The following is a 54288-nucleotide window of genomic DNA, read 5'->3' as shown; positions in this document are numbered from 1 at the left end:
GAGGATCCGCCGCCCGTCGATGCGCCCGATGCGGCGCCGGAGGAGCACGGCCGCGAGCACCGCCTGCCCGGTGACGGTGACGGTCTGCAGCACGGCGAGGCCCACGCCGATCAGCTCGACGGGCTGCTGCGCGATGACGAGCGCGCCGGCGATGAACACGACGACCTGGACGCTCTGGATCACGAACGGCGTCCGCGTGTCCGACAGGGCGTAGAAGGCACGCTGCAGCACGAAGAGGGTGCTGAACGCGGGCAGCCCCAGGATGAAGGCGATGAGCACCATCCCGTAGCCGCGGACCTCGCCGATGTCGCCCGAGACCATCACGCGTGCGACCGGACCGGCGAGGACCGCGATGAGCGCGGTCGACAGGACGGTCATCAGCGCGACGGTGCGGATCGCGGAGGAGAGGTCGAGACGCATGCTGTCGTGGTCCCCCTCGCCCGCGTGGGTGCTCATGCGCGTGAAGTAGGCGGTGGCGATGGAGACCGCGAAGATCGAGTGCGGGAGCATGAAGAACAGCCACGCGTTGAGCAGGATCGTGCTCGACGGGCTGTCCGAGGTGGCCGCGATGTTGGCCACGTTCGACTGCGCGACGCCGGCGAGCTGCGTCACGACGAGCATGCCGAAGGTCCAGCCCGCGAGCCGTCCGGCGGTGCCGAGGCCCACGCCGCGCCAGGCGAAGTCGAAGCGGAAGCGGAGGCCCACCCGGCGCCAGAAGACGAAGAGGATGAGCGCCTGCGCGACCACGCCCAGGGTCGCGGATCCGGCCAGCACGAGGATCTTGTCGAGGCTCCAGTCGTCCACCGGACGGCTGCCGGATCCGAACATCGCCTGGAAGAGGAGCAGCCCGGCGATGGCGACGACGTTGTTGAGGACCGGCGCCCAGGTGAAGGGCCCGAAGGACCCGCGCGCGTTGAGGACCTCCCCGAGCACCGCGTAGAGGCCGTAGAAGAAGATCTGCGGGAGGCACCAGTACGCGAACGCGACCACGAGGGCGAACACGTCGGGCGGCAGCGTGGCCGCGTAGATGCCGGAGACGACGGGCGCGCCCACGGTGGCGAGGACCGTGACGCCGCCGAGCACGACGATCGCGATGGTCACCAGCTTGTTGATGTAGCCGGCGCCGCCGTCCGCGTGCTTGGCGGCGCGCACGACCTGCGGCACGAGGACGGCGTTGAGGACGCCGCCGGCGATGATCACGTAGATGTTGTTCGGCAGCTGGTTCGCGTTGGAGAAGGCGTTGGAGCTGCCGAGGGTCGCGCCGATGGTCTGCAGCAGCACGATCGCCTTGATGAAGCCGAGGATGCGGGAGACGAACGTGCCCGACGCGAGCAGGGCCGACGCGCGGCCGATGCCGCCGCCCCGGGAGGTGGGCGCGGTCACGGGGTGGCCCCGGCGGCGGTCGACGCGGTCCGGTCAGTCATCGGTCTCCTCGGGCAGGCCGGCGAGCTGCCGGGCTCGGGCGCGGCGGCGCTTGCGGATGCTGCGATAGAGGCCGAAGCCGAACAGGAGGGCCACGGCGGCGACGAAGAGCGTCGTCACCACGGCCTCGAACCCGGCGCGGATGAAGAGCTCCACGGGTGCGCTGTCGCCGACCTGCACGCTGCCGTCCTCGGTGGTGAGGCGGGCGGTGACCACGACGTCGCCGTTGGAGATGGAGGTGATGGGCGGCCGGGCGGAGGCGCTGCCGTGCGCGGGGACCGTGACGACCGCGGAGTCGTCCACGCGGATCCGGCCGCTGCCCGCGGTGATGGAGAGGCGCACGGTGACGGGCTGGTCGAGGGCGTTGCTGACGTTGATGAGCAGGCTCGTCGTGTCGCTGATGACGGTGTTCTGCCGCGTGGTGATGGCGACCGAGGACAGCAGCTCGTCGGCCTGGGCCACGTAACCGTCCTGGGTGGTCGCGGCGCCATCCGCGGTCTCGCGCCAGCGCGTCGAGAGGGTGGCGAGGAGGAGCAGGCGCTGCTGGCCGGTGATCAGCTCCGGCCGCTCGACGGCCTTGGCGAACGCGGCGACCTGCGCCTCCAGGGACAGGGAGTCGGCGACGCGACGGACGCGGGCCGCGTCCTCCGGGTGGTCGACGACCTGGACCTCGACGGCCGGGCTGCCGAGAGCCGCGCTGAGGGGTGCCGTGTCGCTGTAGGGCAGCGCGCCGATGGCGTCGAGCAGCTGGCCGAGGCGCCCGTTCGATGCGGCCCAGCCGCGCTCCAGGGCCGCGACGACGACGTGGCCGTCGGCCTCGCGGGCATCGGCGGCGAGGGTGGCCGAGAGCCGGGCGAGCGCGATGCCGAAGCCCTGGTCGGTCTCGGCGGAGAGCGCCTGGTCGACGAGGGCCGAGACGTCCGCGTCCGTGACGAGCACCGTGGTGTCGCCCGCGTTCCCGACGGCGCCCACGCGGGCCGAGCTCGCGGATCGGACGTCGTCGCTCGAGAGGATCGTGGTCGTCGTGCCGCTCGCGGCGAAGACCCCGAGGTCGGACGTGACGGCGGTGCCGGCGAGCGGCCAGGCGAAGCCGGACATGGTGTAGTCCCACGCCGTGAGGTCCGCGAGGCTCGGCACGGGGGACGCGGCGGGAGCGCCCGGCGTGGGGGTGGGCTGGGGGCTGCCGCTCTCCCCGGGGGAGGGCGTCGCGAGACCCGCGGTCGCGGATCCACGACCGGCCCCGGCGGCGGCGGGGCTCCCGGTGGGCGCCGGGGACTCCTCGGGCGTCCGGGTGGGCGAGGGCGACGGGCTGGCTCCGGGAGCGGCGAAGCGGCCCGGGCGCAGCGCGTAGGTGGCGTCCGTCGGGGCGAGGAGGGTGGCGGCCCCGGCCTGCGCCTGCACGGCGACGTCGGCGTCGGCCCACGCGAGGGCGAAGGTCTCGTTGGGGATGGTCTTCAGGCGCTCCAGCCACCCGAGGGCGGACGCGGGCGCGTCGGTGCCGAGTATGCGGATGGAGGCGAGGATGCGCGGATCGATGCCCACCGCGACCGGGCGGCCCACGACGGCATCCAGCTGGCGGGTGAGCGTGCCGGTCGTGCCCGTGTAGGTGGCCAGCGCCTCGGCGTCGATCAGGTCGGATGCGCTGGGCGGCACGGTCAGCGGCATCACCGCGGCGACCGGCGTGGCCGCGGGATCCGTTCCGGGGCTCCAGACGACGGCTCCGCGGCCGGTGCTGACGGTGGTCCCACCGGACGCGAGCACCGCCGTGAGGCCCCGGGGGCCGAACCCGCCGCGGGTGCCCTGCAGGCCCACGGTGGCGGCCGGCACGGTGACGGGCACGTCGACGGTGCCGCCCGCGGCGACCTCCGGCGATCCGGTCCGGCCGATGCGCGGACCCGTGCGCGCGTTCGCCTCGGTGCCCGATACGTCGAGCCAGCCGTCGATCTTCGTGCGCGTGTCGAGCACGGTGCGGTTGAGGTCGAGGTCGATCTGCCCGGCCGGCACCGCCACGTCCGTCGCGTTGACGACCGTTACCGTGACCTGCAGGTCCTCGCCCGGGCGCAGGATGCCCGCGGCGGCCGGGGTCACCGACAAGGTGACGCCCTCGGTCGCGGCGTGCGCCGGGGTCGCCGGACCGGCGACCGTCCCGGCGGCGAGGGTCCCGGCGGCGACCGTGACGCACACGAGGGTGGAGATCGTGCGTCTGGCGGATCGCCGGATCAGCCGGAGGGCTCTGTCCGTGCGGGTGGGGCCGGCGTCGTGTCGAGGCGCGGCGTGCATCTGGCGATTCTAAAGCGCTGGCCCCGGGCGCCCGTGAGCGCTCGCCGTGGTCTCGGAAGCCCGTCGCGCCGCCGCCGTAGACTGTCCGACCATGCACAGCGTCGCACAGGCCCTCGAGCGTCTCCGCGAGCTGGCCGCATCGCCCCCGGTCGCCGTGCTCGCCCGAGCCTTCCACGAGGCCGGCCACGAGCTCGCCCTCGTCGGCGGACCGGTGCGCGACGCGTTCCTCGGCCGCGACGCGACCGACCTCGACCTCACCACGGATGCCCGCCCCGACCGCATCCTCGAGATCGTGAAGCCCGTCGCCGACGCCCACTGGGACATCGGACGCGCGTTCGGCACGATCGGCGCGCGCGTGAAGGGGGAGCAGGTCGAGATCACGACCTACCGCACCGACCAGTACGACGGCGTCTCCCGCAAGCCCGAGGTCGAGTTCGGCTCCTCGCTCGAGGAGGACCTCGTGCGCCGCGACTTCACGGTGAACGCGCTCGCCGTGCGCCTGCCGCAGGTCGTGCTGGTGGATCCGTCGGGCGGCATCGACGACCTCCTCGCGCAGGTGCTCCGCACGCCCGTGGCCCCCGAGGTCTCCTTCGGCGACGACCCGCTCCGCATGATGCGCGCCGTCCGCTTCGCCTCCCAGCTCGGCTTCCGGCTCGACGACGCGGCGCTCGCCGCCATCCGCGACATGGCCCCGCGGATCCTCGACATCTCCGTCGAGCGCGTGAGCGACGAGCTCAGCAAACTGCTGCGCACGCCCGAGCCGCGCGCTGGCCTCGACCTCCTCGTGGAGGGCGGCCTCGCGGAGCACGTGCTGCCGGAGCTGCCGGCGATGAAGCTCGAGGCCGACGAGCACCACCGTCACAAGGACGTGTACCAGCACTCCCTCCAGGTGCTCGACCAGGCCATCGACCACGAGCGCAGCCGCCACCCGGGCGAGGCGCCGGACCTGGTGCTCCGTCTGGCGGCGCTCCTCCACGACATCGGCAAGCCGTCGACGCGGCGGCTGGAGCCGGGCGGGGTCGTCACCTTCCACCACCACGACGTGGTCGGCGCGAAGATGGCGAAGCGCCGCCTGCGCGCGCTCCGCTTCGACAACGACACCATCGCGTCGGTCTCCCGCCTCGTCGAGCTGCACCTCCGCTTCTTCGGCTACACGGAGGGCGGCTGGACCGACTCCGCCGTCCGCCGGTACGTCCGCGACGCCGGCCCCGAGCTCGAGCGCCTGCACATCCTGACCCGCGCCGACGTCACCACGCAGAACCGCCGCAAGGCCGACCGCCTCGGATTCGCCTACGACGACCTCGAGACCCGCATCGCCGAGCTCGCCGAGCAGGAGGAGATGGCGGCCGTGCGGCCGGACCTCGACGGCGAGGCCATCATGCGGATCCTCGACGTGCCGCCCGGCCCGGTCGTCGGCCGCGCGTACCGCTTCCTCCTGGAGCTGCGGCTCGACGAGGGCCCGCTCGACGAGGACGAGGCCACGCGCCGCCTCGTCGCGTGGTGGGCGGCCCAGCAGGGCTGATCCGCCGCTCCCGCATGCCGACGCGGATCCGGCTGGTGCGCCTCCTCCCCATCCGGTAGTCTTGCGAGGTTGTCCGCCCGGCGGCGGGATTCCCCTCCTCCGCGCGGACAGATGCACATACCCTCCTGTCGCAGATCGTCTGCGACCGTTCAAGTCCGAAGGAGGTGGGTTAGTGACGCATCAGTACGAACTCATGGTGATCCTGGATCCCGAGATCGATGAGCGCACCGTCGCTCCCAGTCTCGACAAGTTCCTCAACGTCATCCGCACCAGCGGTGGCACCGTCGACAACGTCGACGTCTGGGGCCGTCGTCGACTGGCGTACGAGATCAACAAGAAGAACGAGGGCATCTACGCCGTCGTCCAGCTCACCGCCACGAGCGAGGCCACGCAGGAGCTCGACCGCCAGCTGGGTCTGTCCGAGGCCGTCATGCGCACCAAGGTGCTGCGTGCCGAGGAGGCCATGGCCATGGTCGCCACCGCTGCGAAGCTCGCCGACGAGAAGGCCGCCCGCAAGGCCGCCGCCACGTCCAAGGCCGCAGACGCCGCGCCCCAGGCGCCCGCCACGGACGCCGCTCCGGCGACGCCCGGCAAGCCGGCGGCGCAGGCCGCTTCCAGCGAGAAGACCGGGGAGTAGTCGATGGCCGGCGAAACCATCATCACGGTCGTGGGCAACCTCACCAGTGATCCGGAGCTGCGATACACGCAGAACGGGCTGGCGGTAGCCAACTTCACCATCGCCTCCACGCCGAGGTCCTTCGACCGCGCGAGCAACGACTGGAAGGACGGCGACGCCCTCTTCCTCCGTGCGAGCGTGTGGCGCGAGTTCGCCGAGCACGTGGCGTCCTCGCTCACCAAGGGCTCGCGTGTCGTCGCGACCGGCCGCCTCAAGCAGCGGTCGTACGAGACGAAGGAGGGCGAGAAGCGCACCTCCATCGAGCTCGAGGTCGACGAGATCGGCCCCTCGCTCCGGTACGCCACGGCGCAGGTCACCCGCGCATCGGGCGGCGGCGGCAACGGCGGAGGCAACTCCGGCGGTGGCGGTCGCGGCCAGTTCGGCGGCGGGCAGCCCCAGCAGCAGGTGGCCGAGGAGCCGTGGGGCACCCCCGCGAGCTCCGGCGGAGGCAACTCCGGCGGCGACGGCGGCTGGTCCAACCCCGGCAACTTCAACGACGAGACGCCCTTCTAGGGCTCGTCGCACTACGTACGAAAGACAGGAAGAATCATGGCTGGAAAGAGCAGCGGCGACCGCCGCAAGCCTCTCCGCGGAGCCAAGGGCGGCAAGAACGCCGCCCCGGCGAAGTCCATCCGCGTCGGCGTCATCGACTACAAGGATGTCGCCACCCTCCGCAAGTTCATCTCCGAGCGGGGAAAGATCCGCGCTCGTCGCATCACCGGTGTCTCGGTGCAGGAGCAGCGCCTCATCGCGCGCGCAGTCAAGAACGCGCGTGAGATGGCACTTCTCCCCTACGCCGGCTCCGGCCGTTAAGGGGTAATGGAATGTCGAAAGTGATCCTCACGACCGAGGTCTCCGGCCTCGGTTCCCCCGGCGACGTCGTCGAGGTCAAGAACGGGTTCTCCCGCAACTACCTCGTCCCCCAGGGCTTCGCGGTCATCTGGAGCCGTGGCGGCGAGAAGCAGATCGAGCAGATCAAGGCCGCGCGTGCCGCTCGCGAGCACGCGACCATCGAGGAGGCGCAGGACCTCAAGAGCCGCCTCGAGGCCAAGGTCGTCAAGCTGACCGTCAAGGCCGGCCAGGGCGGGCGCCTCTTCGGCTCCGTCAAGACGTCCGACATCGCCAAGGCGGTCGAGGAGTCCGGCATCGGCCAGGTCGACAAGCGCAAGATCGAGATCCCCAACGCCATCAAGGCCACGGGGAACCACGAGGCCACGATCCGGCTCCGTGACGACATCGTCGCCACGATCAGCCTGCAGGTCGTCGCCGCGAAGTAACGCAGCACGAGTTCGATGGCGGTGGGCATGATGCCCACCGCCATCGGCGGTTAACCGGCCGGTCAGAGGGCCCTCGATCCCCAGCCCCATCCACAGGCCAAGCCGTAGCAGAAGAACTCTCAAGCCCTGGTGCAGACTACTTTTCCCACATCGGGTGTGGAACTCGCAGAGCCTGGTCAGAAGCAGATTCGGCCCGGATATTCGTCCGAAGTGCACAGGCTTGTCCCCAGGTAGTCCACACGATGCCCGGCGTTTCGCCCACTTTGTCCACACCCCCATCCACAGGCGCATTTGGTGCCGCGGTGCGTCGATCCATATCGTGGGGCAGCGCCCGTCGAACGGGCCGCCACGGGCCCGTCAGGAGCCCGGCCGACACCCTCTCGAGCCGTGTCGGTGGTCCGAGCTAGAACGGTCGTGCGGGCGCATCCGCCCAGCCGACCGAGGGGAGCCGCACGTGTCCATCGCCCATCTGGGTCTCGCCGGCGAACGGGACGAGCGCGACAAGCGCGCCGGCCACGAGCGCACGCCGCCGCACGACCTCCTCGCCGAGCAGAGCGCCATCGGCGGCATGCTCCTCAGCAAGGACGCCGTGGCCGACGCGGTCGAGCAGGTGCGGGCGATCGACTTCTACATCCCCAAGCACGAGATCATCTTCGACGCCATCCTGTCGCTGTACTCCCACGGCGAGCCGACGGACGTCATCGCCGTCACCGACGAGCTCACGAAGCTCGGCGAGCTGAGCCGCGCCGGCGGTGCCGACTACCTGCACACGCTCACGAGCGTCGTGCCCACGGCGGCCAACGCGGGCTTCTACGCGTCCATCGTCGCGGAGAAGGCGGTGCTGCGGCGCCTGGTCGAGGCGGGCACCCGCATCGTGCAGATGGGCTACGCCAGCGAGGGCGAGGTCGTCGACCTCGTGAACAACGCGCAAGCGGAGATCTACGGCGTCACGGGCGGCGTCGAGGCGGAGGACTACGTCCCGCTCACGGACGCGGTCACGGTCGCCATCGACGAGATCGAGGCCGCGAAGGGCAAGGACGGCCAGATGACCGGCGTGCCCACGGGCTTCGCCGACCTCGATGCGCTCACCAACGGCCTGCACCCGGGCCAGCTCATCATCGTCGCCGCGCGCCCCGCGCTCGGCAAGTCCACGCTCGCGCTCGACTTCGCGCGCGCCGCGAGCATCAAGTACGACATGCCCTCCATCTTCTTCAGCCTCGAGATGGGGCGCAGCGAGATCGCGATGCGCCTGCTGTCCGCCGAGGCGTCCGTGCCGCTCCAGAGCATGCGCAAGGGCACCGTGGACGCGCGCGACTGGACCACCATCGCGCAGACCCGCGGCCGCATCAACGACGCCCCGCTCTACATCGACGACAGCCCCAACATGACGCTCGTCGAGATCCGCGCCAAGTGCCGGCGGCTCAAGCAGAAGGTCGGGCTCAAGCTCGTCGTCATCGACTACCTGCAGCTCATGACGAGCGGCAAGAAGGTCGAATCGCGACAGCAGGAGGTCTCGGAGTTCTCGCGCGCGTTGAAGCTCATGGCGAAGGAGCTGCAGGTGCCGGTCATCGCGCTGTCGCAGCTGAACCGCGGGCCCGAGCAGCGTGCCGACAAGATGCCGGCCATCTCCGACCTCCGCGAGTCGGGTTCGCTCGAGCAGGACGCCGACATGGTCATCCTGCTGCACCGCGAGAGCGCCTACGAGAAGGACAACCCGCGCGCGGGCGAGGCCGACTTCATCGTGGCCAAGCACCGCAACGGGCCGACGGGCACCATCACGGTCGGCTTCCACGGGCACTTCTCGCGCTTCGCGGACATGCCCGCGGGCGGGTAGCGACGTCAGGCAGCCCGGCTGCAGCAGCAACGGTTGTATCCCTGAGTCACATCTGCGATGTGAGGCCCGCGGGGCTCATGCATCAGGTGTCAGATGTGTGACCTCAACGAACTCGCGCTTGGGTTCGTCCCAACTGCGAGATTGCGTCGAGCGCTGGTCGCATGACGTCGGAGTCAGCAGTCCAGTTGATGCAGATGATTCATGGGGTCGAGGGAAACTCCAATTGGTGCGGTTCCGTGATGGAAAGCGCCGGCCTGTGTCTGCCGGTCACGAGAACGTTAGCTACGAGAGCCACCGGTCTGCCTGGTGGCAGGTCACTGACCAAGAGCCTGAACCGCGCCTCATTGGGCATGAAGATCCACAACTCCTGTCCCTCATCACCAGCATCTGCGAGCACTCGCAGTAGCAGCAGCTCCGGATGCAGACTGTCCTCGTAAGCGTGGTACTTCACGATGCCTTGCACGAAGTACACCCGCCCTGGGTTGGTCTGAGCGTCCATTCGTAAAAACAGTACAGAGAACGCGTGGCGGCTCGGCGAGTACGCGAGTTCGTTCCAGGTGTAGACGGTATCAGCGAAACGTATCCTCTCGCTATTCGCCAGGTCAGGGTCAGCATCTATGGCTTGCGCGAATTGGATCAGTCCAGCCGCCGTGTTAATCGGGTAGCCGTATTCATAATGCGTGCGTGTGCGCCCAGTGCGTTCGCCTGTATTTGTCGGTGTCTGTATATGCGGGACAAGCAACCCAGTCAGGCGATGAATGTGGCGCCGAGACGTTCGATCGATGCGTTGGGCGCCAGAGCGTCCTGGAATCCGTTCGTGAGCAAGGGACACGTCGTGAGTCGATTCGTCCCGGATGACGAAGGACCCACTCACGGGCTCTCCGATACCGTTGCGAAATCGTGTGTACGGGCGTCGGTGCGAGCTGTAGATGACGGGGCAACCGACAACGACGCACTCCCACGGGCCCTGCCGCAGCTCTTCCTCGACCTCGTTCGCGTCCCACACATCGCCGGTCTCGCCGTGGCGCGCGAACCGCTGGGCAGACTGTTGAACCATCGATCCTCCCCTGTAGCTCGTGCCGGCCGAGCCCTGGTGGCCCACAAACTACAGCGGGAATGTGGCGCGACCAGCCGAAGGCGAACGCGTGTCCCTCGCGGTCGGATTAGCGGGCGATGTTCTGCGGGAGGGTGGTCAGGGCGCGAAGTAGAGGTGCGCGTGGGCGGCGCAGCCGGGGTTGAAGGCGGCCCGGCAGGTCGGGCAGGAGTCCGCCGCGAGGTACTCGGGCACGGTCATGGTCGCGCGGCAGACGCCGCAGAGGGCCGCCGGTAGATGCTGCTCGGCCCGGGGGATCACCGCGAGCGGGTGGTCCGCGACCGCCGCGTGGCACAGGTGGCAGGGGTACCAGGCGTCGCAGCAGGGGGCACGGAGGGCGACGACGTCGAGCTCCGAGCCGTAGTGGATGCAGCGGGTCTTGGCGTCGATCGCCGGGCCGCGCACGATGATGGCGGCCGGCGCGGGGGCGTGACCGGTCGGGCCGGTCACGTGCGCATCCCCGGCGGATGGCCGGATCGGGGCGTGACCGGCCGAGGGGGTCACACGTCCGGCGACGGGCAGGGGAGCGGCGCCAGCCGCATCGGAACCGGTCATGCCGGACTCGGCGTCACGCGTCCGGCAGCGCCGTCGCGGCGTCGACGAGGGTGAGCTCGGGGCTGTCGCGCTCGATCGCCTTGAGGCGCCACGGCGTCGTGATCAGGGCGATGTGCGTGCCGTCGGAGCGCACGAGCACCTCGACGCCGATCGTCTTCGCGAGGGCCGGCGCGGAGGCGGCGTCGGTGATCCGGGCCACCTGGTACTCGAGCGGCTCCATGCGCAGGGGCGCGCGGAACTCGTTCGTCATGCGCTCGACGACGACCTCGAACTGCATGGGGCCGACCGCGCCGAGGACGGGGGCCTGGTCGCCGCGGAGGTCGGAGCGCATCACCTGGATGACGCCCTCGTGGTCGAGCTGCTCGATGCCCTTGCGGAACTGCTTGTGCGTGCTGGTGTCCTTCGAGCGGACCACGCGGAAGAGCTCGGGGGCGAACTGCGGCAGGCGCGGGAACGTGACGGGGGCGCCGTCGAAGAGCGTGTCGCCCACGCGGATGTTCGAGGCGTTCACGAGGCCGACCACATCGCCCGGGTACGCGTCGTCGACCGTGGAACGCTCGCGGCCGAACAGCTGCTGCGCGTACTTGGTGACGAACGGGCGGCCGGTCTGGGCGTGCGTGACCGTCATGCCGCGGTGGAAGACGCCCGAGCAGATCCGCATGAAGGCGAGGCGGTCGCGGTGCGCGGTGTTCATGCCCGACTGCACCTTGAACACGAAGCCGGAGAAGTCCTCCTCGACGGGACGGGTGCGGTCCTTCTCGTCGGGCCGCGGCTGGGCGGCGGGCGCGATGGCGTCGAGCGCGTCGAGGATGTGGGTCACCCCGAAGTTGAGCACCGCGGCCGCGAAGAGCACGGGCGTGGTGCGGCGGGCGAGGAACGACTCCTCGTCGTGGTCCTGGCCCTCCTCGTGCAGGAGCTCGCTCTCCTCGACGGCGTCGGTCCAGGCGGATCCGGCCGCGGCCAGCGCCTCCTCCGGCGACATGCGCGTCTCGGGGGCGATGCTCGCGCCGCCGGCCGTGCGGGTGAAGTGCACGCACTCGCCGGTGGAACGGTCGACGACGCCGAAGAACGCGCCGGACTCGCCGACCGGCCAGGTGAGGGGGGTGGGGAGGAGGCCGGTGCGCTCCTTGATCTCGTCCATGAGGTCGAGCGGCTCGCGGCCCGGGCGGTCCCACTTGTTGATGACCGTGATGATCGGGATGCGGCGCTGGCGGCACACCTCGAACAGCTTCATGGTCTGGGTCTCGAGGCCGCGGGAGGCGTCGACGAGCATGATCGCGGCGTCCACAGCGGAGAGCACGCGGTAGGTGTCCTCGGAGAAGTCGGCGTGGCCGGGGGTGTCGACGACGTTCATGACGGTGTCGCGGTGCGTGAACTGGATCGCCGCGGAGCTCACGGAGATGCCGCGCTCCTTCTCCATGTCCATCCAGTCGGAGACCGTGGACCTCCGGCCCTGCTTGCCGTGCACGGCGCCCGCGGATCCGATGGCGTGCGCGTGCAGCAGCAGCGCCTCGGTGAGCGTGGACTTGCCCGCGTCGGGGTGGGAGATGACGGCGAAGGTGCGACGGCGGGACGCCTCGCGCAGCACGGGGGAGGCGGAGGCCGAGGCGGGCGCGCGGGGAGGGGTGATGGTCGACACCTCCCCATGGTACGAGGCCGTCGCGTGAGGGTCGTCGCCCCGAGCGCCAGGGCCCCGGTGATCAGCGCGCGCGGAGGCGGTCGAGGAACTCGTCGGCCATCGCGAGGTGCTCGGCGAGGCGGCGTCGGCGCTCCTCGGCGTCGGCGATGAAGGCCGCGAGGTCGGCGCGGAGGGTCGCGGTGTCGTCGTCGGGGCCGGCGGCGTCGAGGGCATCGGTGACCTCGAGCAGGCGCATCATCTCCTCGAGCGAGAAGCCGAGCGGCTTCATCCGGCGGATGAGGAGGAGGCGCTCGAGGTCGTCGGCCGTGTAGAGGCGGAAGCCGCCGTCGGAGCGGCCGGACGGACGCAGCAGCCCGGTCTCGTCGTAGTGGCGGAGCGTGCGGTGCGACAGGCCGGTGCGCTCGGCGAGCTCGCCGATCTGCATGGTCGCGGGACCTGCGGTGCGCGCCATGCGGGCCTCCAGACGGGCTCCGCCCTCGGCGGGACGGATGGGACGTGGTGCGGCCGGGTGACCGCATCGCTCCATTCTCCCCGATCGCGGGGGCGGGCAGACGCCCCCGTCCGGGGCTGCTGTCCGGCTGCTGTCCGGGGTCGGCGGCCGGCGCAGCGCCCGTCGCGCTCGCACCGGCGGCGCGCCCGCGCGCGGGATGGCGCCGGTCGCCGCTCGTAGGATCGAGCGCATGAGGATCGCGTTCGTCTCGCTGCACACGTCGCCGATCCAGACCCCCAGCACCGGCGACGCGGGCGGGCTCAACGTCTACCTCCTCGAGCTCGCGCGCAGCCTCGGGCGGCAGGGGCACGAGGTGCGGCTGATCACGCGCGCGACCGGCCCCGGACCCTCCGCGCCCGTCCCCGTCGCGCCGGGCGTCGAGCTGCTGTCGCTCGTGGCCGGACCCGCGGGCCCGCTCGCGAAGGAGGACCTGCCCGGGATCACGGCGGCCTTCGCGGACGAGCTGGCCGCGCTGCCGCGCGCCGACGTCGTGCACTCCCACTACTGGCTGTCGGCCGTCGCGGCGCTGCCGGTCGCGCGGGCGTGGGGCGTCCCGCACGCGCTCACGCTGCACTCGGTCTCCGCCGGCAAGAACCGGCGCCTGGTGGCCGGCGACACCCCCGAGCCGGCCTCGCGACTCGCGGAGGAGGCGCGGCTGGTGCGCGCATCGGACCTGGTGGTCGCGTCGGCGGAGTCGGAGAAGCGGCTGCTCGTGGAGGCGTACGGCGCGGATCCCGCTGCCGTGCACGTCGTCGCGCCGGGTGTGGAGGAGGCGTTCCTGCGCGAGCCGTCGGTGCGCGGCGGCGCCGGGCGGGCGCGGATCGTGCTGCTCGGGCGGATCCAGCCGCTCAAGGGGCAGGACGTGGCGCTCCGGGCGCTCGCCCTGATGGACCCGGCGACGCGTCCGCTCCTCGTGCTGGCGGGCGGCGTCTCGCCCGGACGGGACGCGTACGCGGCGAGCCTGCACGCCCTCGTGGGGTCGCTGGGGCTCGACGGCGACGTGGTGTTCGCGGGGCCGCTCGACCGCGCCGCGACCGCCCCGACGCTCGCGAGCGCGCACCTCGCGCTGATGCCGTCGGCCGCCGAGACCTTCGGGCTGGTCGCGCTCGAGGCGGCCGCGTGCGGCACGCCCGTGGTCGCATCGCGCACCGAGGGGCTCGTCGACTCCGTGCGCGAGGGCGTGAGCGGCGTGTTCGTGGAGACGCGGGATCCGGCCGACTGGGCCCGCGCCATCGAGGGCCTCCTGGCGGACCGGGCGGGCCTCGCCCGGCTCTCCGCCTCGGCGCGCGCGCACGCGGCCGGGCGCACCTGGGATGTCGCCGCGGCGGATGTGGCGGGGGAGTACCGGGCGCTCGTCGCGGGTCGGGCGGTGCGCGCGGGCTGAGGCGGTGCGCGCGGGCTGAGGCGGAGGCTGCCGCCCCGTCGCCACGTGCTCAGCGGTCGGGTCGTGGGAGCAGGGCCTCCGCGTCCCGCGCCAGGTCCTCCGCGGCGCGCTCGAGCCAGCGGACGACATGCGCCCGGGCGTCGGCGCCGGATCCGGCCAGGTCGGTGAGCGACCGGACGGCGCGGAACCCGTCGGTCGGGGCGGCGACCGCTCCGGCGACGAGGACCGCGGCCGTGCCGTGCGCGACCGCGAGGTCGAGCACCCGGGACGGCACCTTGCCGGTGCGGGACTGCGCGTCGAAGCGGCCCTCGCCCGTGACCACCACGTCGGCTCCGGCGATGCGCGGGGCCAGCCCGATCGCGTCGGCCACGCCCGCGGATCCCGACGCCGCGTCCGCACCCCAGGCCAGGAGGCCGGCCGCGGTGCCCCCGGCCGCTCCGGATCCCGGCGTCGCGGGATCCACGCCGAGCAGCAGGGCGAGGTGGGCGAGCCCGGCGTCGAGGAGGCGCACGTCGTCCGGGGTCGCGCCCTTCTGCGGGCCGTAGACCGCGGCGGCGCCCGATGGCCCCGTCAGCGGCGCGCGCACGTCGCCGAGGATCCGCGCCCCGCCGGACGGGAGCGCCCGGAGCCCCGCGAGGTCCGCCGCGGCGATCCCGGCGAGGGCTCCGCCGCCGTCGCCCGCCGCCGAGCCGTCGGCCCGCGGGAACCGGGCTCCCAGCTCCCGGAGCGCGCCCACCCCGCCATCGGTCGACGAGCTGCCGCCGAGCGCGAGGAGGAGGCGGGGGACGCCCGCGTCGAGGGCCGCGCGGATCGCCTGGCCGAAGCCGCGGGTGTGGGCGGTCAGCGGGCGGCGCGGATCCAGCAGCGTGATGCCGCTCGTCGACGCGACCTCCACCACCCCGGTGCCGTCGGGCAGCCGCAGCCAGTGCGCGTCGACGGGACGGTCGTCGGGACCCGTGACCCGCACCGGCACGCGGCGGGCGCCGGGCACGGCGGCCGCGAGCACGTCGAGCGTGCCCTGTCCGCCGTCGGCCATGGGCGCGAGGGCCACGTCGTCGCCCGGCCGCGCGCGGAGCCAGCCGCGGCGGAGCGCCTCGGCGGCCTCGACGGCGGTGGCGGATCCGGTGAGCGAGTCGGGCGTCATGACGACGCGCAGCGGGCGGGGAGCGGCGGTGCTCATGGGGCCAGTCTGCCGGGCGGCGCGGCTCCCGGGCGGCCGCCGGGTGGCGGGACGGCTCGGCTCCTCGCGCGAGGCGACTGCCGGACGCCCGCCGCCGCGCGGGGATCAGCTCGGCGCGACGCCCGCCCGGTGCGCGAGCAGCGCGGCCCCCACGAGACCCGCGTCGTTGCCGCGGCTCGCGGCGATGACCTCGGTGTCGAGATGCAGGAACCCCTCGAAGCGCGCGAACTCGTGCGCGGCCGCCCCGCCCACCACGATGAGGTCGGGCGACATGATCGACTCGATGTGGCGGTAGTACCGCTCGAGCCGCGCCGCCCACGCCTCGAACGTGATGCCCTCGCGGCGAACGGCGGAGAACGCGGCCTGCATCTCGTAGTCGCCGCCGTCGATGTGCACGTGGCCGAGCTCGCTGTTCGGGATCAGCTTCCCGTCGTGCAGAAGCGCCGTGCCGATCCCGGTGCCGAGCGTCGTGAGGATCACGAGCCCGCCGCGCCCCTGCAGAACGCCGTACTCGAGCTCGGCGACGCCGGCCGCGTCCGCGTCGTTCACCGTGAGGACGTCGATGCCGCTGCGCTCGCGGATCGCGGTGCGCGCGTCCATGCCGAGCCAGCGGTCGGAGATGTGGGCCGAGGAGCGGACGATCCCGTCCCGCACGATGCCGGGCACTCCGACCCCCACGGGCAGGTCCTCGTCGGGCGTGAGCTCGAGCACGATCTCGGCGATCACGTCCGCGATGTCCTCCGGCTCGCCGCCCACGGGCTTGCCGACCGTCATGCGCTCGGTGAGGCGGATCCCCGTGGTGACGTCGACGATGCCGGCCTTGAGCGTGGTCCCGCCGATGTCGATGCCGAGCGCCAGCCGGTCGCGTCGAGCGAGCGCGGCGGCCGCCCCCTCGGGCGCGGCGACGAGGGCGCGGTCGACGGGGATGAAGCCGGCGGTCGGGCGGCCGCCGTCGGAGGCGGGCCGCGGCGCGGTCTCGGGCTGGGGCACGGCGGGGCCTCTCGGTTGCGTGGTGCTTTCTGCGTGGTGCGTGGTGCGTGGTGCCTGTCGAGCCGCGGTTCCGGCCCGTGGTGCGGATCCGCCGTCCCGGAGCGGTGTCCGTGCGGACCCGCTCCGCGGACCCGCTCCGCGGATCCGGGCCACCGGCAGACGGGCCGGCGACGGTCAGAACGCGCGGTTCGCGTAGACGATCCCGCTGGCCACGCCCACGGCGCACACGACCGCGAGCCCGACGACCGCGCCGACCGCCACGGCGGCCAGACGGGGCAGGGGACTCGTCACCCACCGAGCCTAGGCCAGCCCGACGGGAGCGTCGCCGCGGGCCCGCGGCCGAGCATCCGCCCAGGAACCCACCGGGTAGGCTGGCCCGGATGGAGAGAGAGGGTGCCGTGTCCCAGGACGAGCTGACGTTCCGGGCGGCGTACTGGCCCGTGCTGCTCCTCCGAGCACTGCCCGCCCTCGCGCTCGCCGCGTTCATCACCTTCTCCAGCGACCACTCGCCGGCCCTCGGCCTCGTGGCGTTCGGCATCTTCGCGATCCTCTCCGGCCTGATCACCGCGGGCCTCGGTGCCCGCGCCCTCCGCGGTCCCGCCGCGCGCTTGCGCACCAACGCCATCGCCCAGGGCGCGCTCACGGTCGTGGCCGGCGTCGCCGCCCTGCTCGCGCGCGACGGCGGCGTGCTCGTCCTCCTCTACGTCGTGAGCGTCTGGGCCGTCGTCACCGGCTTCCTCGAGCTCGTCGCCGGCCTGCGCTCGCGCGGTCGCGTACCGGGCGTCACCGACGCCATCACCACCGGCGCGCTCACCGTCGTCCTCGCCGTCACCTTCCTGCTCGTCCCGCCGGACCTCGTCGTCCCGTACGGCGGCGTGGAGCAGCGCGAGGGCCAGCTCACCGCCCCGGTCGTGGCCGTCGGCCTGCTGGGCGCCTACGCGGCGATCGTCGGGGTCTTCCTGGTCATCGCCGCCCTGAGCATGAAATGGGGCACCTCCACGCCCGCCGCGACCTCCGCGGCGGACGCCCCCCGGACCACCGAGAGCGCGAGCTGACCGTGACTTCCAACATCCGCAAGGACCGCATGCGCCCCGCCGAGCTGCTGGGCATCGCGGCGGCGCTCGCCGCGTTCGTCGGGCTCATCGTCGCGCTGAGCACCCGGCCGGGCGACGCGCAGTCGTGGACGGTCGTGGTCGTCTTCACCGGCGTCGCGTTCATCGGCGCCCTCGTGATGCTCGCCATGCTCGCCCTGTCGTTCAAGCCCAACCGCGACGAGCTGCAGGACATGGACGACCAGGACCACCCGGACCGGCCGACGCGCCACTGATCGCCCGGATCGCATCCCGGTCGATCCGCTCCGGCACGCTCCGCTCCGGCACGCTCCGCTCCGGCACGATCCGCTCTGGAGCGCTCCGCTCTGGAGCGCTCCGCGCCGGCTCGATCCGCTCCGCCGACGTGCATCGGGACCCGCGCCGCGACGCGGGTCCCGGCGTCCCGGATCAGAGGATGTGGTCGACCAGCTGCGACGCCAGCCCCGCGTAGCCGCCCGGGGTCAGCTCGAGCAGACGCGCCTTGGCGGCGTCGCCGATGTCGAGGCCCGACACGAACGCCCGCATCTCGTCGCGCCCGACCCGCTTGCCGCGCGTGAGCTCCTTGAGCACCGCGTACGGGTCGCTGATGGAGCTGCGGCCGGCGACGATCTCCGCCCGGATGACCGTCTGGATCGCCTCGCCGAGGATCTCCCAGTTCGCGTCGAGGTCGGCCGCGAGCAGCGCCCGGTCGACGTCGATCTCGAGGAGCCCGCGCCCGATGTTGTCGAGCGCGAGCAGCGAGTGCCCGAGCGCCACGCCCACGTTGCGCTGCGTCGTGGAGTCGGTGAGGTCGCGCTGCAGCCGCGAGGTGACGAGGGTCGACGCGAGCGAGTCGAGCAGCGCGTCCGACAGCTCGAGGTTGGCCTCGGCGTTCTCGAACCGGATGGGGTTGATCTTGTGCGGCATGGTGGACGAGCCGGTGGCCCCCGCCTGCGGGATCTGCCGGAAGTAGCCCATGGAGATGTAGGTCCACACGTCGGTGCAGAGGTTGTGCAGCACCCGGTTCACGTGGGCGATGCGCGTGTAGAGCTCCGCCTGCCAGTCGTGCGACTCGATCTGCGTGGTGAGCGGGTTCCACACGAGGCCCAGACCCGTGACGAAGGCCCGCGACTCGGCGGGCCAGTCGACGTGGGCGTCGGCGGCGAGGTGCGCCGCGAACGTGCCGGTGGCGCCGCTGAACTTGCCCAGCACCTCGACGTCCTCCACGTCGGCCCGGAGGCGCTCGAGCCGGTGCACGAACACCGCGAGCTCCTTGCCGAGCGTGGTGGGCGTGGCGGGCTGGCCGTGCGTGCGGGAGAGCATCGCGTCGTCGCGGAAGAGGAGGGCCCGCTCGCGCAGCGCGCCGATGACGGCGACGAGCTTCGGCAGCCACACCTCGCGCACGGCGCGGTCGATGACGAGCGCGTAGGAGAGGTTGTTGATGTCCTCGCTCGTGCACGCGAAGTGGGTGAGCTCCGCCACGTGGCCGAGGCCGAGCTCCGCGAGGCGGTCGCGCACGAAGTACTCGACGGCCTTCACATCGTGACGGGTGACCGCCTCGACGCGGGCGAGCGCGTCGATCTGCTCCTGGCCGAACTCCGCGACGACCCGGCGCAGCGCTGCCTTCTGCTCGTCCGAGAACGGGGAGGAGGAGAGGAGCGACCGGTCGGTGAGGTGGATGAGCCACTCGATCTCGACGTGGATGCGCGCCCGGTTGAGGCCCGCCTCCGAGAGGTGCTCGCCGAGCTCGGTGACGACGGGGGCGTAGCGGCCGTCGAGGGGGCTCAGCACCTGCGGGGGCAACGGGCTCATGCGGACGATCTCCTAGCTGGGGGGACGGATGCCGGGCTCCACCTGCGCGAGGAGGGCCCGGGAGGCACGACCTATCATGTCAAGGACCTGGTCGAACCTCGCGGCGTCGGAGTAGTACGGGTCGGGGACGTCCCGCAGGTGGGCCTGTGGAGGATCGAACGACAGCAGCAGGTGCACCTTCGCGCGGTCCGCCTCCGTGCGGGCCCACTGGCGCAGGATCCGCTCCTGGCCGCGATCGAACACCACCACGAGGTCGAGCTCCGGCAGCGACCCGGGGTCGAACTGCTTGGCCCGGTGGGCCGATCCCGACAGCCCCTTCCGCTCCAGCGCGGCGAGGGTGCGGGCGTCCGCCTGCTCGCCCACGTGCCAGTCGCCCGTGCCCGCGCTGGTGACGGAGACGAGGTCGGCGTACCCGGCCCGCTGGGCGAGGTCGCGGAACACGACCTCCGCCATCGGGGAGCGGCAGATGTTGCCGGTGCAGACGAAGGCGATCCGGAAGACGGGTGGAGCCGTCGGATCCGGAGAGGCGGGGGCTCCCATGCGGCCATTCTGTCGGCTGCGCCCCCTCCCCACATCCCCCGGGGCCCGTTCGTCCCCGGGTGGCAGGCACGCGTGCGGTCCCGCGCGCCGATCGCGGGAGGATGCGCGCCTCACGGAGAGAGGAGACGAGGTGCGACAGGACGCGGTCGGAGGGGGTGCGCACGAGCAGCCGGCTGCGCTCGGCGGGAGCCCGAGCGGGCCGGCTGGCGGCACGCCGGGTCAGCTGCGCGCCGAGGCGCTCGGGCGTGCGCACGCCCTGCGGGCGCTGGCGGAGGAGGTGGAGCGCACGAGCCGCGACATCGCCGTCTGCCGGGACGACCCCTCCTGGTCCGGGATGGCGCACGACGCGTTCGTCGTCTCCCTCGACCGGCTCGCCGGCGAGGTCCGCCTGGCGGCCGGGCTCCTGCACGATGCGCACCCCGCGCCGGGATCCGCCCCCGGCTGCCCGGTGACCCCGCGATGACGGACCTCACCGTCACGACCGGCGGCACCACCACGGTCGTCGCCACCGACGACCTCCTGCACATGGCGGCCCTCCTCGCCGGCGCCGCGCGTCGCCTGCAGGAGCACACGCAGGCCCTCGCGCTCCCTCCGCTCGTCTCCGACGTCACGGGCGTCCACGACGCGGCGCTCGACCTCCCGCGCCGGCTCCTGTCCTCGGCGGCGCAGGATGCGCACGGGCTGGCCGGCGACCTGCGCCGCGCGGCAGCCGAGTACGCGGACGGGGAGCGGGACGCCGACCGCTGCGTGCGATCCGCGTCGCCCGAGAGCACCGGGGGAGCCGCGGACGACGGGGGCGGGCTCGGGGAGCTGGCCGCCGAGACGGGCCGGTCGTGGGGCGACCTCCTCCGGCTGGTGGGCATCGTCGCCCCGCTCGTCTCGCACCCCGACGGGCCCGGCCGTCTGCTCCTCCCCTCCATCCTCCGCGGGGCGGTGTCGGACGTGGCGGCCGCGGCCGCCCGGTCCCTGCCCGACCGACCTCCCGGCGACGACGGCACGCGGGAGGCGACGTCGGCACTGATGCTGCTGCTCGGCGCCGTGGGCATCCTGCACGACGGTCCGGCGGTCGTCCGCGCCCGGCCCGTCGCGCCGCGGCCCGCCCCGACGACCTTCCAGGAGCTGACCGACCGCATCCCGGATCCCGTGCCCGGTGCCGCGCAGATGCGCATCGAGGCGTATCGCGCACCCGACGGGGGCCGCCGCTTCGTCGCGTACCTGGGCGGCATGCAGACGCTCCTCCCCGGGTCCGTGCCGGACGACTTCGGTCCGTCCTCCGCCGTCGCGGCGCTCGCCACCGAGCGCGGCTCCGCGGTCCGCGCGGCGGAGGAGGCGCTCCGCGACGCAGGCGCGTCCGCGACCGACGAGGTCTACGTCGTCGGCTACTCGCAGGGTGGGATCCTCGCCCGGTCGGTCGGCGACGACCCCGCGTTCCACGTCACGCACGAGCTCACCCTCGGCTCCCCGGTGGGCCAGCTGCCGCTCCGGCAGGGCATCGGCGGCGTGGCGGTCGAGCACACCGACGATCCCGTGCCGCCGCTCGGCGGCGCGCGCTCGTCCGCGGGCGCGGGCGGCGACGACGTCGTGGTGCGGGCCCCGGCGGCGCTCGGTGCCGAGCGGGCGGATCCGCTCTCGGCGCATCAGCTGCCGACGTACCGCGCCACGGCCGCGGAGATGGACGCCTCGCGCTCGCCGCAGCTCGTCCGGGAGCGTGGCGAGCTCCGGCGCTTCCTCGACGGCGCCACGCCGATCTCCGCCCACCTCTACCGCGCCGAGCGGGTTCCGGAGGCGTCGTCGTCGGCCGCGGGAGCCGTCCGCCCGGAGCGGGCGCGATGAGCCGCGGGTCAGACCCGGGTCACGGGACGCAGCACGAGGCCCACCAGCCAGCTGAAGAACGCCATCAGCAGCGCTCCGAGCACGCCCCACCAGAAGCCGTCGACGGTCAGGCCGAAGCCGAGCCCGCCCGAGATCGCCCCCACGAGGAGGAAGAGCAGGCCGTTCACGACGAGCGCGATGAGCCCGAGCGTCAGGATGTACAGCGGGAACGCGACGATCCGGATGGCCGTGCCGATCACGCCGTTCACGACGCCGAAGATCGCGCCGAGCAGCAGGTACGTCAGCACGGTGGCCGTCGCGTCGCCCGGCTCGTAGGCCGTCACGGTCGTGCCGGAGACGAGGAGCGTGGTGAGCCAGAGCGCGACCGCGTTGACGACCACGCGCACGAGGAATCGGGACATGCCCCGATCCTCGCAGACGGCCGCGGGACGGGCCATGATCGGGCGCACGAGGCGACCGTAGGATCGTCCGGTGACCTCCGACCCCGCAGCCCCCGCCCCGCCCGACGGCGAGGCGGCGCCCGTCCGGCTCCGTCCGGCCATCGCCGCCATGGTCGCCTACCGCCAGGGCAAGCCCGCCGGCGAGGACGACTTCAAGCTCTCGAGCAACGAGAACCCGTTCGACCCGCTGCCCTCGGTGCTCGCGCGCATCGACGGGGTCCGGGACGTGAACCGCTACCCGGATGCGGGCGCGACCCTGCTGCGCACGGCGCTCGCCGAGCGCTTCGGCGTCACGGTCGACCACGTGCACGCGGGCGCGGGCTCGGTGGCCATCCTCTCGCAGCTCATCACGGCGGCCGCGGGCCCGGGCGACGAGGTCGTGCACGCCTGGCGCTCCTTCGAGGCGTACCCCACGCTCATCACGGTCGCCGGCGCCACGGGCGTGCCGGTGCCGAACCTGCCCGACCACTCGCACGACGTCGACGGCATGATCGCCGCCCTCACCGACCGCACGCGCGTCGTCATCGTCTGCACGCCGAACAATCCCACGGGCACGCTGGTGACGCGCGCGGACCTGGAGCGCCTGCTGGCCGCCGTCCCGCGCGACGTGCTCGTGCTCCTCGACGAGGCCTACGGGGAGTTCGTCGCGGCGGAGCATGCCCTCGACGGCATGTCCCTCCTCGCCGAGCACCCGAACCTCGTCGTCCTCCGCACCTTCTCCAAGGCGTACGGCCTCGCGGGCCTGCGCATCGGCTACGCGGTGGGGCACCCGCGGATCCTCGACGCGGCGCGCTCGGCCGCCATCCCGCTGTCGGTCACGGGCCACGCGCAGCACGCGGCGCTCGCGTCGCTCGAGCACGAGGACGAGCTCCTGGAGCGCGTCGCCGTGCTCGCCCGCGACCGCGACGAGGCCTGGCGCGCGCTCGTCGAGCAGGGCTGGGAGGTCCCGCGGCCGCACGGCAACTTCGTCTGGCTGGCGACCGGCGCCGAGACCGCGGAGGTCGAGGCGCAGCTCGCCGCCGCGGGGCTCGTGGTGCGCGCCTTCGCCGACGAGGGCATCCGCGTCACGATCGGCGAGCCCGCCTCTGTCCGGAAGCTACTGAACGCGTCGGCGGGAATTGTCCGGGGGCTGCCGGAGGGCCACCCGGCGCGCCGGTAGGTTGGGACGATGCCGGAAAGCGATGTGACGGTCCAGCTCCTGACCCCCGCGGGCGAGCTCGCACCGAGCGACTCCGCCGAGGAGTTCCTCCCGTACTTCGAGCGACTCACGGAGGACGACCATCGCGGCTTCCTCCGCGACATGCGCCTCACGCGGGCGTTCGACCTCGAGGCCACCAACCTGCAGCGCCAGGGCCACCTCGGCCTCTGGGCGCCGAGCACGGGCCAGGAGGCGGCGCAGGTCGGATCCGGCCGCGCCACCCGCCCGCAGGACCACGTGTTCCCCGCCTACCGCGAGCACGGCGTGGCCCTCATCCGCGGCATCGACCCGGTCGACATCGTCCGCCTCATGCGCGGGGTCACGCACGGCGGATGGGACCCGGCTGCGGGCAACTTCCACCTCTACACGCTGGTCATCGGCTCGCAGGCGCTGCACGCCACGGGCTACGCGATGGGCGTCGCGTTCGACGGCGACGTGGCGACCGGCGACCCGGATCGCGACACGGCCGTCATCGCCTACTACGGCGACGGCGCCACCAGCCAGGGCGACGTGAGCGAGGCGTTCGTCTTCGCCGCCAGCTTCCAGACCCCGCAGGTCTTCTTCCTGCAGAACAACCACTGGGCGATCTCGGTGCCGGTCACCACGCAGTCGCGCACGCCCCTCTACCTCCGCTCGCGCGGCTTCGGCGTGCCGAGCACGCAGGTCGACGGCAACGACGTCTTCGCGAGCTACGCCGTCACGGCCAAGCACCTCGACGACGCGCGCACCGGCGGCGGCCCCTCCTTCATCGAGGCGCTCACCTACCGCGTGGGCGCGCACACCTCCAGCGACGACCCCACGAAGTACCGCACCGACGAGGAGCTGCAGGGCTGGGTCGCCAAGGACCCGATCGCGCGCCTCGAGGCCTACCTGCGGAACCAGGGCGCGCCGCAGTCGCTGTTCGACGGGATCGACGAGGAGGCCAAGGACCTCGCCGCCGACGTCCGCCGCCGCACCATCGAGCTCACCGGCCCGCCGCTCGCGGGCATCTTCGACCACGTCTACTCGGATCCGCACCCCGTCACCGCGGAGCAGCGCGAGTGGCTCGAGCGCTACGAGGCCTCGCTGGGAGGGACCCGATGACAGACACCATCGACCGCGCCGAGGCGACCGCGGGGGCCGCGGGAGCTGCCGGCCCCGACGGCGCCCCCGCCGGCATCGAGAGCATGCCGATGGCCAAGGCCCTGAACGCCGGCCTCCGCCGCGCGCTCGAGGAGGACGACAAGGTCCTGCTCATGGGCGAGGACATCGGTCCGCTCGGCGGCGTCTTCCGCATCACCGAGCACCTGCAGCGCGACTTCGGCGCCCGCCGCGTCATCGACACCCCGCTCGCGGAGTCCGGCATCGTCGGCACGGCCATCGGCCTCGCGATGCGCGGCTACCGGCCGGTGTGCGAGATCCAGTTCGACGGCTTCATCTACCCGGCCTTCGACCAGATCACGAGCCAGCTCGCCAAGATCACCAACCGGCACGAGGGCGCCATGCGCATGCCCGTCGTGATCCGCGTTCCCTACGGCGGCCACATCGGCGCCATCGAGCACCACCAGGAGAGCCCGGAGGCGTACTTCGCGCACACCCCCGGCCTCCGCGTCGTGAGCCCGAGCACGCCGCACGACGCCTACTGGATGATCCAGGAGGCCATCCGGAGCGACGACCCGGTCATGTTCTTCGAGCCGAAGGCGCGCTACCGGCCGAAGGGCGAGGTCGACTTCTCCGCTCCCGGCATCGGCCTGCACGAGAGCCGCGTGGTCCGCTCCGGCACCGACGTCACGCTCGTCGGCCACGGCGCCATGGTCTCGATGCTGCTGCAGGCGGCCGAGCTCGCCGCCGAGGAGGGCACGAGCGTCGAGGTCGTCGACCTGCGCTCGCTGTCGCCCGTCGACTACGGCCCCATCCTCGAGTCCGTGCAGCGCACGGGCCGCCTCGTCGTCGCGCAGGAGGCGCCCGGCCACGTGTCGGTCGGCTCGGAGATCGCGGCCACGGTCACCGAGCGGGCGTTCTACTCGCTGGAGGCGCCCGTGATCCGCGTCTCCGGCTTCGACGCCCCGTTCCCGCCCGCGAAGCTCGAGACGCTGTACCTCCCGGATGCCGATCGCATCCTCGAGGCCGTCGACCGCTCGCTCGCCTACTAAGACGCCCCGCCGCCCCGCGGCACGGAGAAGAGGACCCGCACGATGGCTGATTCCCAGTTCACCCTGCCCGACGTGGGCGAGGGCCTCATCGACGCCGAGATCGTCTCGTGGCGCGTGCAGCCGGGCGACCGGGTGGCTCTCAACCAGGTGATCGTCGAGATCGAGACCGCGAAGTCGCTCGTGGAGCTGCCGAGCCCGTTCGAGGGCACGGTCTCAGGGCTCCTCGTGCAGGAGGGGCAGACGGTCGAGGTGGGCACGCCCATCATCGCGATCGCGCAGGGCTCGCCCGGCGTCTCCGGCCCGGCCGAGACGCCCGCGCAGATGGCGCTCCCGGGCGAGACGGTGATCGAGGACGACACCGCCATCGAGGACCGCGAGCCCGTCGCGCCTCCCGCACCCGCCGCCGAGGAGACCTCGGGCGCCGTGCTCGTGGGCTACGGCACGGTCGGCAAGGTCGCGAGCCGGCGTCGCCGGGCCGAGCCGGGCGACGCCCCCGCGCGCCCCGCCGCCTCCTCGATCGCCGCCCCCGCGGCGCGAGCCCCGCGCCCGGCGTCCGTCCCCGCCGCGTCGGCCGTGCCGATCATCGCGAAGCCCCCCATCCGCAAGCTCGCCAAGGACCTCGAGGTCGACCTGGCCGAGGTCGAGGCCACCGGCCTCGTCGGCGAGATCACGCGCGAGGACGTCATCCGCACCGCGCAGCAGGCCAGCGTCTTCAAGAACATCGAGACGCCCGAGTGGCCGGATGCGCGCGAGGACCGCATCCCGGTCAAGGGCGTCCGCAAGGTCATCGCCGCGGCCATGGTGCAGAGCGCGTTCCAGGCGCCGCACGTGAGCCTCTTCGTCGACGTCGACGCCACCCGCACCATGGAGTTCGTCAAGCGCCTCAAGGCGTCCACCGACTTCGCCGGCGTCAAGGTCTCGCCGCTGCTCATCATGGCGAAGGCGATGATCTGGGCCGTCCGCCGGAACCCCACCGTCAACTCCTCGTGGACCGACCAGGAGATCATCGTCCGCCACTACGTGAACCTCGGGGTCGCCGCCGCGACGCCGCGCGGGCTCGTGGTGCCGAACGTCAAGGAGGCGCAGTCGATGTCGCTGCTGGAGCTCGCCCGCGCGCTCGAGCAGCTCACGCTCACGGCCCGCGACGGGAAGACCAGCCCGGCGGACATGAGCCAGGGCACCATCACGCTGACGAACATCGGCGTCTTCGGGATGGACACGGGCACGCCGATCCTCAACCCGGGCGAGGTCGCGATCGTCGCGCTCGGCACCATCAAGCAGAAGCCGTGGGTGGTCGACGGCGAGGTGCGTCCCCGCTTCGTCACCACCATCGGCGCGAGCTTCGACCACCGCGTGGTCGACGGCGACGTGGCGAGCCGCTTCCTGGCGGACGTCGCGAGCATCATCGAGGAGCCGGCGCTGCTCCTGGAGTGAGGCGGGCGAGGCGCCTCCCGCGACTCCACAGCGGGGGCGCCGTGGTCGTGATACCGGTTATCAATACCGTAATCTCGGATCCATGAACCGACGCCCCATCACCGCCCTGCTCGCCGCCTCGCTGCTCGCCGTCCCGCTCGCGGGCTGCGCATCCGGATCCGCCTCCCCGTCCGGAGACGCGACGGCGTCCGCGTCCGGCGGCTCGCTCGAGGTCGTGGCCTCGACCGACGTCTACGGCGACATCGCGAAGCAGATCGGCGGCGACGCCGTGAAGGTGACGTCCATCATCGACAGCCCGGACAAGGATCCGCACGAGTACCAGGCCACCTCGCGCGACCAGCTCGCGCTCTCCACCGCCGACGTCGTGATCCAGAACGGCGGCGGCTACGACGACTTCGTCGACACGATGATCAAGGCCCTCCCCGGCGGCAAGAGCCCCGTCCTCCTCAACGCGGCCGACATCTCCGGCTACGACCAGAAGCCGGCGGAGGGCGAGTTCAACGAGCACGTCTGGTACGACGTGCCCACGATGAAGAAGCTGTCCGAGCAGATCGAGCAGGCCTTCTCGAAGGCCGACGCGTCCGGGGCGTCCGCCTTCGAGGCCAACGAGAAGGCGTTCACCGCGAAGCTCGACGGCATCGCCGACGCCGAGGCCGCCGCGAAGCCCGCCGGCACCGGCAAGGGCGTCGCGATCACGGAGCCCGTGCCGCTGTACCTGACGAGCGCCATGGGCCTCGAGAACCGCACGCCGGACGAGTTCAGCGAGGCCGTCGAGGAGGGCACCGACGTCCCCGCCGACGTGCTCAAGGAGACGCTCGCGCTGTTCTCGGAGAAGAAGGTCGCCGCCCTCGTCTACAACGCGCAGACCACGGGCGCCACGACCGACCAGGTCGTCGCCGCGGCGAAGGCCGCCGGCGTGCCCGTCGTGCCGGTCACCGAGACGGTGCCCGCCGACCTGCCCGCGGGCAGCGGGTACGTTGAGTGGATGACCGCCAACGTCGACGCCGTGGCCTCCGCCATCAAGGGATCGTGACCGGCGCTCCCGTCCTGAGCCTCCGGGACGCGACGCTGTCGTTCGGCGCGCGCACCCTCTGGAGCGGGCTCGACCTCGACGTGGCACCTGGCGAGTTCGTCGCGGTGCTGGGCCCGAACGGATCCGGCAAGACCAGCTTCCTGAAGTCCGTCCTGGGCGCCCAGCGCCTCACGACGGGGGAGATGCGCTTCCTCGACGAGCCGGTGCGCCGCGGTGCGCGTCGCATCGGCTACATCCCGCAGCAGAAGCTCATCACGGCGTCCACCCCCGTGCGGGCGCGCGATCTCGTGGGCTTCGGCGTCACGGGCCATCGGTGGGGGCTGCCCCTCAGCCGCCGGGCCGAGCGCGCCCGGGTGGACGAGCTGCTCGAGGCCGTCGGCGCCACGGCGTACGCGGACGCGCCCGTCGCGGCGCTGTCCGGCGGCGAGCAGCAGCGGCTGCGCGTGGCGCAGGCCCTCGCGTCGGATCCGCGGCTCCTCCTCTGCGACGAGCCGCTCCTCAGCCTCGACCTCGCGCACCAGCGCGTCGTCAGCGAGCTCATCGACCGTCACCGGCGCGAGACCGACGCGGCGGTCGTCTTCGTGACGCACGACGTCAACCCCGTGCTCGACATGGTCGACCGCGTCCTCTACCTGGTGGGCGGGCGCTTCCGCATCGGCACGCCCGACGAGGTGCTCGACTCCGAGGTGCTCAGCTCGCTCTACGGCACCCCCGTCGACGTGGTGCGCGTGCGCGGGCGCATCGTGGTGGTCGGCTCGCCCGACGACCCGCACGACCACCACTCGCACGACGACCAGGAGCACGACGAGCACGGCGACCACGGGTCGCACGGCGTGCACGCCTCCTCGGCCGACGCCGCGGGCTCCGGCTCCGCGGACGGCTCCGCCGCCGACGGGAGGGCCGCGTGATCCACCTCCTCGCCGACACGGGCGATCTCTGGTCGCGCCTGTTCGACTTCTCCGACTACGGCGCGCTCGTCGCGCTGCTGCGGAACAGCATCATCGCGGGCGCCGTGCTCGGTGTCGTGGGCGGCCTCATCGGCGTGTTCGTGATGACCCGCGACCTCGCGTTCGCGGTGCACGGCGTGAGCGAGCTCTCGTTCGCCGGCGCCGCGGCCGCCCTGCTGCTCGGCGTGAACGTCGTCGCCGGATCGCTGGTCGGCTCGCTCATCGCGGCCATCGCCATCGGCGTGCTCGGCACGCGGGCGAAGGACCGCAACTCGATCATCGCCGTGATCATGCCGTTCGGGCTCGGCCTCGGGATCCTGTTCCTCGCGCTCTACGACGGCCGGGCCAGCAACAAGTTCGGCCTGCTCACGGGCCAGATCGTCTCGGTCGACAGCCCGCAGCTCGGCTACCTCGTCGCGATCAGCGCCGTCGTGATCCTCGGCCTCGCCGTCGTGTGGCGCCCGCTGATGTTCGCGAGCGTCGACCCGGACGTGGCGGCCGCGCGCGGCATCCCCGTGCGCCTGCTCTCGATCGTGTTCATGGTGCTGCTCGGGCTCGGCACCGCGGTGTCCATCCAGATCGTCGGCGCGCTCCTCGTGCTCTCGCTGCTGGTCACGCCGGCGGCGGCCGCGATGCGCGTCTCGTCCACGCCGCGGGTGGTCGTCTCGCTCAGCGTGCTGTTCGCGCTGACCAGCATCGTGGGCGGGATCCTCCTCGCGCTCGGCAGCAGCATCCCCATCAGCCCGTACGTCACCACCATCTCGTTCGCGATCTACCTGGTCTGCCGCAGCGTCGACGCCCTCCGCGGGCGCACCGGGAGGTCGGGCGGTGCGCGTACCCTGTCTGCGCGGGGAGGATCGCCCGCCGGGAGGGCACGGGCATGAAGCGGAACACGTGGCAGCGGGAGGCCGTGCGCCAGGCGCTGGACGCATCGTCCGACTTCGTGAGCGCGCAGCGGCTCCACGCGCGCCTGCACGACGCGGGATCGCCCATCGGCCTCGCCACCGTGTACCGCGCGCTCGGCGACCTCGCCGCGGAGGGCGACGCCGACTCGCTGCAGTCACCCGACGGCGAGGCGCTCTACCGCACGTGCGCCACGGGCGGCCATCACCACCACCTCATCTGCCGCGTCTGCGGCAAGACCGTGGAGATCGCGGCGGACGCGGTCGAGTCGTGGGCGCACGACGTCGCCGCGCAGAACGGGTTCACGGCGCCGAGCCACGTGGTCGACGTCTTCGGGCTCTGCGCGGAGTGCACGCGCCGCGCGGCGGAGGCCCAGGCCGCGGAGGCGCCCGCAGACGGCACCGCCGAGGCCCCCGCATCCGCATGATCCCGGGCTCCCGGCTTGCGTCCGGGCGTGTCGTCGCGTAGCCTCGACCCTTGGCCGAGCGGCTCATCCGCTCGCACGTGCGCCGATCCCCCTCCTCATCGAGATCCGGGATCCGGCGTGCCGACAAGAAATCTTGGGTAGGGCGGTCTCGCCCTACGGTAACTACGGAGGAAACCATGGCAGCAACCTGCCAGGTGACCGGCGCCGTCCCCGGCTTCGGACACAACATCTCGCACTCGAACCGGCGCACCAAGCGCCGCTTCGACCCGAACGTGCAGAAGAAGACGTACTACGTCCCCTCGCTGCGTCGCAACGTCAAGCTCACGCTCTCCGCGAAGGGCATCAAGGTCATCGATGCGCGCGGCATCGAGTCCGTCGTCAAGGACCTCCTGGGTCGTGGGGTGAAGATCTAATGGCCAAGCAGCAGGACGTCCGTCCGATCATCAAGCTCCGCTCGACGGCAGGCACCGGGTTCACGTACGTGACCCGCAAGAACCGCCGCAACACCCCCGACCGCCTCGTGCTGAAGAAGTACGACCCGGTCGTCCGCAAGCACGTCGACTTCCGCGAGGAGCGCTAACCATGGCCAAGAAGAGCAAGATCGCCCGCAATGAGCAGCGCAAGGTCATCGTCGAGCGGTACGCCGCGAAGCGCCTCGAGCTGAAGAAGGCCCTCGTGGACCCGAACGGCACCGACGAGAGCCGCGAGGCGGCCCGCGCCGGCATCCAGCGCCTCCCGCGCGACGCCTCGCCCGTCCGCGTCCGCCAGCGCGACGGCATCGACGGTCGCCCCCGCGGCAACCTGTCGAAGTTCGGCATCTCCCGCGTCCGCTTCCGGGACATGGCCCACCGCGGCGAGCTTCCGGGCATCACGAAGTCCAGCTGGTAGGTTCCAAGCGGCCGTACGGCCGAACGGACCGCTGATGGCCCTGTCGGGTCGAACGGTCCGCTGACGTAGACAGACACCATCCACCACACGGCCGCTCGAGTAGAACGGCACCAGGTCCGAGGAGGACACCCATGGCTGACAAGTCACTCAACCGCACCGAGCTCGTTGCCGCCGTCGCCGCGGAGTCGGGTCAGAGCCAGGCCGCCGTCAACGGCGTGCTGGACGCGCTCTTCTCCACCGTCGCGACCAACGTCGCCGACGGCGTCAAGGTCACGATCCCGGGCTGGGTCGCGTTCGAGCAGACGGCTCGCGCCGCGCGCACGGGCCGCAACCCGCAGACGGGCGAGCCCCTCGAGATCAAGGCGTCCAAGGGCGTCAAGGTCTCCGCCGGCAGCAAGCTCAAGGCCGCCGTCAAGTAGTCCTCCTCACCACACGCCCAGCGGGGGCGCCGACTCCGGTCGGCGCCCCCGCTGTCGCATTCCCGGCCGGGCGCGGGAGCGCTTGCGGCCGCCAGCCGCCCGTCAGGACGGGCGAGTTAGGCTGATCCCCTCATGCCCAGACTCCTCCGCGTCGCGGGGCCCGCCGCCCTCCTCATCGTCGCGTTCCTCTCCCTGCTGGTCGCGCTCGCCATCGGCGGGGGAGCTGCACCGCAGCTGCTCAAGGACGCCGGGCCGGTCGTCAGATACGGGCTGCCCGCCGCCAAGATGATGGTCAACATCACGGCGGCGACGGCCATCGGCGCGCTGCTGCTGGCGGCGTTCGCCCTCTCGCGGAAGCGCCCGGAGTACGGCCGCGCGCTCGACATCGCCGCCGCCGGCGCCGCCCTCTGGACGGTCGCTTCCGCGATCACCGCCTTCTTCACCTTCCTCAGCGTCTCGGGCACGCCCTTCTCCTTCAGCGCGGAGTTCGGGTCGAGCCTCGGGCTCGTCCTGACGCAGATCTCCGTGGGCCAGGCATGGCTCGCGACCACGTTGATCGCCGCGACCGTCACCGTCCTGTGCTTCGCGGTGCGCAACCACACCGCCATCGCCCTCGTGCTCGTGCTCGCGGTCGGCGGCCTCGTCCCCATGGCGCAGCAGGGCCACGCGGGCGGCACCGAGGGGCACGACGCCGCGGTCAACGCGCTCGGCCTCCACCTCGTCTTCGCCGCCGTGTGGCTCGGCGGCCTGCTCACCTTGGTGCTGCTGCGGTCGAAGCTCGACGGCGACCGGCTCGTGCCGGTGCTGCGCCGCTACTCGGCGGTCGCGCTCGTGTGCTTCGTGGTGGTCGCGGCGTCGGGGTACGTGAGCGCGGAGATCCGCGTGGGGTCGCTCGACCGGCTGCTCACGGCGTACGGGCTGCTCGTGCTCATCAAGGTCGCGGCGCTCCTCGCGCTCGGCCTGTTCGGTGCCGCATATCGGCGGGTGCTCATCGGGCGGCTCGAGGAGCGCGGCGCCTCCGCGCGCAGCCCCTTCTGGTGGCTCGTCACCGCTGAGCTCGCGTTCATGGGCGTCGCATCCGGCGTGGCCGCCGCCCTCGCCCGCACGTCGCCGCCCGTGAGCCAGGTCGTCGCGACGCAGCTGCCGGATCCGACGCCCGCGCAGATCCTCACCGGAGAGCCGCTGCCGCCTGAGCTGACGCCCATGCGCTACCTCACGGAGTGGAACTTCGACCTGCTCTGGATCCTCTTGTGCGCCTTCGGGATCTTCTTCTACCTGGCCGGCGTGCACCGCCTCCGGAAGCGCGGCGACGCCTGGCCCCTGCACCGCTCCATCCTCTGGGTGGCCGGCATGGTGGGCCTCTTCTACATCACCAACGGCGGCGTGAACGTCTACCAGAAGTACCTCTTCAGCTCGCACATGCTGGCGCACATGGTGCTCGCCATGGTCATCCCGCTGCTGCTCGTGCCGGGCGCCCCGGTCACGCTCGCGATGCGGGCCATCCGCAAGCGGCAGGACGGCAGCCGCGGCGGCCGCGAATGGATCCTGATGGCCGTGCACTCCAAGTTCGCGGGCTTCGTGGGCCACCCGATCGTGGCGGCCGTGCTCTTCGCCGGCTCGCTCCTCGTCTTCTACTACTCGCCGCTGTTCAGCTGGGCCACGACCGACCACATCGGGCACCAGTGGATGATCGTGCACTTCCTCATCGTCGGGTACCTGTTCACGCAGAACCTCATCGGCGTCGACCCGATGCCGATCCGCCTCGCGTACCCGATGCGGCTGCTGCTCCTTCTCGCGACCATGGCGTTCCACGCCTTCTTCGGCCTGTCGCTCATGACCGGCACCGGGCTGCTCCTCGCGGACTGGTTCGGCGCGATGGGCCGGCCGTGGGGCGAGACCGCGCTGGCCGACCAGCAGGCGGGCGGCGGCATCGCGTGGAGCATCGGCGAGATCCCCACGGTGATCCTCGCGATCGTCACGGCGATCATGTGGAGCAAGAGCGACAAGCGGGACTCCGTGCGGTACGACCGCAAGGCCGACCGCGACGGCGACGCCGAGCTCGAGGCGTACAACCGGAACCTCGAGGCGCTGCAGGCGGCCGAGCGGCGCTGATCGGGGGCCTCCGCGCTGGGCCGTCCGGGCCGTCCGGGCCGTCCGTCGGCGTCAGCGGGTGCGCGCGCGTCGCGCGGCGACGAGGACGGCGATGCCGGTGATCAGCTCCCACGCGGTGACCGTGTAGACGGATCCGCGCTCCCAGACGCCGTCGATGCCGGAGCCGCCGAGGGTCTGGAGGACGGCGAGCGCGACGAGGCCGACGACGCCGAGCGCGACGCTCGCGATGCGGTACGCGCGGGCGGCCCCGGCCCCGGCCCCGGCGCGGCCCGAGCCGAGGCCCGCCACGATCGAGGCCGCGTTGCCCGCGACGATGGCCATGCCGGCGCCGACCACGTGCATCCAGCCGATGCCGCTGGCCGCGCTCGAGGCGCTGCCGTGGATGAGGCCGACCACCGTGATCCCGACGGCGTGCACGACCGCGAGGGCGAGGAACGCGCGGCGCGGGCCGGCGCGGAGGGCGCGGGTCGCGACCACGGCGGCCAGCAGGTAGAGGACGCCCTGGAGGATGAAGCCGGCGTTCATCACCGCGGAGAGCGGCGAGTCGATGGCGCGGCCCTGGAACTCGGCGACCTCGGGGACGCCGAGGTCGCTGATGTAGTTGGCGGAGTAGCTGTAACCGGGGAAGGCGGACGCGGCGATCGCCTCGGTGCCGACGTAGACGACGGCGGCCGCGATCCAGGCGACGCCGGCGGCCGCGGGGACGGCGGCGGACGCAGGGACGGCGGCGGTGCGGGTGCTCATGGGTCTCCTCCCGTCGCGCGCGGGTGGAGACGCGGACCCCTCGATGATGACGGACGACGCGCGGACCGCCGCATCGGTGGGAACCATTGACACGGCAAAGCACTTTGCGTTACAAAGTACCGAGGGCGGGAGCCCGGCGGGCGAGGGTCGCCAGCGGAGAGGTGGAGATGGACACGACGATGCGCACGGACGAGGTCGACGACGACGGGCCCGCGCCCGACCCGCGGACGATGCACGCGCTCATGGAGGACCAGCGGCGGGTGGCGGTCGACGCGCAGACCTCGTTCGTCTGGATCATGGAGGTGGTCTGGGGCGTCGCGTGGATCCTCGGCTACACGGCCCTGTGGCTCATCGACGGGTCGGACGCGGTGAGCCTGCCGCTGCCGGTGGCCGTCGGGATCTTCGCCGGGCTCATCGGCGTGGGCGTGGTCGTGAGCATCGTGCTCGGGATCCGCGGATCGGTGGGCATGGAGACCACGGGCGAGGCGCGCTGGCAGGGCCGGGTCTACGGGATCAGCTGGTCGGTGGCCATGGTCTCGGTCTACGTGCTCGGCATCGGACTCGCGCTCAACGACGCCCCGAGCCGGCTGCTCTCGATCTTCTACGCGTCGGGGTTCTCGTTCGTCGCCGGCATGATGCTGCTGTCGACCGCGGCGCTCTTCCACTCGCGCACGTCCCTGCTCCTGGGCTCGATCCTCGTGGTGGCCGCGCTCGCCGCGCCCTTCGCGGGCTACCCCGGCAACTACCTGGTGATGGCCGTCGTGGGCGGTGGCGCGTACCTCGTCACGGGGATCGCCGTCGCCGTCCGCGGAGCGCGCGCCCGCCGATCGCTGCGAGCCCGGCTTGGCTGACCTCGATCCGGTGATCCACGCGCAGGCGCGGCTGCGGATCGTGGCGTCGCTCGCGACGCTGGACGCGGGGGAGGCGCTGTCCTTCCCCCGGCTGCAGGAGATCCTCGACATGACGGCCGGCAACTTGTCGACGCACCTCCGGAAGCTCGAGGACCCCGGCTACGTGGAGGTGCGGAAGACGCACGAGGGCCGGCAGCCGGTGACGTACCTCGCGCTCACCACGGTGGGGCGGCGGGCGTTCGAGGACTACCGCCGGGCGCTCACGGCGATGCTCGAGGCGTAGCGAGCGGACCGCCGTCCGCCGGATGCGACGAGGCCCGCCGTGCGATGCGCGGCGGGCCCCGGTGGTGCGGATCCGGATCAGGACGTGGCGGTCTCCAGCAGCGGCACGAGCCGGTCGAGCGCGTAGCCGGTGGACAGCGTGGTGCCGATCGAGTACGCCGACGACACGTCGCCGTCGAGCACGATGGAGTGGCCGGCCGCGACCGCGGGGACCGCCTGCCACAGCGGGTCGTCGGTGATGACGGCCTTGTCGATGAAGATCGGGAACGCCACGATGGCGTCGGCGTCGAGCAGGTCGAGCTGCTCGGAGGAGATGTCGACCGAGAAGCCGCCGGCGTTGGCGGGGATCGCCGCGATCTTCGGGCTCTGCGCGAAGCCGAGCTTCTCGAGGAACGCGACGCGCTCGCTGCCCTCCACGTAGGCGCCCCAGCCCTCGCTGGTCTTGGTGGCGGCCGTGACGGTCTTGCCCTTCCAGTCCGGATGCGCGGCGGCGACGGCGTCGAAGCGCTGGTCGACCGCGTCGAGGAGGGCGTCGCCCTGGTCCTCGCGGCCGAGGGCCTCGGCGACCATGTCGACCTGGTCCTCCATGTCGGTGAGGTAGCTGTCGGCGCCCTCGGGCACGCCGATGGTCGGGGCGATCTGCGACAGCCGGTCGTAGCGGGCCTGGTCGCCGGAGCCCTTGGTGTCGAGGATCAGGTCGGGCTTGAGCGCCGCGATGGCCTCGTAGGAGGGCTCGAGCGTCTCGATGATCTGCGGCTTCTGCGTGTACAGCCCCTGCGCCCACGGGCCGACGCCGTCCGCGTCGGCGCCGAAGCCGAGCCAGTCGGACGCGCCCACGGGCTGCACGCCGAGCGCGAGCGCGGTCTCCGCATCGCCCCAGCCGAGGGCGACGACGCGCTTCGGCTCGCTGGGCACGGTGACCTCGCCGAACTTCGTGTCGACGGTGGCGGGGAAGGTGCCGGTCGCGGATCCGGAGGCGGGCGGGGCGCTCGCGGCCGGGTCGGAGGCGCTCGAGCAGCCGGTCAGGGCGAGCGTCGCGACGGCGAGCGCGACGGTAGCGGAGCCGGTGGTGGGGAACCTCATGGTGCGGGGCCTCTCGGGTGTCGATGACGGGCCGGTGCGGATCCCATCAGGCAAGGGGAGCCTAACCTAAGGGCGAGGTAGGCTGTCCGGGCCATGTCGCTCCGGGTCCTCGCGCGCGCCTCCGCCACCGACGCCCCCGCGGGCCGGGCGCGGAGCGGCCTCTCGCGCTCGGCGGGCCTCCTGCTGGCGGTCGGGGTGCTCGTGCTGGCGTCGCTCGCGAGCATCGCCGTCGGGTCGCGCGACATCCCGCTCGGCGCCGTCGTCGACGCGCTCGCCGGCCGGCCGCGGGACCCCGCCGAGCTCGTCGTGATCACCGACCTCCGCGTGCCGCGCACCCTCGTCGGCCTCGCCGCGGGCCTCGCGCTCGGGGTCGCGGGCGCGCTCATCCAGGCCGTCACGCGCAACCCGCTGGCGGATCCCGGCATCCTCGGCGTGACCGCCGGGTCGGCCTTCGCGGTCGCCATCGCGACGGGCGTGCTCGGCGTGACCGCCGTGAGCGGTTACCTCTGGTTCGCCTTCGGCGGGGCGCTCGTGGCCGCCGTCATCGTGTACGTCGTGGGATCCGCGGGGCGCGGCGGCGGGGACCCGGTGCGCCTCACGCTCGCCGGGGTCGCCCTCGGCGCGGTGCTCGCGGGCATCACCTCGGGGCTCCTGCTCGCGGACCCGCAGGGCTTCAGCGCGATGCGCGCATGGGAGTCGGGCTCGCTCCAGGACCGCGGGTGGGACGCCCTGCTGCCGGTCGCGCCGTTCCTCGCGGTCGGCGTGCTGCTCGCCGCCGTCATCGCCCGGAGCCTCGACGCGGTGGCGCTCGGGGACGACCTCGCGCGGTCGCTCGGCGCGAACGTGGTCGTCGTGCGGACGGTCGCCGTGGTCGCGGTGACGCTGCTCGCGGGCGGCGCGACCGCGATGGCCGGGCCGATCGCGTTCGTCGGGCTGATGATCCCGCACATCGCCCGCTGGATCGTCGGGCCCGACCAGCGCTGGATCCTCGCGTACACGATCGTGCTGGCGCCCGTGCTGCTGCTCGCCGCGGACATCGTGGGGCGCGTCGTGCTGCGGCCCGCGGAGCTGCCGGCCGGGATCGTGACGGCCGTGCTGGGCGCGCCCGTGCTGATCCTGCTCGTGCGCCGGCAGAGGGCGTCGGGGCTGTGAGCGCGCCCGCCCGCGCGGGGCGCCGCCCGGCCGCGATCCGACCCGGCGCCCGCCCCGCGGGCACGATCCGCCTGCCCGTGGTCGGCACGCGGCTCCGCCGGCGCGAGGTGCTCGTGGGCGCGGCGCTCGCCGTCGTCATCGTCGCCGTCGCGCTCGTGGCGCTCGGCACGGGCGACTACCCGCTCACGGTGCCCGAGGTGATCCGCGCCCTCGTGCTGCCCGACGGCTCGTTCGCCGCCACCATCGTCACCGAGTGGCGCCTCCCGCGCGTGCTCGCTGGGATCGCGTTCGGCGCCGCGCTCGGGGTCGCGGGCGCGGTCTTCCAGTCCCTCACGCGGAACCCGCTCGGATCGCCGGACGTCATCGGCTTCTCCACCGGCTCCTACACGGGCGCGCTGCTCGTGAGCACGGTCGCGGGCGCGACGTTCCTGCCCACCGCGGTCGGAGCGCTCGCGGGCGGGCTCGGCACGGCGCTCGTGGTGTACCTGCTCGCGTACCGCGGCGGGGTGCAGGGGTTCCGGCTGATCATCACGGGCATCGCGGTCACGGCCGTGCTGCACGGGGTCAACACGTTCCTGCTGCTGAAGGCGGGCACGGAGGTCGCGATGGCCGCGTCGATCTGGGGCGCCGGATCCCTGGCGCTCGTCGGCTGGGACCGCGCGCTCCCCGCCTTCGCCGCGCTCCTCGTGCTCGCACCCGCGATCCTGCTGCTCTCCGCGCCGCTCCGGCAGCTCGAGCTGGGCGACGACGCGGCGCGCGCCCACGGCGTGCGGGCCGAGCCGACGCGGCTGGTGCTGCTGGTCCTCGGCGTCGCGCTCACGGCGGTCGTGACGGCCGCCGCCGGGCCCATCGCCTTCGTCGCGCTCGCCGCGCCGCAGATCGCCCGCCGCCTCACGCGCAGCGCCGGCCTGCCGCTCGTGCCGGCCGCGCTCACCGGCGGCCTGCTGCTGCTCGCCGCCGACTCCGTCGCCCAGCACGCGCTGCCGGGGACGGTGCCCGTCGGCATCGTCACGGTCGTGGTCGGCGGGGTCTACCTCATCGCGCTCCTGATCCGCGAGGCGGCCCGACGTGCCTGACGTGCCTGACGTGCCCGGCGTGCCCCGCGCCGCCCTCGATCCCGATCCCCTGGGAGGTCCCGTCGTGGACGACACCGCATCCGCCCGCCCGGCCGTCACCGCTCCCGCGCCGCCCGCCGCCGAGCATCCTGCCACCGAGCGTCCGATCCCCGCGCCACGCCTCCGCGCCGAGGGCGTCACGCTCGCCTACGACCGCCGCGTGATCTCCGAGGCCCTCGACGTCGATGTGCCCGACGGCTCGTTCACGGTCATCGTCGGCCCGAACGCGTGCGGCAAGTCGACCCTGCTGCGCGCGCTGTCGCGCCTGCTCGCGCCGACGGCCGGCAGCGTGCTCCTCGACGACCGGCCGCTCGCGTCGTACCGGGCGAAGGAGGCGGCGCGGATCATCGGACTCCTCCCGCAGAGCGCCATCGCGCCCGACGGCATCACGGTCGCCGACCTCGTGGCGCGCGGCCGGTTCCCGCACCAGAACCTCATCCGTCAGTGGACGGCGACCGACGAGGACGCGGTGCAGCGGGCGATGGCGGACACCGGCGTCGCCGACCTCGCGGACCGCCATGTCGACGAGCTCTCCGGCGGCCAGCGCCAGCGGGTGTGGGTCGCGATGGCGCTCGCGCAGCAGACGCCCGTGCTGCTCCTCGACGAGCCGACGACGTTCCTCGACATCGCCCACCAGATCGAGCTGCTCGACCTCCTCGCCGACCTGCACCGCGGCGGCAGCACGATCGTCGCCGTGCTCCACGACCTGAACCACGCCGCGCGGTACGCCGACCACCTCATCGTGATGGGCGATGGCCGCGTCGTCGCGTCCGGCGCCCCGCACGAGATCGTGACCGCGGAGCTCGTCGAGCAGGTCTTCGGGCTGCCCTGCCTCGTGATCGACGACCCCGTGTCGCACACGCCGCTCATCGTGCCGCGCGGGGGCCGCTGGGCCTGAGATCCGGGACCCGAGGCCCGAGGGCGGCGGTCAGCCGGCGGCCGGCGCCGGCGCGATCGACACCATCCAGTCGATCCCGAAGCGGTCGGTGCACATGCCGAACCGGTCGCCCCACGGCGCCACCTCGAGCGGCAGCACGACCGTGCCGTCCGCCGTCAGCGCGTCCCACCAGCCGCCGAGCACCTCGGCGTCGTCGCCCGAGAGCGAGAGCGTGATGGCGGATCCGCTCGGCACGCCCATCGAGGCCGGGGTGTCCGAGGCCATCAGCACGAAGCCCGCGTCGGAGGTCAGCTGGCCGTGCATGATCTTGTCGGCCTCCGCCGGGTCCGGGCTCATGCCCTGCTCGCCGAACGTGCTCAGCGCGAGCTCGCCGCCGAAGACCCCCTGGTAGAAGCGCAGCGCCTCGGCCGCCTGGTCGCGGAAGGACAGGTACGGGTTCATGATCGCGGACATGGGGGCGCTCCTCGGCTGGCGGGCCCCGCGGTCGCGGGGACCTGTGGGTCCCGATCCTGCTCCTCCCGCAGTCGGCGCGCACCGTGCCCGCGCGAGAGGGTCGTGAGCGGCTAGAGGCCCTGGATCCGCACGCCCGCGTCCCCGTCGAGGGTCACGCGCCAGCTCACGCTGAACCGCACGTCCTCGTCGAGGTCCTTGACGCTGCCGTCGTACAGCGAGCGGACGGGCACCCGGATGTGCGCGGTTCCGACCGTGGACGGCACGACCCAGTCGAGGTCGGCGGGGTCGTCGCTCGCGGGGCGCAGCGTGATCTCGGGCATGGCCGTCATCGTCCACACCGGCGGGTCGGTGATGCGGTCGCGGATCGCCTTCCCGAACGGGCAGCCGGACGGGAAGAGCACGGCCTGCGTGGTGCACGCGGTGAGGTACGACTCGACCTCGCCCTGCACGGAGTCCACGAGCTCCTGCGTCGGCTCGGCGTCGACGCGGGCGGGCACGACGCTGCCGGGGTCCGTGACCGCCACGTCGGTCTCCTGCGCCTCGAGGAACGACGACGAGTGGTCGAGGGCAAGGGTGCTCGGCGCGAGCACGAGGTACGTGGATCCGGCGCCCGCGGCCGCGTCGCCGCCCGCCGTCGCGGAGACGGCGAGCCCGTTCGCGGTGAAGGTGGCGGCGTGCCGGAGCTCGAGGTCGACGGCCGCGACCGGGCTCGTCGCGAACTCCCACCGGCCGAAGAGGCCGAGCGCCGCAGGCGCCTCCCGCACGCGGAAGGCGGTGGATCCGGGTCCCGAGGGCAGCGTGTACGCGTACGTGACCACACGCTCGCCCTCCGCGCCGTCGGGCGCCCGCTCGTCGGAGACGAGCTCGACGTCGGCGAGGCCGGGCAGGGCGCGGTCGTCGAGGAGCGCGCGGCTCCCGTCGTCGGGCAGGACGACTCCGGGGGTGGCGAGGGCGTCGCGGCTGTCCTCGCGGGCGAGCGCGTCGAGGTAGGAGCGCACGAACCCGTGGGCGCTGAAGACGGTGTGGTTGAGCGTCGCGACCGTGCCGGCGAACGCCCCGAGGAGCAGGGCCGCGAGCACCGACCAGAGGACGACGGCCCGACGCAGCTCGCCGCGCGCGTCGACGGCGGGGCTCGGCATGCGGATCATCCTACGGGCGGGGGATCCGCGACCGGCCGGGGCGGGCCCGGGGTAGATTCGAGTGCGCATCCGCGCCGCGCCGCCGCCCTCGATGCGCGCCGCATCCACCCCGAACCGCCAGGAGCCCCGCGTGAGCACGGTCCCCCTCTCCCCGGAGCAGGCCGCCGTCTTCCAGGCCATCGAGGGCACGCGCGACCACATCTTCGTCACGGGTCGCGCCGGCACCGGCAAGTCGACCCTCCTCACGCACCTGTCGTGGAACACCGAGAAGCAGATCGTGATCTGCGCGCCCACCGGGGTCGCCGCGCTGAACGTGGGCGGGCAGACCATCCACTCGCTGTTCAAGCTGCCCATCGGCGTCATCGCCGACGAGGAGATCGAGCAGACCGGCGAGCTGCGGAAGCTCCTCAACACCATCGACACGCTCGTCATCGACGAGGTCTCCATGGTCAACGCCGACCTCGTCGACGCCATCGACCGCAGCCTCCGCCAGGCGCGCCACAAGAAGGACGTGCCGTTCGGCGGCGTGCAGGTCGTGCTGTTCGGGGATCCGTACCAGCTGGCGCCCGTGCCCGGCGACGGCGACGAGCGCGCCTACTTCGCCGACCGCTACCGCTCCATGTGGTTCTTCGACGCGAAGGTGTGGGAGGAGGCGCAGCTCCGCATCTACGAGCTCACCGAGATCCACCGGCAGCACGAGGAGGCGTTCAAGGAGATGCTCAACGCCGTGCGCCACGGGCGGGTCACGGCGGAGATCGCGGGCGTGCTGAACGCCGCGGGCGCGCGCCCGGCGCCCACCGACGGCGCCATCACGCTCGCCACGCGCAACGACACGGTCAACCGGATCAACGCCGAGGCGCTCAAGCGCCTGCCCGGCCGCTCGCTCACCGCCACCGCCGACGTCACGGGCGACTTCGGCGGCCGCACCTACCCGGCCGACGAGAAGCTCGACCTCAAGATCGGCGCGCAGGTGATGTTCCTCCGCAACGACGTCGACCAGCGCTGGGTGAACGGATCCGTCGGGGTCGTCACGCGCATCGACACGAACGTGTACGTCGAGCTCGACGGCGTCGTGCACGAGGTCGAGCCGGTCACGTGGGAGAAGCACAAGTACTCGTACTCGCCCACCACCAAGCAGCTGCGGCGCGACGTCGTGGCCGACTTCACGCAGTTCCCGCTGCGGCTCGCGTGGGCGGTCACGATCCACAAGTCGCAGGGCAAGACCTACGACCGCGCCATCGTCGACCTCGGCGCGCGCGTGTTCAGCCCCGGGCAGACCTATGTGGCGCTCAGCCGGATCACCGACATCGGCGGCCTGTACCTCACGCGGCCGCTGCGGCCGGGCGACATCATCGTCGACGAGAACGTGCGGCGGTTCATGAGCGAGGCGACGCGGATCCGCGTGACGCCCGCGGTGGCGCCGGCGCCGTAGCGGCGTCGCCTCAGCCGTCGCTCGCGCGGCTGCGCGGCGGGGAGCCGGGATCAGTGGCCCGAGTGCTCGCCCTGGATGCCCGTGAGGTCGACGGAGCCGTGCTGGCCGTGCGGGACGGCGTGCTCGCCCGCGTCGGTGAGCGAGAGCGCGGGGGTGACGATGCCGGCGACGAGGAAGGCGCCGGCGAGGACGCCCACGAGGTAGCGGCGGCCGGTCGGTTCTGGCTCGGCGGGAGCGGGAGCGGAGTCGGCCGCGGGCGTCGCGGCGGAGAGGACGACGGCGGACGCCGGGTGCGCCGCGGTCGGGTGCGAGGCGCCGGATCCGACGAGCGTGATGTCGGCGGGGAGCCGCGACTCGACGGCGGTGCAGGTGGCCTCGGCCTCCGACTCCGCGCGGGAGCGGAGGTGCCGGCCGACGATGGCGGCGATCGCCAGGTCGAGGAGGGTCGCGGCGAGCATGGGGATCGCGGGGATGCCGCTCGTGATGCCCGGGGCCGCGAGGACCACGGCGGCCGAGACGAGGAGCGCCCAGCCGGCGACCGGCACGAGCGCGCCGACGACGGCCCAGGATGCGGCGGGCAGGCGGTCCGAGCGGAGGACCGCGACGGCCCAGGCCAGCTCGGCGGCGCCGATGACGAGGAGGGCCACCATGGACGCCGGCGAGGATCCCGCGCCGACGGCCAGGTGGATGAGCGCGGCGCCCAGGGCGGCGAGGGCCAGCCAGTGGCGGATGAGCAGTGACACGTGCTGGTCCCTTCGTCGTCCCGGGCGCCGCGGTGGTGCGGTGCTGCGTGCTGTGGTGCTGTCGTGCTGATGTGCGGTGATGCGTGACGCGCCCGGTGCAGCGGCGCGGCGGTGGTGGTGCGGTGCTGCCTAGGCGGCGCGGGCGGCGCGGTTGCGGACGCCCTTCTCGGCGCCGAGGCCCACGATCAGCAGCACGACGGCGCTGCCGAGGTGCAGGAAGTGGTCGGCGGTGTTGAGCGCGAGCACGTTGAAGTCGGTGTTCACGAGGAAGAAGCCGACGACGCCGAGCGCGAGGTACGCGAATCCGATGGTCGAGTTGACGGCCTTGGCCGCCGCGACGCTGGAGAGGCCGCCGATGAGGAGGGCTGCGCCGATGAGGAGGTGGGCCACGTTGTGGAACGGGTTCACCATGAAGATGCCGAGCAGCAGGCCGCCGTCGGACGAGAAGAAGCCGCCGCTGTTCGGCGGGAACAGGAAGCCGAGAAGGCCGACGAGGACGTAGACGGCACCGAAGGCGGTGCCGAGCAGGCGGTTCGGGGACGAGGTCATGATGTTGCCTCCACTGGTAGGGAAGAGCCGGGACATTCCCAGGCTCCTTACATTCGTACCGCGTACTCGACCGGTTTGGTGCGATCGCGGTACTGGATCAGGACCGGTTTCCCAGGTGGTCGGCCAGGAAGCCCTCCGTGCGCCGGTAGGCGAGCGCCGCGGCCTCCGGATCCAGGCGGTCGCGGAGGCTCGCGTTGGGGAACGCGGGGGTGGTGCCGGCGTAGGTGTGCGCCGTGATCGGGGTGCCGTGCTCACGCAGCCGGCCGATGAACGCCTCGGGGCGCTGGTCGTCGATCCACTCGTCGTGCTCGGCCAGGTGCAGCAGCACCGCGCAGGGGATGACGCCGTGCTCCTCGGGACCGAGGCTCGCGCAGTAGGCGACGACCGCGTCCGCCCCGCCGTCCTGCGCCTCGAGGAGGGCGAGCCAGCCGCCGGGCGCGAAGCCGACGAGGCCGACGCGGGCGGATCCGCGGGCGCGCGCCGAGTCGATGCCGTCGCGGATGGTGCCGAGCGCGAAGCCCACGTCGAGCTCGGCGGCGAGGCCGGCGGCCAGCCCGTCGTCGAGGGTGGCGCGGCCGTCGTACAGGTCGGGCACGAGCACGTGGAAGCCGGAGCGGGCCAGGGCGAGCGCGTACTGGTCGAGCCAGGGGAGGCGGCCGTGGTCATCGTGCACGAGCACGACGACGGGGCTGCCCGGCTCGCCGAACTCGAGGGTCGTGCCCGGATGGGGCAGGTCGACGATCTCGGGCATGGGGAGAACCTATCCTCCGGGACGCGCGGTGCCGCGCCGTGGAGGAGGATCGTCGCATGGGATACCGACACCGCCTCGCCGCCGCCACGACCGCGCTCGTCCTCGCCGCCGGCCTCGCCGGCTGCTCGACACCGCCGCGCACGCCCGAGGACGCGGCGTCGCCGAGCGCCGACGCCGACGCCGCGGCGCCCCTGGAGACGGGGTCCGAGGGCTGGAACCGCGCCGACCTCGCGTTCGCGCAGGACATGGGCGATCACGCCGCACGATCGGTGGCGCTCGCCGTCGCCGCCCTCCAGGCCGCCGACCTGCCGCCGGGGGCGGAGGAGCTGGCCGTGCAGATCCGCGACCAGCAGGGTCCGCAGGCCCGGGAGCTCGCCCGGCTCGCCGAGGGATGGGCGGGGGAAGACGGCGCGTCCGGCTCGAACGGCACGGAGGACCGCGAGGAGGCCGGTGGTGTCGGAGGCGGCGCGGGCGGCGCGGAGGGGACGGCGGGCGCGAGCGGCAGCGCGTCCGGCACCGGCACCGACGCGGAGTCCGCGGAGGCGGGTGCCGCCGCATCCGACGCGCAGCAGCAGGCCGTGCGGTCCGCACGCGGCATGGACGCCGGGCGCCTCTTCCTGCAGGGCATGATCGCCCAGCACGAGGCGGCGATCGCGATGGCCGACGGGGAGGCGCAGGTCGGCACGTCGACCGCCGCGCTCGACATCGCGGGTGCGATGCGCTCGTCGCAGGAGGGGCAGCTCACGAAGATGCGGGCGCTGCTGGCCTCGTACGGGGGCTGATCCGCCGTGAACGTGGAGAGGGCCCGACGCGCATCGCGTCGGGCCCTCTCCACGTGCGGGCGGCGTCGGCTGCCGGTCGGCTGCCGGGCGCCTGCCGGTCCTGCCGGTCAGCCAGCCGGGCGGAGGAACGCGGCGGCCGCGGCGGCGAGGTGCCCCGGGTCGTCGGCGCCGCACAGCTCGCGGGCCGAGTGCATCGAGAGCAGGGGGATGCCGACGTCGACCGTGCGGATGCCGAGGCGCGTCGCCGTGATGGGCCCGATGGTGGAGCCGCACGGCACCGCGTTGCTGGAGACGAACTCCTGGGTGGGCACGCCCGCGCGCTCGCAGGCCAGCGCCCACTCGCGGGCCCCGACGCCGTCGGTCGCGTAGCGCTGGTTCGCGTTGATCTTCAGCAGCGGGCCGCCGTTCGGCACCGGCCGGTTGGCCGGGTCGTGGCGGTCGGGGTAGTTGGGGTGCACGGCGTGGCCGGCGTCGGCCGAGAGGCACCAGGACGCGGCGAACGCGCGGCGGCGCTCCTCCGATGCGGCGCCGAGGCCGGCCGAGATGCGACCGAGCACGTCCTCGAGGATCGGGCCGGCGGCGCCCGACGGGGTCGCGGATCCGACCTCCTCGTGGTCGAAGGCGGCGAGCACCGCGATGGGCGCCTCCGCGTCGTCGTCGACCGTGGCCGCGAGCTCGAGCAGGGCGGCGAGGCCGGCGTGCACCGAGCTGAGGTTGTCCATGCGGCCCGCGGCGAACAGCTCGCCGTCGAGGCCGAGGGATCCGGGCGCCTGCGTGTCGGCGACGCGCACGTCGTAGCCGAGCACGTCGTCGGCGGCGACCCCCGCGAGCCGCGCGAGGTGGCCGAGCACGTCGGCGTCGGCGGAGGAGCCCGTGCCGAGGATCGGCGTCATGTGGCGCTGCGGATCCAGTCGGAGCCCCTCGGTGTTCACGCCGCGGTCGAGGTGCACGGCGAGCTGCGGGAAGCGCAGCAGCGGGCCGGTGCGGACGAGGTGCTGGCGGCCGTCGCGTGCGACGAGACGACCGGCCAGCTCGAGGTCGCGGTCGAGCCAGGAGTTGAGGAGCGGGCCGCCGTAGACCTCGACGCCCGCCTGCACCCAGCCGTCCGATCCGACGGTGGGCTTCGGCTTGAGCGCGAAGCCGGGGGAGTCGGTGTGCGCGCCGAGCACGCGGAAGGGCGTGGTGGCGTGCGCGCCCGCGGGCTGGATCCAGGCGAGGAGCGCGCCGTCGCGGACGATGTAGCGGCGACCGGGGCCGGTGGGCCACGCGTCGCGCTCGTCGAGTGCTGTGAAGCCCGCGGCGTCGAGGCGGCGGGCGGCCTCCGCGACCGCGTGGAAGGAGGAGGGGGAGGCCTGGATGTAGCGGCCGAGGTCGGCCAGGTGCGCGCGGCGGTCCGCGGGCATCAGTAGCCGCTCGATCCGAGCGCGCCGTTCTCGGGCGTCTGCACCGGGCCCGCCAGCACGACGGCGCTGCCGGAGACGCCCAGGCGGGTCGCGCCGGCCTCGATCATCTGCACGGCGGTCTCGTACGTGCGGATGCCGCCGGACGCCTTCACGCCGGCCTCGCCGTCGACGGTGCGGCTCATGAGCTCGACCGCGTGCACGGTGGCGCCGCCGGTGGGGTGGAAGCCCGTGGAGGTCTTGACGAAGTCGGCTCCGGCGGCCACGGCTGCCCGGCAGACGGCGACGATCTGGTCGTCGTCGAGGGCGGCGGACTCGATGATGACCTTGAGCACGGCCGGCGCGGGCACGGCCTCGCGGACGGCGCGGATGTCGGCCTCGACGTCGGCGAAGCGGCCCTCGCGGGCGGCGCCCACGTCGATGACCATGTCGACCTCGTCGGCCCCCTGGCGGACGGAGAGCGCGGCCTCGGCGGCCTTGACCTCGCTGTGGTGCGTGCCGCTCGGGAAGCCGCAGACCACGGCGACCTTCAGGTCGGATCCCGCGGGCAGCGCGAGCGGCAGCATCGACGGGGAGACGCACACCGAGTAGGTGCCGAGCTCCACGGCCTCGGCGACGAGGGCGGCGACCTCGTCGCGCGTGGCCTCGGGCTTCAGGAGCGTGTGGTCGATGATGCGGGCGATCGCGGCGGTGTCGGCCGGGGGCGTGGACGGGCTGGTGCTCATGCGGGTTTCCTCACGTCGTGCGGGACCTCGATCCTACGGCCGGGGTCGCGCGTGACGGCCCGCGCGGCGGCTCAGGAGTAGTCGGCGCCCGGGATGCCCGCGGGCCGGTAGACGTAGCCGTCCTCATCGCTGTCGAGCTCCCAGACGACCTCCTCCTCGCTGAGCGAGGTGGCGCGCGTGAAGCTCTTGACGGGCTCGCCGTTGAGGAACTCGACCTCGGTCTCCTCGGTGCCCTCGGGGCCGACCAGCTGTGCGGTGTACGTGGAATCAGTCATGCTCCGACCCTACGACCGTCCGCGCGCGGCGACCGGGCCCGGCGGGGATCCCCAGGAGACGCCCGCCCGCGTCCGCCTGGGGAGGGGCCGGCTCAGGCCTCCAGCTCGACCAGGACGCGCGGCAGCTCGAGGAGCAGCTCGCTCGCGAGGTAGCCGAGGGGGCCGACCTGCACGGCCAGGCGGTCCCCGGCCGCGGCGTGCGCGTGGGTCGCCCAGACCGCGGCCTGGGCGGGGTCCGCGCCCCGGGCGCAGAGGCCCGCGACCGCGCCGCCGAGCACGTCGCCGGATCCGGACGTGCCGAGGCCGCTGCCGCCCGCGCCGACCGTCCACGCGCGTCCGTCCGACGCCGCGACCACCCCGCCCATCGACACGACCGCGCCGTACGACCGGGCGATCTCCCGCGCGTCCGCCACGGCGTCGTCGCCCGCGTCGCGCCCGAGCAGCCGCTCGGCCTCGGAGGAGTTGGGCGTGAGTACGAGACGCCCGGCGAGGCGGGCGGCCGACTCGCGGCACGCGGGCAGCACGCCGAGCGCGTAGGCGTCGAGCACCACGACGGCGTCGTCGGGCACGAGCGTCGCGAGGAGGCGCACCATCCGCTCGGCCTCGTCCGCGTCGTCGAGCCCGGGGCCGAGCAGCACGGCGTCGGCGGACGCGACGTCGTCCTCGACCGCGCGGATCCCCGCGCCCCGCACGTGCCCGGCGTCCGTCTCCTCGAGCGGCACGACGCCGCTCTCCGGCACCGCGACGGCGACCTCGGTCGCCACGGACGCGCCCACCGCGAGCGTGAGCCGCCCGGCGCCGACGCGCAGGGCCGCGAGCCCGGCGATCATGGCCGCGCCGGGGGAGCGGAGGGCCCCGCCGACGACCACGACCTGGCCGCGCCCGTACTTGGATCCGGTCGCCGCGGGCAGCGCCCAGTCGCGGAGCGCCGCCGGCGTCACCACCTCCGCGGGCGCGTCGTCGCGGGCGTCGGCGTCATCGTCCTCGGACATCGGGTTCCCCTCCGTGCTGGGTGACGGGGGCGCCGTGCCCGTCGAGGTGCTCCGTGGCCGAGAAGGTCCGGAGGGTCCACGGGCCGCGCGGGGCGGACCGCTCGAGGATCGTGACGGACGCGTTCGCCACGGCGTGCTGCGCCTGGAAGGCGAGCAGCTCGGCCTCGGAGAGGCCGAGGCCGACGTAGAGGAAGAGCATCACCACGGCGTCGTGCGTGGTGATCAGGGCGCGGCCGTCGGCGGCCTCGACCTCGGGATCCTGCAGGAACGAGCGCACGCGGAGCGCGACGTCCGCCCACGACTCGCCGCCCGGCGGCCGGTAGGAGAGCTTGCCCAGCCAGCGCCGTCGGGCGTCCTCGCCGGGATGGCGGGCGGCGACGCCGCGGGAGGTGAGGAGGTCGAGGATCCCGAGCTCCCGGTCGCGCAGACGCTCGTCCGCGCGCACCTCCGCGGCGATCCCCGCCTCGGCCAGCGCGACCGCCGCGGTCGTCCGGGCCCGCAGGTAGTGCGACGACCAGACGGCCGTCGGCACGTCCGAGCGGCTCGCGAACCAGCGGCCGAGCGCGCGCGCCTGCGCCTTCCCGGTGTCCGAGAGGGGGACGTCCGGATCCCGGTGGTCGACGTGGATGACCTCGGCGCCGTCGCGGTCGGCCCGGCTCGCGGCGACGTTGGCCGTGCTCTCGCCGTGGCGCACGAGCCACAGCTCGGTGAGGCCCGTCACGCCGGCCCCGCCGAGCGCGCGGCCGAGACGGCGGCGCGGATCCCGTTCCGCCAGGGCGCGCCGTGCCCCGGCAGCACGATGCGCGCGCCCGTCTCCTCGAGCGCCGCGAGCGACCGGAGCGCCCGCCCGCTGTCCGCCGTGGCGGCGCCCGCGACGATGCGGCAGCCGGTGCGTCCCGTGTACGGGTCGAGCGTCACGAGCGCGTCGCCCGTGATCAGCGCGTCCCGGTCGGGCAGGTGCAGCGCGACGTGGCCGTCGGTGTGGCCGGGGGTCGGGATCACGACGGGACGGCCGGGCACGTCGAGCGGGCCGGCCGCGAGGTCGGCCACGGCGTCCACGCCCTCGACGCGCAGCGCGCCCGCGGCGGCCATGGCGGCGACCACGGGGATCGCCCGGCCGTACCGGAGCGGGTAGGCGAACGGCGTGCGCTCACGTCGGTAGGAGTACGGGTGCCGGGCGATGCGCGCGTCGCCCGGGTGCACGTGCACCGGCACGCCGAGCTCGCGGGCGGCCCGCGCGGCGGATCCGACGTGGTCGAAGTGCCCGTGCGTGAGCACCACGGCCCGCACGTCGTCGGGCGTCCGGCCGATCGCGCGGAGGGCGCGGAGCAGGTGCGGCCAGGTGTCCGGGAACGCCGTGTCGACGAGGGTGACGCCGTCGTCGTCCTCGATCAGGCACAGGTTCACGTGCGCGTGGGAGAGCAGGTGGACGCCCGGCGCCACGTCGCGCGCGAGCACGGGGGAGGCGGGGTGCGGCGGCGTGCCGGTGCGGATCATGCGGTCCTCTCGCGGGGTCGGCCCGCGTCCGGGTGGACGCGGGCCCAGGCACGCGACCGTGCGGCCGACCCCTCGCGGGATCGGCCGCACGGCCGCGCGTCGCGGATCACTCGGGGGTGACGGCGTCCTTCACGGCGCTCGCCGCCTTCTTCAGCAGACCCGGGTCCTTCGGCGGGATGGTGCCGTGGAGGAGCGGGTTGCCGACGGGCGGCGGGGGCATCGGCACCGACGACGTGGGGCCGTCGTGGTACGTGAAGGTGCCCTTGCCGTCGGGCGCGGGGCCGGACGCCCACGAGCCCTCGGAGGCCGCGGGACCGTCCGAGAAGTTGAGGTACTGGTACGAGACGTCCCGGTCCTCGAGCTCGATGGGGAAGTCGCTCGGCACGGGCAGGTTCTCGGTGCCCTCGGCCTGGAGCTCGGCGATCGCCGCGACCCACTGGTTCTGGTGCATGGTGTCCCGGGCCAGCAGGAAGGACAGGAGGTCCTTCACACCGTGGTCGTCGGTCATGTGGAAGAGCCGCGCCACCTGGAGGCGGCCCTGCATCTCGGCGTTCGCGTTGGCGTGGAAGTCGGCGAGCAGGTTGCCGCTCGCGGTGATGAACGACCCCTGCCACGGGTTGCCGTTGCTGTCGACGGGGCGCGCGCCGGCGCCCGCGACGATGGCGTGCTGGATGTCGCCGCCGCCGATGACCGCGGCGAGCGTCGGGTCCTTCATCGCGTCCTCGGTCGCCTCGACCGGTGCGGTCTCGAGCAGCTTCGCGATCATGATGGCGAGCATCTCGACGTGGCCGAACTCCTCCGCGCCGATGCCGTAGAGCATGTCGCGGTACTTGCCGGGGAGCTTCGAGTTCCAGGACTGGAAGCCGTACTGCATGGCGACGGAGATCTCGCCGTACTGGCCGCCCAGCACCTCCTGGAGGTGGCGCGCGTAGATGGGGTCGGGCTTGTCGGGGGTGGCGCTGTGCTGCAGCTCCTGCTTGTGGAAGAACATGGAGGACCTCTCCTGGTGGACGGCACCGCGCCGGTTCCGGCCGCGGCTCTTCTCCCCACGAGCGTTCGCCGCCGCGGCAGGGACCGCCTACCCCCTTGACAGGTCGTCGGCCGGTCGGTCCGGGCGCGCCGGATCCGCGCTCCGCGTCCCCTCCCCAGGATCGGCTCATTACCACACGCGGATCGTCCTCCTGGACGATGCCTCACGCGACGGCAGGGCTGGCATAGTGGGTGGGCACGGCCGAAGCTCAGCGCCGCACTCTGGCCCCCTCTATCGTCGGCGCGGGGCACGAGAGCTCACGAGGGGGACAACGGGATCGATCATGGGCACCTTCAAGTACGACTCGACGCTCACGGCGGAGTTCGACGACCGCCTGCTCGCTCACCTCCAGCTCGTCATCGGCGCGAAGCTGCGCCGCGGGGAGAACTTCTACTTCTCCTGGCGCGACGACGTGGAGGTCGGGGACGGGCGCACCACCATCTGGATGCACAACTCGCTGCCCCTGGTCTTCAAGTACCACGGCAGCCGGGTGCCGCCCATCAACCGCAAGTGGGTGGACGCGCTCATGACCACGGCCAACAGCCCGGGCGGCCTCCTCATCATGCGCGAGCCCCCGGAGGACGAGCCCCGGGACGAGACGCGCTGACCCCCTCCGCGCCCGCCCGGGTCCCCGCGAAGACCCTCCCCATCGGGAGGTAGTCCGCGCACCCGTCCCGTGTCAACCCCCCGGCGGGGCATTGGGGTCCGCGCGTGCCGCCTGGCATCGTGGTGTCGGGTCACGCGGGCGCGTCGCCCGGGAGAGGGACGCATGCAGGACACGAGCGCCGACGACATGGGCGATCTGGTCCAGTCCTCCGCGAGCGAGGCCCTCCCCTCCCGCCCCCGCGGGCCGATCCGCAGCTCCACCGAGCAGGCGCGCTTCGTCGCCGGGTACTTCGGCTGGTCCATCACGGGCGACACGATCCGCGGCGCCGACGACGCGGTCGCGCTCTACATCGAGGACCTCGCCGCCGCCCTCGGCGAGCTCGGCTGGATCGCGCCGGACGGCATCCGCTGGGATCGCCTGCCCTTCGGCGAGGACGACGCCGCCGACGCCCTCCGCGCGGTGCAGCGCGCGCACGGCTGGGACGTCTGACCCGACCGCTCTCCCGTGCATCCGCCGGGAGCCACGTCAACCCCCTGGGCATTTCCCCACCTGCGGAGCACACTCTCAGCACGAGGCCTGACGGGCTCGGGCGCTTGAGGGTTGTCGAGAGTCCTCCTATGCAGTCCGGACCGTCGATCGATGGTCTCCGGGTCCGCCCCGGAGCGGTCGTGTCGTGGACGACCGACGGCCGGGGCGGATCGCTGCGCGCCGTGCGCCGCCCGCCGCCCGCCGCGCGCTGCCGCCCGCCGTCGCCTTCGCGCCGCGCCCGGACGTCGCGGTTGCCTGGACGCGGCCTGGCTGTCCCTTGGCGCTCGGCGCCGGAGGGCGTTGTGTGGATGAGCGCCGCCCCACGAGGGTCCGGCGCCCGAGCACGAAGGAGCACGATGAAGGCACTCACCTGGCAGGGCATCCACGACGTCGAGGTCAAGGACGTCGCCGACCCCGTGATCGAGCAGGACACCGACGCGGTGATCCGCATCACGTCGACCGCGATCTGCGGATCCGACCTCCACCTCTACGAGGTCTTCGGCCCGTTCCTCGACAAGGACGACGTGCTCGGGCACGAGAACATGGGCGTCGTCGAGCAGGTCGGCAGCGCCGTCACGAAGCTCAAGGTCGGCGACCGCGTCGTCGTCCCGTTCGTCATCGCGTGCCACGACTGCTTCATGTGCGACCGCGGCCTCTTCACGCAGTGCGAGACCACGCAGGTGAAGGCCCAGGGCAGCGGCGCCGCGCTGTACGGCTTCAGCGAGATGTACGGATCCATCCCCGGCGGCCAGGCCGAGCGTCTCCGCATGCCGCTCGCCGACGCCAACGCCATCGTCGTGAACAGCGAGCTCCCGGACGAGCGCTACCTCTTCCTCAGCGACATCCTCCCCACCGCCTGGCAGGGCGTGCAGTACGCGAACGTGCCCGAGGGCGGCACGCTCGGCATCATGGGCCTCGGCCCGGTCGGCCAGTTCGCGGCGCGCATCGGCAAGCACCTCGGCTACCGAGTGATCGCGGTGGATCCCGTCCCCGAGCGCCGCGCCATGGCCGAGCGCCACGGCGTCGAGACCCTCGACCTCACCGACGACGTGGCCGACAAGCTGCGCGAGATGGTGGACGGCCGCGGGCCCGACGCGATGGTCGAGGCCGTCGGCATGGAGGCGCACGGCAGCCCCGCCGCGTCCTTCGCCCAGAAGGCCGCCGGCCTCCTGCCCGACGGCATCGCGAAGAAGGTCATGGACGTCGCGAGCGTCGACCGCCTCGCGGCCCTGCACACGGCGTTCGACGCGGTGCGCCGCGGCGGCACCGTCTCGATCTCCGGCGTCTACGGCGGCGAGGCCGACCCGCTGCCCATGAAGTCGCTCTTCGACAAGCAGATCGCGATCCGCATGGGCCAGTGCAACGTCCAGTACTGGATCCAGGACCTGCTGCCCCTCGTCGAGGACCCGTCCGACCCGCTCGGCGTCATGGACCTCGTCACGCACTCCGTGCCGCTCAGCGAGGCCGCGCACATGTACGAGATCTTCCAGAAGAAGGAGGACGGCTGCATCAAGGTGGTGCTCAAGCCGTAGCCTCCGGCGCTTCGACGACGACGGCCGCGTCCCCGAGGGGCGCGGCCGTCGTCGTGCGCGGGGCGTTCGGCCCCGTCGCGGTGGTGTCAGGCGGCGGTCGCCGAGGAGCGCACGGCGTCGAGCACCTCGCGGAGCTGCTCCACGACCTCGGCGTCGTCCGCCGGGTGGCGCTCGGCGAACCGGATCACCGACTCGGGG

At 73.2% G+C, this 54288-nt stretch carries 58 protein-coding genes and 1 pseudogene (2 of these 59 cut by a window edge); 34 read left to right on the top strand and 25 right to left on the bottom strand.

Annotated elements, in window-relative coordinates:
* Together murJ and ACU4ZT_RS15790 are read right to left on the bottom strand one after the other, a co-directional pair.
* A protein-coding gene (gene murJ / locus ACU4ZT_RS15795) for a murein biosynthesis integral membrane protein MurJ (protein WP_063070930.1) crosses the window boundary here: on the bottom strand, nt 1-1383 show its 5' portion. It extends 246 nt beyond the left edge of the window; only the first 1383 of its 1629 coding nucleotides appear in the window; the start codon lies at nt 1381-1383; the stop codon falls past the left edge of the window.
* Between the two features lie 33 nt (nt 1384-1416).
* Nucleotides 1417-3702, bottom strand: a complete 2286-nt coding sequence (locus ACU4ZT_RS15790; protein WP_445337540.1) for a DUF6049 family protein — start codon at nt 3700-3702, stop codon at nt 1417-1419.
* Between the two features lie 91 nt (nt 3703-3793).
* Between ACU4ZT_RS15790 and ACU4ZT_RS15785 the strand changes: the two genes are divergently transcribed.
* The 6 genes and pseudogenes from ACU4ZT_RS15785 (at nt 3794) to dnaB (ending at nt 9011) form a co-directional block, all read left to right on the top strand.
* The gene (locus ACU4ZT_RS15785; RefSeq protein WP_445337539.1) at nt 3794-5224 is read left to right on the top strand and encodes a CCA tRNA nucleotidyltransferase; all 1431 of its coding nucleotides are present in this window, start codon (nt 3794-3796) and stop codon (nt 5222-5224) included.
* Nucleotides 5225-5417: 193 nt separating this feature from the next.
* A pseudogene (gene rpsF / locus ACU4ZT_RS15780) lies at nt 5418-5762 on the top strand (30S ribosomal protein S6); the annotation flags it as partial.
* Nucleotides 5763-5864: 102 nt separating this feature from the next.
* Entirely contained in the window at nt 5865-6413 is a 549-nt protein-coding gene (locus ACU4ZT_RS15775) for a single-stranded DNA-binding protein (RefSeq protein ID WP_063070934.1), read from the top strand.
* A 36-nt stretch (nt 6414-6449) separates the two neighbouring features.
* The gene (gene rpsR / locus ACU4ZT_RS15770; RefSeq protein WP_012039648.1) at nt 6450-6713 is read left to right on the top strand and encodes a 30S ribosomal protein S18; all 264 of its coding nucleotides are present in this window, start codon (nt 6450-6452) and stop codon (nt 6711-6713) included.
* Between the two features lie 11 nt (nt 6714-6724).
* Nucleotides 6725-7177 carry a 50S ribosomal protein L9 gene (gene rplI / locus ACU4ZT_RS15765; protein ID WP_063070935.1) on the top strand — a complete coding sequence of 151 codons (453 nt, stop codon included), beginning with the start codon at nt 6725-6727 and terminating at the stop codon, nt 7175-7177.
* 454 nt (nt 7178-7631) lie between these two features.
* Nucleotides 7632-9011, top strand: a complete 1380-nt coding sequence (gene dnaB, locus ACU4ZT_RS15760) for a replicative DNA helicase (protein WP_012039646.1) — start codon at nt 7632-7634, stop codon at nt 9009-9011.
* Nucleotides 9012-10203: 1192 nt separating this feature from the next.
* Here dnaB and ACU4ZT_RS15755 read toward each other — a convergent pair.
* The 3 genes from ACU4ZT_RS15755 to ACU4ZT_RS15745 all read right to left on the bottom strand — a co-directional run bounded on the left by ACU4ZT_RS15755 (nt 10204) and on the right by ACU4ZT_RS15745 (nt 12749).
* Complete coding sequence (locus ACU4ZT_RS15755) at nt 10204-10554, bottom strand: CHY zinc finger protein (protein WP_270980954.1); 351 nt, start codon at nt 10552-10554, stop codon at nt 10204-10206.
* Between the two features lie 118 nt (nt 10555-10672).
* Entirely contained in the window at nt 10673-12298 is a 1626-nt protein-coding gene (locus tag ACU4ZT_RS15750; protein ID WP_063070936.1) for a peptide chain release factor 3, read from the bottom strand.
* A gap of 61 nt (nt 12299-12359) precedes the next feature.
* Nucleotides 12360-12749 carry a MerR family transcriptional regulator gene (locus tag ACU4ZT_RS15745; RefSeq protein WP_063070937.1) on the bottom strand — a complete coding sequence of 130 codons (390 nt, stop codon included), beginning with the start codon at nt 12747-12749 and terminating at the stop codon, nt 12360-12362.
* Between the two features lie 229 nt (nt 12750-12978).
* On the opposite strand from ACU4ZT_RS15745, the gene ACU4ZT_RS15740 reads away from it, so the two are divergent.
* On the top strand, nt 12979-14172 hold the full coding sequence (locus ACU4ZT_RS15740) for a glycosyltransferase (RefSeq protein WP_445337538.1): 1194 nt from the start codon (nt 12979-12981) through the stop codon (nt 14170-14172).
* Between the two features lie 49 nt (nt 14173-14221).
* Here the strand turns inward: ACU4ZT_RS15740 and ACU4ZT_RS15735 are convergent, their stop codons facing one another.
* The gene (locus ACU4ZT_RS15735) at nt 14222-15352 is read right to left on the bottom strand and encodes a glycerate kinase (RefSeq protein ID WP_445337537.1); all 1131 of its coding nucleotides are present in this window, start codon (nt 15350-15352) and stop codon (nt 14222-14224) included.
* A gap of 105 nt (nt 15353-15457) precedes the next feature.
* Nucleotides 15458-16342 carry a polyphosphate--glucose phosphotransferase gene (gene ppgK, locus ACU4ZT_RS15730; protein ID WP_081234859.1) on the bottom strand — a complete coding sequence of 295 codons (885 nt, stop codon included), beginning with the start codon at nt 16340-16342 and terminating at the stop codon, nt 15458-15460.
* 380 nt (nt 16343-16722) lie between these two features.
* Between ppgK and ACU4ZT_RS15725 the strand changes: the two genes are divergently transcribed.
* Both ACU4ZT_RS15725 and ACU4ZT_RS15720 read left to right on the top strand, forming a co-directional pair.
* Nucleotides 16723-17397, top strand: a complete 675-nt coding sequence (locus ACU4ZT_RS15725) for a DUF308 domain-containing protein (protein ID WP_445337536.1) — start codon at nt 16723-16725, stop codon at nt 17395-17397.
* A gap of 2 nt (nt 17398-17399) precedes the next feature.
* Nucleotides 17400-17669: a hypothetical protein gene (locus tag ACU4ZT_RS15720; protein ID WP_063070941.1), complete on the top strand. Its 270-nt coding sequence runs from the start codon at nt 17400-17402 to the stop codon at nt 17667-17669.
* A gap of 172 nt (nt 17670-17841) precedes the next feature.
* Here ACU4ZT_RS15720 and purB read toward each other — a convergent pair whose 3' ends face one another.
* Together purB and ACU4ZT_RS15710 are read right to left on the bottom strand one after the other, a co-directional pair.
* Nucleotides 17842-19224 carry an adenylosuccinate lyase gene (gene purB, locus ACU4ZT_RS15715; protein WP_063070942.1) on the bottom strand — a complete coding sequence of 461 codons (1383 nt, stop codon included), beginning with the start codon at nt 19222-19224 and terminating at the stop codon, nt 17842-17844.
* A gap of 12 nt (nt 19225-19236) precedes the next feature.
* On the bottom strand, nt 19237-19764 hold the full coding sequence (locus tag ACU4ZT_RS15710; RefSeq protein ID WP_063070943.1) for a low molecular weight protein-tyrosine-phosphatase: 528 nt from the start codon (nt 19762-19764) through the stop codon (nt 19237-19239).
* A 130-nt stretch (nt 19765-19894) separates the two neighbouring features.
* Between ACU4ZT_RS15710 and ACU4ZT_RS15705 the strand changes: the two genes are divergently transcribed.
* Together ACU4ZT_RS15705 and ACU4ZT_RS15700 are read left to right on the top strand one after the other, a co-directional pair.
* A complete protein-coding gene (locus ACU4ZT_RS15705) occupies nt 19895-20227 on the top strand; it encodes a hypothetical protein (RefSeq protein WP_063070944.1) in 333 nt (110 codons plus the stop codon).
* The gene (locus ACU4ZT_RS15700) at nt 20224-21597 is read left to right on the top strand and encodes a hypothetical protein (RefSeq protein WP_270980959.1); all 1374 of its coding nucleotides are present in this window, start codon (nt 20224-20226) and stop codon (nt 21595-21597) included. The genes ACU4ZT_RS15705 and ACU4ZT_RS15700 overlap by 4 nt, the downstream gene beginning before the upstream one ends.
* Nucleotides 21598-21605: 8 nt before the next feature.
* On the opposite strand, the gene ACU4ZT_RS15695 is transcribed toward ACU4ZT_RS15700, so the two are convergent.
* Nucleotides 21606-21998 carry a phage holin family protein gene (locus tag ACU4ZT_RS15695; protein ID WP_063071035.1) on the bottom strand — a complete coding sequence of 131 codons (393 nt, stop codon included), beginning with the start codon at nt 21996-21998 and terminating at the stop codon, nt 21606-21608.
* 70 nt (nt 21999-22068) lie between these two features.
* Between ACU4ZT_RS15695 and ACU4ZT_RS15690 the strand changes: the two genes are divergently transcribed.
* From ACU4ZT_RS15690 to ACU4ZT_RS15630, 13 genes are all read left to right on the top strand, one after another.
* Nucleotides 22069-23196 carry a pyridoxal phosphate-dependent aminotransferase gene (locus ACU4ZT_RS15690; protein ID WP_081234861.1) on the top strand — a complete coding sequence of 376 codons (1128 nt, stop codon included), beginning with the start codon at nt 22069-22071 and terminating at the stop codon, nt 23194-23196.
* A gap of 9 nt (nt 23197-23205) precedes the next feature.
* Nucleotides 23206-24318, top strand: a complete 1113-nt coding sequence (locus ACU4ZT_RS15685; RefSeq protein ID WP_063070946.1) for a thiamine pyrophosphate-dependent dehydrogenase E1 component subunit alpha — start codon at nt 23206-23208, stop codon at nt 24316-24318.
* An 83-nt stretch (nt 24319-24401) separates the two neighbouring features.
* A complete protein-coding gene (locus ACU4ZT_RS15680) occupies nt 24402-25367 on the top strand; it encodes an alpha-ketoacid dehydrogenase subunit beta (RefSeq protein WP_063071037.1) in 966 nt (321 codons plus the stop codon).
* Between the two features lie 42 nt (nt 25368-25409).
* Complete coding sequence (locus tag ACU4ZT_RS15675) at nt 25410-26801, top strand: dihydrolipoamide acetyltransferase family protein (protein WP_063070947.1); 1392 nt, start codon at nt 25410-25412, stop codon at nt 26799-26801.
* An 82-nt stretch (nt 26802-26883) separates the two neighbouring features.
* Nucleotides 26884-27834 carry a metal ABC transporter solute-binding protein, Zn/Mn family gene (locus tag ACU4ZT_RS15670; RefSeq protein ID WP_445337535.1) on the top strand — a complete coding sequence of 317 codons (951 nt, stop codon included), beginning with the start codon at nt 26884-26886 and terminating at the stop codon, nt 27832-27834.
* Nucleotides 27831-28742: a metal ABC transporter ATP-binding protein gene (locus ACU4ZT_RS15665; RefSeq protein ID WP_445337534.1), complete on the top strand. Its 912-nt coding sequence runs from the start codon at nt 27831-27833 to the stop codon at nt 28740-28742. The genes ACU4ZT_RS15670 and ACU4ZT_RS15665 overlap by 4 nt, the downstream gene beginning before the upstream one ends.
* Nucleotides 28739-29665, top strand: coding sequence for a metal ABC transporter permease (locus tag ACU4ZT_RS15660; protein WP_063070950.1), 927 nt, complete (start codon nt 28739-28741; stop codon nt 29663-29665). The genes ACU4ZT_RS15665 and ACU4ZT_RS15660 overlap by 4 nt, the downstream gene beginning before the upstream one ends.
* Nucleotides 29662-30111, top strand: a complete 450-nt coding sequence (locus ACU4ZT_RS15655) for a Fur family transcriptional regulator (protein ID WP_063070951.1) — start codon at nt 29662-29664, stop codon at nt 30109-30111. Before ACU4ZT_RS15660 ends, ACU4ZT_RS15655 begins: the two co-directional genes overlap by 4 nt.
* A gap of 176 nt (nt 30112-30287) precedes the next feature.
* Nucleotides 30288-30524 carry a 50S ribosomal protein L28 gene (gene rpmB / locus ACU4ZT_RS15650; protein ID WP_063070952.1) on the top strand — a complete coding sequence of 79 codons (237 nt, stop codon included), beginning with the start codon at nt 30288-30290 and terminating at the stop codon, nt 30522-30524.
* A complete protein-coding gene (gene rpmG, locus ACU4ZT_RS15645; RefSeq protein ID WP_063070953.1) occupies nt 30524-30691 on the top strand; it encodes a 50S ribosomal protein L33 in 168 nt (55 codons plus the stop codon). Before rpmB ends, rpmG begins: the two co-directional genes overlap by 1 nt.
* A 2-nt stretch (nt 30692-30693) precedes the next feature.
* Nucleotides 30694-30999 carry a 30S ribosomal protein S14 gene (rpsN, locus tag ACU4ZT_RS15640; protein WP_015491493.1) on the top strand — a complete coding sequence of 102 codons (306 nt, stop codon included), beginning with the start codon at nt 30694-30696 and terminating at the stop codon, nt 30997-30999.
* A 131-nt stretch (nt 31000-31130) separates the two neighbouring features.
* On the top strand, nt 31131-31418 hold the full coding sequence (locus ACU4ZT_RS15635; protein ID WP_012039622.1) for an HU family DNA-binding protein: 288 nt from the start codon (nt 31131-31133) through the stop codon (nt 31416-31418).
* Between the two features lie 132 nt (nt 31419-31550).
* The gene (locus ACU4ZT_RS15630; RefSeq protein WP_445337533.1) at nt 31551-33530 is read left to right on the top strand and encodes a bifunctional copper resistance protein CopD/cytochrome c oxidase assembly protein; all 1980 of its coding nucleotides are present in this window, start codon (nt 31551-31553) and stop codon (nt 33528-33530) included.
* Nucleotides 33531-33581: 51 nt separating this feature from the next.
* Here the strand turns inward: ACU4ZT_RS15630 and ACU4ZT_RS15625 are convergent, their stop codons facing one another.
* Nucleotides 33582-34274: a DUF998 domain-containing protein gene (locus ACU4ZT_RS15625; RefSeq protein WP_445337532.1), complete on the bottom strand. Its 693-nt coding sequence runs from the start codon at nt 34272-34274 to the stop codon at nt 33582-33584.
* A gap of 167 nt (nt 34275-34441) precedes the next feature.
* Here ACU4ZT_RS15625 and ACU4ZT_RS15620 point away from each other — a divergent pair, with 167 nt between their 5' ends.
* Both ACU4ZT_RS15620 and ACU4ZT_RS15615 read left to right on the top strand, forming a co-directional pair.
* Nucleotides 34442-35125 (top strand): hypothetical protein, encoded by a 684-nt coding sequence (locus ACU4ZT_RS15620; RefSeq protein WP_063070956.1) that lies wholly within the window; start codon nt 34442-34444, stop codon nt 35123-35125.
* Complete coding sequence (locus tag ACU4ZT_RS15615; RefSeq protein ID WP_063070957.1) at nt 35118-35408, top strand: transcriptional regulator; 291 nt, start codon at nt 35118-35120, stop codon at nt 35406-35408. Before ACU4ZT_RS15620 ends, ACU4ZT_RS15615 begins: the two co-directional genes overlap by 8 nt.
* Nucleotides 35409-35485: 77 nt before the next feature.
* On the opposite strand, the gene ACU4ZT_RS15610 is transcribed toward ACU4ZT_RS15615, so the two are convergent.
* The gene (locus tag ACU4ZT_RS15610) at nt 35486-36490 is read right to left on the bottom strand and encodes an iron-siderophore ABC transporter substrate-binding protein (protein WP_414748878.1); all 1005 of its coding nucleotides are present in this window, start codon (nt 36488-36490) and stop codon (nt 35486-35488) included.
* Between the two features lie 93 nt (nt 36491-36583).
* On the opposite strand from ACU4ZT_RS15610, the gene ACU4ZT_RS15605 reads away from it, so the two are divergent.
* From ACU4ZT_RS15605 to ACU4ZT_RS15595, 3 genes are all read left to right on the top strand, one after another.
* Nucleotides 36584-37642, top strand: coding sequence for a FecCD family ABC transporter permease (locus tag ACU4ZT_RS15605; RefSeq protein ID WP_063070959.1), 1059 nt, complete (start codon nt 36584-36586; stop codon nt 37640-37642).
* On the top strand, nt 37639-38718 hold the full coding sequence (locus ACU4ZT_RS15600; protein WP_270980967.1) for a FecCD family ABC transporter permease: 1080 nt from the start codon (nt 37639-37641) through the stop codon (nt 38716-38718). Before ACU4ZT_RS15605 ends, ACU4ZT_RS15600 begins: the two co-directional genes overlap by 4 nt.
* A 64-nt stretch (nt 38719-38782) precedes the next feature.
* Nucleotides 38783-39655, top strand: a complete 873-nt coding sequence (locus ACU4ZT_RS15595; RefSeq protein WP_270980969.1) for an ABC transporter ATP-binding protein — start codon at nt 38783-38785, stop codon at nt 39653-39655.
* Between the two features lie 30 nt (nt 39656-39685).
* Here the strand turns inward: ACU4ZT_RS15595 and ACU4ZT_RS15590 are convergent, their stop codons facing one another.
* Together ACU4ZT_RS15590 and ACU4ZT_RS15585 are read right to left on the bottom strand one after the other, a co-directional pair.
* Complete coding sequence (locus tag ACU4ZT_RS15590) at nt 39686-40108, bottom strand: VOC family protein (protein ID WP_063070961.1); 423 nt, start codon at nt 40106-40108, stop codon at nt 39686-39688.
* 110 nt (nt 40109-40218) lie between these two features.
* The gene (locus ACU4ZT_RS15585) at nt 40219-41247 is read right to left on the bottom strand and encodes a hypothetical protein (RefSeq protein WP_063071039.1); all 1029 of its coding nucleotides are present in this window, start codon (nt 41245-41247) and stop codon (nt 40219-40221) included.
* A 130-nt stretch (nt 41248-41377) separates the two neighbouring features.
* On the opposite strand from ACU4ZT_RS15585, the gene ACU4ZT_RS15580 reads away from it, so the two are divergent.
* Entirely contained in the window at nt 41378-42679 is a 1302-nt protein-coding gene (locus ACU4ZT_RS15580) for an ATP-dependent DNA helicase (RefSeq protein WP_081234874.1), read from the top strand.
* 50 nt (nt 42680-42729) lie between these two features.
* Here the strand turns inward: ACU4ZT_RS15580 and ACU4ZT_RS15575 are convergent, their stop codons facing one another.
* The 3 genes from ACU4ZT_RS15575 to ACU4ZT_RS15565 all read right to left on the bottom strand — a co-directional run bounded on the left by ACU4ZT_RS15575 (nt 42730) and on the right by ACU4ZT_RS15565 (nt 44722).
* The gene (locus ACU4ZT_RS15575) at nt 42730-43422 is read right to left on the bottom strand and encodes a hypothetical protein (protein ID WP_445337531.1); all 693 of its coding nucleotides are present in this window, start codon (nt 43420-43422) and stop codon (nt 42730-42732) included.
* Between the two features lie 129 nt (nt 43423-43551).
* The gene (locus ACU4ZT_RS15570) at nt 43552-43971 is read right to left on the bottom strand and encodes a DUF4383 domain-containing protein (protein WP_063070963.1); all 420 of its coding nucleotides are present in this window, start codon (nt 43969-43971) and stop codon (nt 43552-43554) included.
* 97 nt (nt 43972-44068) lie between these two features.
* Nucleotides 44069-44722: a dienelactone hydrolase family protein gene (locus tag ACU4ZT_RS15565; protein ID WP_414748872.1), complete on the bottom strand. Its 654-nt coding sequence runs from the start codon at nt 44720-44722 to the stop codon at nt 44069-44071.
* 56 nt (nt 44723-44778) lie between these two features.
* On the opposite strand from ACU4ZT_RS15565, the gene ACU4ZT_RS15560 reads away from it, so the two are divergent.
* Nucleotides 44779-45504 (top strand): DUF305 domain-containing protein, encoded by a 726-nt coding sequence (locus ACU4ZT_RS15560; RefSeq protein ID WP_063070965.1) that lies wholly within the window; start codon nt 44779-44781, stop codon nt 45502-45504.
* A gap of 107 nt (nt 45505-45611) precedes the next feature.
* Here the strand turns inward: ACU4ZT_RS15560 and ACU4ZT_RS15555 are convergent, their stop codons facing one another.
* The 7 genes from ACU4ZT_RS15555 to ACU4ZT_RS15525 form a co-directional block, all read right to left on the bottom strand.
* Entirely contained in the window at nt 45612-46907 is a 1296-nt protein-coding gene (locus tag ACU4ZT_RS15555) for a M18 family aminopeptidase (protein ID WP_445337530.1), read from the bottom strand.
* On the bottom strand, nt 46907-47629 hold the full coding sequence (gene deoC / locus ACU4ZT_RS15550; protein WP_445337529.1) for a deoxyribose-phosphate aldolase: 723 nt from the start codon (nt 47627-47629) through the stop codon (nt 46907-46909). The genes ACU4ZT_RS15555 and deoC overlap by 1 nt, the downstream gene beginning before the upstream one ends.
* Before the next feature lie 71 nt (nt 47630-47700).
* Complete coding sequence (locus ACU4ZT_RS15545; RefSeq protein WP_063070968.1) at nt 47701-47904, bottom strand: hypothetical protein; 204 nt, start codon at nt 47902-47904, stop codon at nt 47701-47703.
* A gap of 92 nt (nt 47905-47996) precedes the next feature.
* Complete coding sequence (locus tag ACU4ZT_RS15540; RefSeq protein WP_445337528.1) at nt 47997-48896, bottom strand: NAD(P)H-hydrate dehydratase; 900 nt, start codon at nt 48894-48896, stop codon at nt 47997-47999.
* Entirely contained in the window at nt 48880-49617 is a 738-nt protein-coding gene (locus tag ACU4ZT_RS15535; protein WP_445337527.1) for a histidine phosphatase family protein, read from the bottom strand. The genes ACU4ZT_RS15540 and ACU4ZT_RS15535 overlap by 17 nt, the downstream gene beginning before the upstream one ends.
* The gene (locus ACU4ZT_RS15530; protein ID WP_063070971.1) at nt 49614-50393 is read right to left on the bottom strand and encodes an MBL fold metallo-hydrolase; all 780 of its coding nucleotides are present in this window, start codon (nt 50391-50393) and stop codon (nt 49614-49616) included. The genes ACU4ZT_RS15535 and ACU4ZT_RS15530 overlap by 4 nt, the downstream gene beginning before the upstream one ends.
* Before the next feature lie 106 nt (nt 50394-50499).
* On the bottom strand, nt 50500-51384 hold the full coding sequence (locus tag ACU4ZT_RS15525) for a manganese catalase (RefSeq protein WP_270981807.1): 885 nt from the start codon (nt 51382-51384) through the stop codon (nt 50500-50502).
* A gap of 322 nt (nt 51385-51706) precedes the next feature.
* Here ACU4ZT_RS15525 and ACU4ZT_RS15520 point away from each other — a divergent pair, with 322 nt between their 5' ends.
* From ACU4ZT_RS15520 to ACU4ZT_RS15510, 3 genes are all read left to right on the top strand, one after another.
* Nucleotides 51707-52030, top strand: a complete 324-nt coding sequence (locus ACU4ZT_RS15520; RefSeq protein WP_063070973.1) for a DUF7882 family protein — start codon at nt 51707-51709, stop codon at nt 52028-52030.
* 162 nt (nt 52031-52192) lie between these two features.
* Nucleotides 52193-52519, top strand: a complete 327-nt coding sequence (locus tag ACU4ZT_RS15515; RefSeq protein WP_063070974.1) for a hypothetical protein — start codon at nt 52193-52195, stop codon at nt 52517-52519.
* A 395-nt stretch (nt 52520-52914) separates the two neighbouring features.
* Nucleotides 52915-54090 carry a zinc-dependent alcohol dehydrogenase gene (locus ACU4ZT_RS15510; protein ID WP_445337526.1) on the top strand — a complete coding sequence of 392 codons (1176 nt, stop codon included), beginning with the start codon at nt 52915-52917 and terminating at the stop codon, nt 54088-54090.
* A gap of 86 nt (nt 54091-54176) precedes the next feature.
* Here the strand turns inward: ACU4ZT_RS15510 and ACU4ZT_RS15505 are convergent, their stop codons facing one another.
* Nucleotides 54177-54288, bottom strand: the 3' portion of a protein-coding gene (locus ACU4ZT_RS15505) for an NAD(P)H-dependent oxidoreductase (protein WP_445337525.1). Its footprint extends 440 nt past the window's final position; the window shows 112 of its 552 coding nt (coding positions 441-552); its start codon lies beyond the right edge, outside the window; it ends in the stop codon at nt 54177-54179.

The sequence above is a fragment of the Clavibacter davisi genome, assembly GCF_052751415.1.
The sequence above is the reverse complement of the archived record's forward strand: the minus strand, read 5'-3'. Positions and strand labels throughout refer to the sequence as shown.

Excerpts from the sequence above, each read along its gene's own strand:
- ACU4ZT_RS15675 (WP_063070947.1), top strand. The coding sequence starts at position 25,410 with ATGGCTGATTCCCAGTTCACCCTGCCCGACGTGGGCGAGGGCCTCATC.
- ACU4ZT_RS15605 (WP_063070959.1), top strand. The coding sequence starts at position 36,584 with ATGTCGCTCCGGGTCCTCGCGCGCGCCTCCGCCACCGACGCCCCCGCG.
- ACU4ZT_RS15525 (WP_270981807.1), bottom strand. The coding sequence starts at position 51,384 with ATGTTCTTCCACAAGCAGGAGCTGCAGCACAGCGCCACCCCCGACAAG.
- ACU4ZT_RS15570 (WP_063070963.1), bottom strand. The coding sequence starts at position 43,971 with ATGACCTCGTCCCCGAACCGCCTGCTCGGCACCGCCTTCGGTGCCGTC.
- ACU4ZT_RS15555 (WP_445337530.1), bottom strand. The coding sequence starts at position 46,907 with ATGCCCGCGGACCGCCGCGCGCACCTGGCCGACCTCGGCCGCTACATC.
- ACU4ZT_RS15685 (WP_063070946.1), top strand. The coding sequence starts at position 23,206 with ATGCCGGAAAGCGATGTGACGGTCCAGCTCCTGACCCCCGCGGGCGAG.
- purB (WP_063070942.1), bottom strand. The coding sequence starts at position 19,224 with ATGAGCCCGTTGCCCCCGCAGGTGCTGAGCCCCCTCGACGGCCGCTAC.
- ACU4ZT_RS15565 (WP_414748872.1), bottom strand. The coding sequence starts at position 44,722 with ATGCCCGAGATCGTCGACCTGCCCCATCCGGGCACGACCCTCGAGTTC.
- ACU4ZT_RS15520 (WP_063070973.1), top strand. The coding sequence starts at position 51,707 with ATGGGCACCTTCAAGTACGACTCGACGCTCACGGCGGAGTTCGACGAC.
- ACU4ZT_RS15590 (WP_063070961.1), bottom strand. The coding sequence starts at position 40,108 with ATGTCCGCGATCATGAACCCGTACCTGTCCTTCCGCGACCAGGCGGCC.
- ACU4ZT_RS15630 (WP_445337533.1), top strand. The coding sequence starts at position 31,551 with ATGCCCAGACTCCTCCGCGTCGCGGGGCCCGCCGCCCTCCTCATCGTC.
- ACU4ZT_RS15785 (WP_445337539.1), top strand. The coding sequence starts at position 3,794 with ATGCACAGCGTCGCACAGGCCCTCGAGCGTCTCCGCGAGCTGGCCGCA.
- ACU4ZT_RS15700 (WP_270980959.1), top strand. The coding sequence starts at position 20,224 with ATGACGGACCTCACCGTCACGACCGGCGGCACCACCACGGTCGTCGCC.
- ACU4ZT_RS15545 (WP_063070968.1), bottom strand. The coding sequence starts at position 47,904 with ATGACTGATTCCACGTACACCGCACAGCTGGTCGGCCCCGAGGGCACC.
- rplI (WP_063070935.1), top strand. The coding sequence starts at position 6,725 with ATGTCGAAAGTGATCCTCACGACCGAGGTCTCCGGCCTCGGTTCCCCC.
- ACU4ZT_RS15610 (WP_414748878.1), bottom strand. The coding sequence starts at position 36,490 with ATGAGGTTCCCCACCACCGGCTCCGCTACCGTCGCGCTCGCCGTCGCG.
- ACU4ZT_RS15740 (WP_445337538.1), top strand. The coding sequence starts at position 12,979 with ATGAGGATCGCGTTCGTCTCGCTGCACACGTCGCCGATCCAGACCCCC.
- ACU4ZT_RS15655 (WP_063070951.1), top strand. The coding sequence starts at position 29,662 with ATGAAGCGGAACACGTGGCAGCGGGAGGCCGTGCGCCAGGCGCTGGAC.
- ACU4ZT_RS15540 (WP_445337528.1), bottom strand. The coding sequence starts at position 48,896 with ATGTCCGAGGACGATGACGCCGACGCCCGCGACGACGCGCCCGCGGAG.
- ACU4ZT_RS15515 (WP_063070974.1), top strand. The coding sequence starts at position 52,193 with ATGCAGGACACGAGCGCCGACGACATGGGCGATCTGGTCCAGTCCTCC.
- ACU4ZT_RS15510 (WP_445337526.1), top strand. The coding sequence starts at position 52,915 with ATGAAGGCACTCACCTGGCAGGGCATCCACGACGTCGAGGTCAAGGAC.
- rpsN (WP_015491493.1), top strand. The coding sequence starts at position 30,694 with ATGGCCAAGAAGAGCAAGATCGCCCGCAATGAGCAGCGCAAGGTCATC.
- rpsR (WP_012039648.1), top strand. The coding sequence starts at position 6,450 with ATGGCTGGAAAGAGCAGCGGCGACCGCCGCAAGCCTCTCCGCGGAGCC.
- rpmB (WP_063070952.1), top strand. The coding sequence starts at position 30,288 with ATGGCAGCAACCTGCCAGGTGACCGGCGCCGTCCCCGGCTTCGGACAC.
- ACU4ZT_RS15620 (WP_063070956.1), top strand. The coding sequence starts at position 34,442 with ATGGACACGACGATGCGCACGGACGAGGTCGACGACGACGGGCCCGCG.
- ACU4ZT_RS15530 (WP_063070971.1), bottom strand. The coding sequence starts at position 50,393 with ATGATCCGCACCGGCACGCCGCCGCACCCCGCCTCCCCCGTGCTCGCG.
- ACU4ZT_RS15745 (WP_063070937.1), bottom strand. The coding sequence starts at position 12,749 with ATGGCGCGCACCGCAGGTCCCGCGACCATGCAGATCGGCGAGCTCGCC.
- ACU4ZT_RS15585 (WP_063071039.1), bottom strand. The coding sequence starts at position 41,247 with ATGCCGAGCCCCGCCGTCGACGCGCGCGGCGAGCTGCGTCGGGCCGTC.
- ACU4ZT_RS15710 (WP_063070943.1), bottom strand. The coding sequence starts at position 19,764 with ATGGGAGCCCCCGCCTCTCCGGATCCGACGGCTCCACCCGTCTTCCGG.
- rpmG (WP_063070953.1), top strand. The coding sequence starts at position 30,524 with ATGGCCAAGCAGCAGGACGTCCGTCCGATCATCAAGCTCCGCTCGACG.
- ACU4ZT_RS15635 (WP_012039622.1), top strand. The coding sequence starts at position 31,131 with ATGGCTGACAAGTCACTCAACCGCACCGAGCTCGTTGCCGCCGTCGCC.
- ACU4ZT_RS15790 (WP_445337540.1), bottom strand. The coding sequence starts at position 3,702 with ATGCACGCCGCGCCTCGACACGACGCCGGCCCCACCCGCACGGACAGA.
- deoC (WP_445337529.1), bottom strand. The coding sequence starts at position 47,629 with ATGAGCACCAGCCCGTCCACGCCCCCGGCCGACACCGCCGCGATCGCC.
- ACU4ZT_RS15725 (WP_445337536.1), top strand. The coding sequence starts at position 16,723 with ATGGAGAGAGAGGGTGCCGTGTCCCAGGACGAGCTGACGTTCCGGGCG.
- ACU4ZT_RS15695 (WP_063071035.1), bottom strand. The coding sequence starts at position 21,998 with ATGTCCCGATTCCTCGTGCGCGTGGTCGTCAACGCGGTCGCGCTCTGG.
- ACU4ZT_RS15735 (WP_445337537.1), bottom strand. The coding sequence starts at position 15,352 with ATGAGCACCGCCGCTCCCCGCCCGCTGCGCGTCGTCATGACGCCCGAC.
- ACU4ZT_RS15670 (WP_445337535.1), top strand. The coding sequence starts at position 26,884 with ATGAACCGACGCCCCATCACCGCCCTGCTCGCCGCCTCGCTGCTCGCC.
- ACU4ZT_RS15775 (WP_063070934.1), top strand. The coding sequence starts at position 5,865 with ATGGCCGGCGAAACCATCATCACGGTCGTGGGCAACCTCACCAGTGAT.
- ACU4ZT_RS15680 (WP_063071037.1), top strand. The coding sequence starts at position 24,402 with ATGCCGATGGCCAAGGCCCTGAACGCCGGCCTCCGCCGCGCGCTCGAG.
- ACU4ZT_RS15560 (WP_063070965.1), top strand. The coding sequence starts at position 44,779 with ATGGGATACCGACACCGCCTCGCCGCCGCCACGACCGCGCTCGTCCTC.
- ACU4ZT_RS15625 (WP_445337532.1), bottom strand. The coding sequence starts at position 34,274 with ATGAGCACCCGCACCGCCGCCGTCCCTGCGTCCGCCGCCGTCCCCGCG.